This window comes from Bradyrhizobium sp. SZCCHNR2028, from assembly GCF_032380995.1.
GTDB lineage: Bacteria > Pseudomonadota > Alphaproteobacteria > Rhizobiales > Xanthobacteraceae > Bradyrhizobium.
This window is the reverse complement of record NZ_JAUHJF010000008.1, coordinates 56,034-113,704: the sequence shown is the minus strand read 5'-3', so window position 1 is coordinate 113,704 and position 57,671 is coordinate 56,034. Positions and strand designations below refer to the sequence as shown.

The 57,671-nt window shown below is 66.1% G+C and carries 47 protein-coding genes and 1 pseudogene (2 of these 48 cut by a window edge); 15 read left to right on the top strand and 33 right to left on the bottom strand.

Annotated elements, in window-relative coordinates:
• The 5 genes from QX121_RS15585 to QX121_RS15565 all read right to left on the bottom strand — a co-directional run.
• On the bottom strand, positions 1 to 1,566 hold the 5' end (the start) of the coding sequence (locus tag QX121_RS15585) for a hypothetical protein (RefSeq protein WP_315812394.1). The gene continues 4,104 nt to the left of window position 1, outside the view; the window shows 1,566 of its 5,670 coding nt (coding positions 1-1,566); its start codon is at positions 1,564 to 1,566; the stop codon falls past the left edge of the window.
• 37 nt (positions 1,567 to 1,603) lie between these two features.
• The gene (locus QX121_RS15580; RefSeq protein WP_315812393.1) at positions 1,604 to 4,900 is read right to left on the bottom strand and encodes a hypothetical protein; all 3,297 of its coding nucleotides are present in this window, start codon (positions 4,898 to 4,900) and stop codon (positions 1,604 to 1,606) included.
• Between the two features lie 50 nt (positions 4,901 to 4,950).
• Positions 4,951 to 8,457: a DUF6603 domain-containing protein gene (locus QX121_RS15575; RefSeq protein ID WP_315812392.1), complete on the bottom strand. Its 3,507-nt coding sequence runs from the start codon at positions 8,455 to 8,457 to the stop codon at positions 4,951 to 4,953.
• The gene (locus QX121_RS15570; protein WP_315812391.1) at positions 8,450 to 10,966 is read right to left on the bottom strand and encodes a M64 family metallopeptidase; all 2,517 of its coding nucleotides are present in this window, start codon (positions 10,964 to 10,966) and stop codon (positions 8,450 to 8,452) included. Before QX121_RS15570 ends, QX121_RS15575 begins: the two co-directional genes overlap by 8 nt.
• A 654-nt stretch (positions 10,967 to 11,620) precedes the next feature.
• On the bottom strand, positions 11,621 to 12,997 hold the full coding sequence (locus QX121_RS15565) for an IS30 family transposase (protein ID WP_315715219.1): 1,377 nt from the start codon (positions 12,995 to 12,997) through the stop codon (positions 11,621 to 11,623).
• Between the two features lie 657 nt (positions 12,998 to 13,654).
• Here QX121_RS15565 and QX121_RS15560 point away from each other — a divergent pair.
• Positions 13,655 to 13,897, top strand: a complete 243-nt coding sequence (locus tag QX121_RS15560; protein ID WP_315716267.1) for a hypothetical protein — start codon at positions 13,655 to 13,657, stop codon at positions 13,895 to 13,897.
• 114 nt (positions 13,898 to 14,011) lie between these two features.
• Here the strand turns inward: QX121_RS15560 and QX121_RS15555 are convergent, their stop codons facing one another.
• From QX121_RS15555 to QX121_RS15535, 5 genes are all read right to left on the bottom strand, one after another.
• The gene (locus QX121_RS15555) at positions 14,012 to 14,536 is read right to left on the bottom strand and encodes a hypothetical protein (protein WP_315812390.1); all 525 of its coding nucleotides are present in this window, start codon (positions 14,534 to 14,536) and stop codon (positions 14,012 to 14,014) included.
• Between the two features lie 189 nt (positions 14,537 to 14,725).
• Entirely contained in the window at positions 14,726 to 14,947 is a 222-nt protein-coding gene (locus QX121_RS15550) for a hypothetical protein (RefSeq protein ID WP_315812471.1), read from the bottom strand.
• A gap of 127 nt (positions 14,948 to 15,074) precedes the next feature.
• A complete protein-coding gene (locus tag QX121_RS15545; protein WP_315812389.1) occupies positions 15,075 to 16,307 on the bottom strand; it encodes an MFS transporter in 1,233 nt (410 codons plus the stop codon).
• 100 nt (positions 16,308 to 16,407) lie between these two features.
• The gene (locus QX121_RS15540) at positions 16,408 to 17,097 is read right to left on the bottom strand and encodes a substrate-binding domain-containing protein (RefSeq protein WP_315782969.1); all 690 of its coding nucleotides are present in this window, start codon (positions 17,095 to 17,097) and stop codon (positions 16,408 to 16,410) included.
• Between the two features lie 94 nt (positions 17,098 to 17,191).
• On the bottom strand, positions 17,192 to 19,231 hold the full coding sequence (locus tag QX121_RS15535; protein WP_315812388.1) for an NAD(+) synthase: 2,040 nt from the start codon (positions 19,229 to 19,231) through the stop codon (positions 17,192 to 17,194).
• 191 nt (positions 19,232 to 19,422) lie between these two features.
• On the opposite strand from QX121_RS15535, the gene QX121_RS15530 reads away from it, so the two are divergent.
• Together QX121_RS15530 and QX121_RS15525 are read left to right on the top strand one after the other, a co-directional pair.
• Complete coding sequence (locus QX121_RS15530) at positions 19,423 to 20,271, top strand: SDR family oxidoreductase (RefSeq protein ID WP_315812387.1); 849 nt, start codon at positions 19,423 to 19,425, stop codon at positions 20,269 to 20,271.
• Between the two features lie 114 nt (positions 20,272 to 20,385).
• Positions 20,386 to 20,661, top strand: a complete 276-nt coding sequence (locus QX121_RS15525) for a hypothetical protein (RefSeq protein ID WP_315812386.1) — start codon at positions 20,386 to 20,388, stop codon at positions 20,659 to 20,661.
• Positions 20,662 to 20,681: 20 nt separating this feature from the next.
• Here the strand turns inward: QX121_RS15525 and QX121_RS15520 are convergent, their stop codons facing one another.
• The 4 genes from QX121_RS15520 to QX121_RS15505 form a co-directional block, all read right to left on the bottom strand.
• Positions 20,682 to 21,302 (bottom strand): hypothetical protein, encoded by a 621-nt coding sequence (locus QX121_RS15520; RefSeq protein ID WP_315737021.1) that lies wholly within the window; start codon positions 21,300 to 21,302, stop codon positions 20,682 to 20,684.
• 180 nt (positions 21,303 to 21,482) lie between these two features.
• Positions 21,483 to 21,749 carry a hypothetical protein gene (locus QX121_RS15515; RefSeq protein ID WP_315736147.1) on the bottom strand — a complete coding sequence of 89 codons (267 nt, stop codon included), beginning with the start codon at positions 21,747 to 21,749 and terminating at the stop codon, positions 21,483 to 21,485.
• Between the two features lie 84 nt (positions 21,750 to 21,833).
• Positions 21,834 to 22,805: a nitronate monooxygenase gene (locus QX121_RS15510; protein WP_315812385.1), complete on the bottom strand. Its 972-nt coding sequence runs from the start codon at positions 22,803 to 22,805 to the stop codon at positions 21,834 to 21,836.
• A gap of 56 nt (positions 22,806 to 22,861) precedes the next feature.
• Positions 22,862 to 23,491, bottom strand: a complete 630-nt coding sequence (locus tag QX121_RS15505) for a hypothetical protein (protein WP_315812384.1) — start codon at positions 23,489 to 23,491, stop codon at positions 22,862 to 22,864.
• Positions 23,492 to 23,645: 154 nt separating this feature from the next.
• Here QX121_RS15505 and QX121_RS15500 point away from each other — a divergent pair, with 154 nt between their 5' ends.
• Positions 23,646 to 25,208: an AMP-binding protein gene (locus tag QX121_RS15500; RefSeq protein ID WP_315812383.1), complete on the top strand. Its 1,563-nt coding sequence runs from the start codon at positions 23,646 to 23,648 to the stop codon at positions 25,206 to 25,208.
• A gap of 1,255 nt (positions 25,209 to 26,463) precedes the next feature.
• Here QX121_RS15500 and QX121_RS15495 read toward each other — a convergent pair.
• Both QX121_RS15495 and QX121_RS15490 read right to left on the bottom strand, forming a co-directional pair.
• Entirely contained in the window at positions 26,464 to 27,471 is a 1,008-nt protein-coding gene (locus tag QX121_RS15495) for a hypothetical protein (RefSeq protein WP_315782959.1), read from the bottom strand.
• 548 nt (positions 27,472 to 28,019) lie between these two features.
• On the bottom strand, positions 28,020 to 28,433 hold the full coding sequence (locus QX121_RS15490) for a DUF1801 domain-containing protein (protein WP_315782958.1): 414 nt from the start codon (positions 28,431 to 28,433) through the stop codon (positions 28,020 to 28,022).
• Positions 28,434 to 28,545: 112 nt separating this feature from the next.
• Between QX121_RS15490 and QX121_RS15485 the strand changes: the two are divergent.
• Positions 28,546 to 28,719 (top strand): annotated as a pseudogene (locus tag QX121_RS15485) (methyl-accepting chemotaxis protein); the annotation flags it as partial.
• A gap of 335 nt (positions 28,720 to 29,054) precedes the next feature.
• On the opposite strand, the gene QX121_RS15480 reads toward QX121_RS15485, so the two are convergent.
• From QX121_RS15480 to minC, 4 genes are read right to left on the bottom strand one after another with little or no spacing between them, the layout of a single operon-like run.
• On the bottom strand, positions 29,055 to 29,828 hold the full coding sequence (locus tag QX121_RS15480) for a thioesterase family protein (protein WP_315736141.1): 774 nt from the start codon (positions 29,826 to 29,828) through the stop codon (positions 29,055 to 29,057).
• Between the two features lie 21 nt (positions 29,829 to 29,849).
• A complete protein-coding gene (minE, locus tag QX121_RS15475; protein ID WP_315716282.1) occupies positions 29,850 to 30,125 on the bottom strand; it encodes a cell division topological specificity factor MinE in 276 nt (91 codons plus the stop codon).
• On the bottom strand, positions 30,122 to 30,937 hold the full coding sequence (minD, locus tag QX121_RS15470; protein WP_315736140.1) for a septum site-determining protein MinD: 816 nt from the start codon (positions 30,935 to 30,937) through the stop codon (positions 30,122 to 30,124). The genes minE and minD overlap by 4 nt, the downstream gene beginning before the upstream one ends.
• 20 nt (positions 30,938 to 30,957) lie before the next feature.
• Positions 30,958 to 31,647, bottom strand: coding sequence for a septum site-determining protein MinC (gene minC, locus QX121_RS15465; protein WP_409999111.1), 690 nt, complete (start codon positions 31,645 to 31,647; stop codon positions 30,958 to 30,960).
• A gap of 524 nt (positions 31,648 to 32,171) precedes the next feature.
• Between minC and QX121_RS15460 the strand changes: the two genes are divergently transcribed.
• From QX121_RS15460 to QX121_RS15445, 4 genes are all read left to right on the top strand, one after another.
• The gene (locus tag QX121_RS15460) at positions 32,172 to 32,807 is read left to right on the top strand and encodes a hypothetical protein (protein WP_315812382.1); all 636 of its coding nucleotides are present in this window, start codon (positions 32,172 to 32,174) and stop codon (positions 32,805 to 32,807) included.
• Between the two features lie 45 nt (positions 32,808 to 32,852).
• Complete coding sequence (locus QX121_RS15455; protein WP_315812381.1) at positions 32,853 to 34,463, top strand: ABC transporter substrate-binding protein; 1,611 nt, start codon at positions 32,853 to 32,855, stop codon at positions 34,461 to 34,463.
• A gap of 131 nt (positions 34,464 to 34,594) precedes the next feature.
• Complete coding sequence (locus tag QX121_RS15450) at positions 34,595 to 36,127, top strand: ABC transporter substrate-binding protein (RefSeq protein WP_315772714.1); 1,533 nt, start codon at positions 34,595 to 34,597, stop codon at positions 36,125 to 36,127.
• Between the two features lie 212 nt (positions 36,128 to 36,339).
• The gene (locus QX121_RS15445; RefSeq protein WP_315797706.1) at positions 36,340 to 37,911 is read left to right on the top strand and encodes an ABC transporter substrate-binding protein; all 1,572 of its coding nucleotides are present in this window, start codon (positions 36,340 to 36,342) and stop codon (positions 37,909 to 37,911) included.
• Positions 37,912 to 37,993: 82 nt separating this feature from the next.
• Here the strand turns inward: QX121_RS15445 and QX121_RS15440 are convergent, their stop codons facing one another.
• From QX121_RS15440 to QX121_RS15420, 5 genes are all read right to left on the bottom strand, one after another.
• Positions 37,994 to 38,962 (bottom strand): nitronate monooxygenase family protein, encoded by a 969-nt coding sequence (locus QX121_RS15440; RefSeq protein WP_315812380.1) that lies wholly within the window; start codon positions 38,960 to 38,962, stop codon positions 37,994 to 37,996.
• Between the two features lie 143 nt (positions 38,963 to 39,105).
• On the bottom strand, positions 39,106 to 39,732 hold the full coding sequence (locus QX121_RS15435) for a hypothetical protein (protein WP_315812379.1): 627 nt from the start codon (positions 39,730 to 39,732) through the stop codon (positions 39,106 to 39,108).
• On the bottom strand, positions 39,732 to 40,313 hold the full coding sequence (locus QX121_RS15430) for a YqaA family protein (protein WP_315737020.1): 582 nt from the start codon (positions 40,311 to 40,313) through the stop codon (positions 39,732 to 39,734). The genes QX121_RS15435 and QX121_RS15430 overlap by 1 nt, the downstream gene beginning before the upstream one ends.
• Before the next feature lie 69 nt (positions 40,314 to 40,382).
• On the bottom strand, positions 40,383 to 40,784 hold the full coding sequence (gene hisE, locus QX121_RS15425) for a phosphoribosyl-ATP diphosphatase (RefSeq protein ID WP_315812378.1): 402 nt from the start codon (positions 40,782 to 40,784) through the stop codon (positions 40,383 to 40,385).
• A gap of 103 nt (positions 40,785 to 40,887) precedes the next feature.
• Positions 40,888 to 41,289, bottom strand: a complete 402-nt coding sequence (locus QX121_RS15420; RefSeq protein ID WP_315812377.1) for a hypothetical protein — start codon at positions 41,287 to 41,289, stop codon at positions 40,888 to 40,890.
• A gap of 276 nt (positions 41,290 to 41,565) precedes the next feature.
• Here QX121_RS15420 and QX121_RS15415 point away from each other — a divergent pair, with 276 nt between their 5' ends.
• The 5 genes from QX121_RS15415 (at position 41,566) to QX121_RS15395 (ending at position 48,627) form a co-directional block, all read left to right on the top strand.
• Positions 41,566 to 42,630, top strand: a complete 1,065-nt coding sequence (locus QX121_RS15415; RefSeq protein WP_315812376.1) for an ABC transporter substrate-binding protein — start codon at positions 41,566 to 41,568, stop codon at positions 42,628 to 42,630.
• An 88-nt stretch (positions 42,631 to 42,718) separates the two neighbouring features.
• Positions 42,719 to 44,509 (top strand): glucan ABC transporter ATP-binding protein/ permease, encoded by a 1,791-nt coding sequence (locus tag QX121_RS15410; protein ID WP_315812375.1) that lies wholly within the window; start codon positions 42,719 to 42,721, stop codon positions 44,507 to 44,509.
• A gap of 173 nt (positions 44,510 to 44,682) precedes the next feature.
• Positions 44,683 to 46,101, top strand: a complete 1,419-nt coding sequence (locus QX121_RS15405) for a D-alanyl-D-alanine carboxypeptidase family protein (protein ID WP_315812374.1) — start codon at positions 44,683 to 44,685, stop codon at positions 46,099 to 46,101.
• Between the two features lie 191 nt (positions 46,102 to 46,292).
• Positions 46,293 to 47,984 carry a long-chain fatty acid--CoA ligase gene (locus tag QX121_RS15400; RefSeq protein WP_315777844.1) on the top strand — a complete coding sequence of 564 codons (1,692 nt, stop codon included), beginning with the start codon at positions 46,293 to 46,295 and terminating at the stop codon, positions 47,982 to 47,984.
• 157 nt (positions 47,985 to 48,141) lie between these two features.
• Positions 48,142 to 48,627, top strand: a complete 486-nt coding sequence (locus QX121_RS15395; protein ID WP_315758853.1) for a peroxiredoxin — start codon at positions 48,142 to 48,144, stop codon at positions 48,625 to 48,627.
• 129 nt (positions 48,628 to 48,756) lie between these two features.
• Here the strand turns inward: QX121_RS15395 and rnhA are convergent, their stop codons facing one another.
• The 3 genes from rnhA to ispH form a co-directional block, all read right to left on the bottom strand.
• Positions 48,757 to 49,221: a ribonuclease HI gene (gene rnhA, locus QX121_RS15390; RefSeq protein WP_315736125.1), complete on the bottom strand. Its 465-nt coding sequence runs from the start codon at positions 49,219 to 49,221 to the stop codon at positions 48,757 to 48,759.
• Positions 49,218 to 50,192 (bottom strand): homoserine kinase, encoded by a 975-nt coding sequence (locus QX121_RS15385; RefSeq protein ID WP_315736124.1) that lies wholly within the window; start codon positions 50,190 to 50,192, stop codon positions 49,218 to 49,220. Before QX121_RS15385 ends, rnhA begins: the two co-directional genes overlap by 4 nt.
• Before the next feature lie 158 nt (positions 50,193 to 50,350).
• Positions 50,351 to 51,319, bottom strand: coding sequence for a 4-hydroxy-3-methylbut-2-enyl diphosphate reductase (ispH, locus tag QX121_RS15380; protein WP_315716301.1), 969 nt, complete (start codon positions 51,317 to 51,319; stop codon positions 50,351 to 50,353).
• Between the two features lie 267 nt (positions 51,320 to 51,586).
• Here ispH and QX121_RS15375 point away from each other — a divergent pair, with 267 nt between their 5' ends.
• Positions 51,587 to 52,279, top strand: coding sequence for a DUF1013 domain-containing protein (locus tag QX121_RS15375; protein WP_315736123.1), 693 nt, complete (start codon positions 51,587 to 51,589; stop codon positions 52,277 to 52,279).
• A 273-nt stretch (positions 52,280 to 52,552) separates the two neighbouring features.
• On the opposite strand, the gene QX121_RS15370 is transcribed toward QX121_RS15375, so the two are convergent.
• The 5 genes from QX121_RS15370 to QX121_RS15350 all read right to left on the bottom strand — a co-directional run.
• A complete protein-coding gene (locus QX121_RS15370; RefSeq protein ID WP_315736122.1) occupies positions 52,553 to 53,284 on the bottom strand; it encodes an OmpW family protein in 732 nt (243 codons plus the stop codon).
• A gap of 183 nt (positions 53,285 to 53,467) precedes the next feature.
• A complete protein-coding gene (locus QX121_RS15365) occupies positions 53,468 to 53,740 on the bottom strand; it encodes a hypothetical protein (RefSeq protein WP_315736121.1) in 273 nt (90 codons plus the stop codon).
• Positions 53,741 to 53,836: 96 nt separating this feature from the next.
• Positions 53,837 to 55,741 carry a propionyl-CoA synthetase gene (locus QX121_RS15360; protein ID WP_315797714.1) on the bottom strand — a complete coding sequence of 635 codons (1,905 nt, stop codon included), beginning with the start codon at positions 55,739 to 55,741 and terminating at the stop codon, positions 53,837 to 53,839.
• 120 nt (positions 55,742 to 55,861) lie between these two features.
• Complete coding sequence (locus QX121_RS15355; RefSeq protein ID WP_315812470.1) at positions 55,862 to 57,244, bottom strand: tetratricopeptide repeat protein; 1,383 nt, start codon at positions 57,242 to 57,244, stop codon at positions 55,862 to 55,864.
• Between the two features lie 101 nt (positions 57,245 to 57,345).
• Positions 57,346 to 57,671: the end of a tetratricopeptide repeat protein gene (locus tag QX121_RS15350; RefSeq protein WP_315737017.1), read on the bottom strand. 424 nt of this gene lie beyond the right edge of the window; the window shows 326 of its 750 coding nt (coding positions 425-750); its start codon lies beyond the right edge, outside the window — the gene reads right to left on this strand; it ends in the stop codon at positions 57,346 to 57,348.

The following is a 57,671-nucleotide window of genomic DNA, read 5'->3' as shown; positions in this document are numbered from 1 at the left end:
GTTCATGGCGCGGGCGTCGTTGACGTCGTGGCGATGGTAGAACGGGATCGCTGCCAGCGCGGCCGGATCGAGACCGAGCGTGGCGGCGAGGCAGCGTCCGTCTGTCCGCTCGAACCATCCGTCGGGGTCCAGGGGCGGAGTGCCGAAGTAGTGATCGAAGCTGACGTCGGAATCCTCGCGCCAGCTATAGGCGGCGCCCTCGCCCTCGACGTTGTTGGTCGGCTGGCCCTGCGGCAGGATCGAGAACCCCGCCTTCGACTGATGATGATGGGTGAACAACTGCTCCAGCGCGACCCGGCCGGCGTCTGCATCGGCCCCGAGCCGCACACCGAGCACCATCAACTGATCGAAGCCACGACGGAAGGCGGGCGGCGTTAGCGGCACCCGGAATCCCATGCCGATCTCGACGGCGCGGTCGAAGTTGCGCACCCATTCGAGCTCCGGACCGAACTTGATGTCGTCGCCGTCGTGCGCGACCGATGCGTCGTCCGTTCCGGTCGGCGACGGCGTGACCGGCAGCGGCGACGGAATCGGTTTTCCGAGCTGCTCGAGTTCGAGCGTTCCGCCGTTGTAGCCGAGCAGGACGAGGCGATCAGGCAAGGTCCGGGCGGTCGCCGGCTGCGACCAGCCGGTCTCGCGCATCGGCGTGGCGTCCGCGGCGGGAAACTCCAGATACGCGGCGATGACCGTGGTGGTCGTGCGGTCCGCGCCCTCGGGCGGCGCGTCGGCGAGATTCCGCGGCCGGTACGCCTCACGGACCGCCGCGGCGCGCTCGGCGCCGAGCGCGTTGTCGAGCGCGGCGATCGCGTTCATCTGCGCGGCCGCATCCGTCCCCGCGCGCCACAGCGCCGTCCAGAACGTGCTGACCGCACCTCGCTCGGGATCGACCAGCGGCGCGCTGGTCACCACCGTCAGGATCACGGTCGGCACGCCTTCCACCCTGGCCGGTCGCGCCGCCTCGTTGAGCGGGCGATGAGTCTGGGTCACGTAGTAGGACCGCCCCGAGCCCTGTCCGCTCAGCAGCGTTCGCCAGGCGGCCCGCTCCCCGGCGGTGTCGCGGTTCGCCCGCCAGACGTCGGCCCAATAGGCCTGGGCGCGCTTCACCTCGTCTTCCGACAACGCCTCCTCGAAGCTGTCGACCGCGATGTCGTCCGGATAAGCCCGGACCCACAGCTCGTCGCGGTCGCCGCCGAATTCCGTCGCTTGCTTGAAGCGCGTTTCGATCCGCAGCGGCATCAGCAGGATCGGCGTCTGATCGGACAGCAGGCCGATGTTGCGGCGCGGGTCGGTGAAGTTCGCGAACAGCCCGATATTGCGGACCACTTCGTCCTTCGCCGCCTTCAGCGCACCGCCCAGCCGCTCGATCTCGGAGGCCGCCGCCTTGATCTCCTTGTCGATCGCCGCCAGCGCCGGATCGTCGGCGCCCTTGCTGACGCGCTCGGCCCGTGCGCGGTCGCGGATCAGCCGCGCGCGGGTCTGGCGAAGCCGGCCGATTTCGCGCGACGTCGCATCGGCCGCGGCGCGCGACGCTTCCAGCTCCTTGCGGATATCATCGAACTCGGCCATTTCGCCTCCGCCGCCCCCTGTCGTGTCCGCTGCGCGATCAGTTCGGCAGCATCTCGCTGCCGTGCACCGCGACCAGCACGGGAACCTGGTAGAGGATGTAGGCGAGCTCCGCGGAGTTGCTGTCCGGATGCCAGCGTAGCGCCTTGTCCTCGTCGTACTGTTGTTTCTTCTCCTGCAGCTCCGGCGCCACCGGATCGTCCAGGGTGAGCGTCGGCCCGCCCGGCCTGATCTGCAGAAAGCCCTTGTCGGCGTCGGACAGCACGTCAGGCCAGGCGAGGTCGTTCCAGACGTTGAGCGGCCCGTCGCGAGAAATATCAAGGCCGAAGCGCGGCTCGCCGGGCCGCTCCTTGATGACGAAGAACCAGCCCGGCGCCGTCGAATTGCCGCGGCCGGTGCCTCCCTTTGCCTCCTTCGAGGTCAGGTCGAAGCCAATGAAGGTGATGTCGGGATCGACCTTGGCTTCGTAGAGCGGCGTGCGCAGGCGGTCTTCCACCGGACCGTCGGTCTCCAGCACCCGCTCGACGCGGGGATTGATCGCGCCGCCGTCGTCGCGCTGCCAGCGCGCCTTCTGGGCGTAGATCACCGCGGTGGGATATTTCTTCAGCAGCTCGCCGCGGATGACGAGGACGACTTCCTCCTCGTTCTCGCCCGGCTTCTCGCGATGGTCGTGATCGCCGAGCTTGGAGAACAGCGACCAGGTGTGGAGCGGCGGAATATCGCGGAGCTTTTCGCGCAGTTCGTCCTTCGACAGGCCCTCACGGTCGATCACGCCGCTCGGGTCCCAGAACTGGCGGAAGCAGCTGCCGCGCTGGTCGGTGGGATATTCACGCCACAGCAGCTCGCGGGCGAATTCATGGTTGAGGCCGACCATGTAGGCCTCGATGAAACGCTGATTGGTCTCGAGCAGCGTGATCGTGTTCTGCGGAATCTTGTCGATGTTCGGCAGGAAGTGCTCGTCGGACAGGCCGAGAAGCGGCTTGTACATCGGCAGGTCGATTTCCGGATATGCCATCACCGGCTTGAACACTTCCGGCTGCAGCAGCGTCGCGATCCCGTTGATGGCCAGCACTCGCGGCGGAATGGCGATCGAGGAGAAGGTGAAGGCGGGCACCGTCTTGTCGGGATCAATCGCAGCGAAGGTCGACGCTCCGAGCGCGGCGATGTCGATCGGCTTGCGCAACGGCGGCTTGCCGAGATCGGCGCTGACTGTGAGCAGCCGGTTGAGGTCCTTGAGGGCTAGTTTGAAGCGCGCCGCCTCCGGGCTGTCGGCGGACGAAGCGCCGCCGACGGGCTCAGGCGCGGCGGGATCGGGATCGCGGATAGTGAACGACGGAAAGCCCGGCAGCGCGTCGATGATGTCGGGCGAAGCCCCTTGCGGCAACACGCCGGTCGCGATGCCGGCCTGCTTCTCCAGCCGCACCAGCCATCGGAACAGCGCCAGCGCCGCTACCGCGACCATGATCGCGAGCGGAATGGCGACGGCCAGCAGCAGCACGGCGACCAGCAGCAGAACGACCAGTAATACCCACTTCGCCCAGCGGTGCTTGGCGAGCCAGTCGGTCAGCTCCGCGGGCAGCGACTTCGGCTGAAGCTGCGCGGCGACATCCTCCACCGCCGGCAAGGCTTCCGGGGTGACCCGCGGCGGCGCCGCGCTGACCTCGCCGCGATTGATCTTCTCCAGCAGCTCTTCGGCGCCTTTCGGCGAGTCGAAGCCGAGCGTCGCCGCGATGTGGTCGCGCGGCCGGACCGCGCGCCGGAACGGCGCAGACAGCGCCGCGCGGGGCACCGTGCTTTCCTTGAGCCGATGGCGCAGCGTGAAGCCGTCGGCGATCACCCGGCGCTGCACCGGCGCCATCATCGTCAGCCCGCGTTCCGCACTGAGATCCTTCAGCGGCCCGAGATGGCGCGCATGCCAGATCGCGGCCGCGGCCTTGGCGAATTGCGCCAGCCTGATCCGCCGGTTCGCCGCAAGGATGTCGCCGACCTGGTCCCAGGCGGCGTCCATATAGGCCTCCTGGTTCTTCTGCACGACTGCGGTGCCGAACGCGGCGGGAACGCGAAACCGCGGGTCCAGATTGAGCTCGTGCACCCAGTTGCGCGGCTGCGGCGCGTCGCTGCCGTCCGCCTCCTCAAGCAGCCGCTCGGTGAGCGCGTGCCAGCGGCCGTACAGCGGCGGCGTGATCACCGGGTCGGGCGCGCCTTCGCGGGCATAGTCATCGGTCAGGTTGACGAAGCCCGCCAGCGCCTTCTCGAATTCGTGCGCGTAGGGTTCGTCCCAGCCCTCGTAGGCCGCAGCTTCCGCCTCCTGCGCGCCGGTCAGCGCCTCGTCCGGCACCTTGAGCGCGCCGCCGAGCCGCAGCACCCCGTGGAGCCCGGCGACCGCGATGGGCGGCATCCCGGAGCCCGGCGTCTGCGTGTCCATGTCGCGGCGGCCGAGCCGCGAGTCCGGCGGACGCGGCTTCAACAGGCGGACGAGGTACTCGAAATCGCCCACCGTCCCAGTCTTGAAGTACCACCGCTTGTACACCGGATGCAGCGTCGGGAACGGCCGGTCGGTATAGTCCGCCCAGGCCGACAGGGTGGCGAAGAGTGCGGGATTCGCCGCCGGCGCAATTCCGAGGCCGGCGAGACGGCCGCTCTCGAAGGTCGGCACCACGAACGCATGGTAGGACGTATTCGGCTTCAACTGACGCGGCGACAGGACGCGCGAATAGGCGTAGTCCGGATTGCTGGCCAGCAGGCTCTCCAGTCGCGCCCTCGCCTGGTCCGCATTGGTCGATTCCACCACGCCGTCCTGCTGGATCAGGTCGCGGTTGACGTGGACGTGCGCCCAGGCCCAAAGCTGGTCGGCGGGCGGGAATACCGAGGCCGGATCTCCCGTCACCTCGATCGCCGGCAGCGGCCGCGCCGACGACACCGCGACTTCCTTGAACTCCTCCACCTCGAGCACTAGGAGTGCGAGCCACGGGCGCAGCCGGTGGCGCGACTCGTCCGGCGCCGCTGGCGTGTAGCGCCACGGAAAATCCTCGTCGTAGAACTCAACGAAGGGCAGGTAGTTCGGCTCGAAATTGGTGATCCAGTCGCGCGGCTCCACCTTCACCACCGCCTTCGGATCGATGCCGACGATGTCGCCGGGACCATAGAGCGCGACGTCGCGCGAAATCGTCGCCGTCAGATCCGTGTCGCCCTGGACCGGCCGCCCGGCCAGCGACAAGTCGACCTTGATCGTCGCGCGCAGCGACACCGAGTTGTCGTTGTCGGCCGCCGTGATGTTGTTCGCCACGCCGAGCCGCAGCCAGGGCAGGAAGGAATAGGTGCCGATCGTATCACTCATCCCGTCCCTCCCCGCCGCCTCGCCGGACCGCCCGCCATCATCGTGCCTCGCTACGCCGCGCGCTTCATCTCGTGCGGGCGCACGATATGGGCCTCGCTGGCGAAGTTCGGATTGCTCCGCGTCTCCGCCGCCATGAATTCACCGGCGCTGGCGCGCGATTGGAACGACGCAGGCGCGCCGGCGATCGGCGAATTGTCGGCCAGGCTCACCACCACATAGGACGCCTGATCGACCGCGATCTTGTCGTCGAATGCGTGCTTCAGATCGCGCGACTTCGCCGAGATCTCGGACCGCGCCACGGCGTTGTTGGCCAGGAAGTGCGTGAACAGCCCGGAGATGAGCGTGACGAAGCGCCGGCGGGCCCGCTTGAAATTGTTGTCGACGATGATCTCTTCGTAGCGGACGATGCGCTTGGTGACATAGCTGGTCTTTGCCTGGTTGCCAGTGACCGACAGCTCCAGCCCCGCCTCCTCGGCCTCGTAGTCGGACGCGCTGAGCTTCTCGCCGTCCTTGAGGTCCTTGAACTGGGCGATCGCGAACGACTCCCGGATGGTGGCGCGCTTCTCGATGCCCGACGTCGCGGTCGCGACCGAGAAGTAATTGGCGTCGTCCGGGCGCTGCGCGCCGATCTTGTCGAGGGTGATGCCGAGCGGGATCGCACGCTGGGTGATCTTGAGCGAACCGACCGGATGCAGGACAAGGTCCGAGCCCGCGTCCACGGTCTTGAGCGTCACCAACAGCCTGCTGCTGTTCTGCAGCGCGGCAGTCCAATTCTCAGCCTTCGAGTATTCCGCCACCAGCAGGGGCAGCACGGAGACCGGCGGCAGACTGGTGTCCTCCTTGTCGCCCCAGGTGTGGGAGAAGTCGACGTCGACGTCCCAGAACAGCAGCGAGATGCTCCCGGTGCCCTCGACGTGCCAGGGCGATGTGCCTTCGAGCGAGCCGCGGAAGCGGATACTGAACAGCCCCGCGCCGAACAGCTTCACCGACAGCGAGGCAGAGATCGTGATGATGAAATAGAACGGCGAGAACTGGAACAGCGCGTCGAAGGCGAGATGGCCCTCGATGTTGGCGATCGAGACGCCGAAATACAGCTCCGCATGTGCGCCGAACTGCACTGTGTTCGACGTCACCGCGAAATAGGCATCGACCCGGATGCGGGCCACCGGCGTGTTGAGGATGTTGATCGCGATCCGGGGGATCGGCGGGAACGGCAGCGCCGGTGGATTGTAGGCCGGGTGGAAGCCGCCGACGGAGACGATGAAAGTGGCGTCGCCGCCGAACGACGCGAGCACGCCCATGCCGCCGTCGAGCGGCATGAAGATTACGCGGGATTCGTACAGGATGGCGAAGAACCAGCCGCGCTTCTTGTCGAATTCGATCGCGCCCATGAAGGCGACCTGGATGATGATGAGCGGCAGCCGCTCGTCCGGGATCGCCACCGTCAGCTTGCCGATGATGGCGATGTTGCCGGGAATCTCGATGATGATCCCGAGCGACAGGCTGATCAGCGTCGGCGTGCCCCAGCCGAACTTCGCCATCGGGCCGATGAGGAAGGTCCCCTGCTCTGGCGGGAAGAAGGTGCGGAGGTCGGAGATGATCCGGTGCGCGTTGGCGACGACGTCGTGCGGGAATAGCACCGAGTCCAGCGAGCCGGCGCGCACGCCGTTGACTAGCGCGTCGAGGTCCATCGAGCGGTTGAGCCCGACCAGTCCGCCGACTCCCAGCAGGGTGAAGCCGAAGCCGAGCTGCAATCCGGGATTGAACTCGACCGTGATGATGGCGATGAAGGAAAAGCCCTTTGACCCGTCCGGCATCTTGGTGGTGATGACGCCGATTGCCGTCACCGAGAGGAAGTCGAGGATCTTCAGTTCCAGCGCGCCGGCATATTCGCCGCGGTCCGGATCGATGAAGAGATAGCCGCCGCCCTTCACCGCCCCGGCATCGATCGACAGCCCGACGCCGTTCGGTGGCTTGAACCCGAAGGATAGATCGATCGGGCCGAGATTGCCGCCGCTCCCCGGAAAAGCGAGATCGGTCCGCAGCCCGATGTTTTCCACCACCGCGACCAGCGGACCGAGCGCCGCCTTCAGCGTCGCGCCGATATCGATCGGGAGGCCGTCACCCGACGGTGTCACCGCGAGCGTCAGTCCCTGCACCTGGATCGGACCGAGGTCGATATGCGCTGGGATCTGGATCTCGAGATGCGAGGTGCCGCGGAAATACACGCCGCGCGGATAGGCGACGCCGAGGCCGAGATCGAACTCGAACCGCGTCGAGATACCCGACAGGATGGTCGAGATGAAGCCGTCCGAGCCGGACGCGTCGAGGACGAAAGCGAGGCCCTTGAGGTCCGCCTCGGCGAACACCTCGACGTCCTTGCCCGCCACCAGCGTGAAACCGCCGGCACCGCTCACCGATTGGTATTCGAGCCGCGTGCCCTCGCCGGTGCCGAGAACGATGGTCGGGCTGCCGGATGCGGCGGAGTATTCCACTTCGACGCGCGCGGTGCCCTTGGCCGACGTCGGCGCGCCGCTGCCTGCGAAGCCGATCACCATGTCGATGCCGCTGCCCGGCCGCACCATCAGGCCGACACCGCCGGTGAGATCGAGGTCGCTCGAGATCGTCACCGCGATCGTCGGACCGAGCTGCATCCGCACCGACAGCAGCCCGCTGAAAGACGGCAGCAGCGCGAAGCCCGGCTTCTTGCTCCCGGACTTCGGCAGCGGGAACAGTCCGAGCTCGGCCGATAGCCGTCCCGCGTCGCGCGCCCGCTCGAAGAACACCAAGCGCAGCCGTTTGCGCACGGCGGCGCGCCCGGTCGGGGGGCCGCCTTCGAGCGCGAGCGCGACCCGATCCGGCACCTCCACCATCCGGACATCGAGCCCGAGCCCGGCCGCGAGGCTGTCGATCTGCCGCGCGAAGCTGGAGAAGTCGAAGCTGTCGGTGCCCCAGCCGAAGGCGTTCTCGAACAGCGTCACCGGGTCGGAGACGATCTTCGGCAGGTCCGGGAAACTGAACTTGTAGTCGATGTAGTCCGGGCGGTTGCCGGCGGGCGCGGTATAGCGGGTGCGGATGACACCGAGCGCCTGCAGCGCGAAACCGATGCCCGGATGATGGTTGCGCAGATAGGTGATGAAGAGATAGCCGACGAGCTGCCCCGGAAACTCGCCCTTGAAATTATCGGCGTTCAGCGTCGCCGAAAATGCACCGCCGGGCGCCGAAACGAGGTCGTCGATCGCCTGCACGACGCCGGCGATCGCCTCGATGGTCTTGAAGGCGTCTTCGAGCGATCCGGACACGACCGTCGTCTCGCCGTCGGACGCCACTTCGCCGTCGAGCGACAGCCCGCCGCCGACCAGCGCCTGGAGCCGATCGAACAGCAGCTGCAAGTCGACCGCGAGATCGGCGATCGGCTTCGGAATCACGTCGGAATCCCAGCCCAGCTTGAGCAGCAGGCCCTGGAACGCGGCCGGCGACTCCACCGCCGCCCGCAGCGGCAGCAGCAGCTTGCCGATCTCGGCGACGATCGTTTCGAGGGCGCCCGGTTCAGCCATTTTTCTTGGCCTCCGGATAGAATTCGCGGTCGACGACGTCGTGCAGCGCGGGATCGACGCGGTTGGTGATCAGCCATTTGCAGACATGGCAAAAAGTGCCGCTGTTGTTCCGCATCTTGCAGTCGCCGGCCGGACGATAGACCAACCCGGTGAAGTTGTATGCGCCTTCGTACAGGCCGACCAGCCGCTGCGCCTTGCATGGCGGCTTGAAGTTCGGGATGTCCTTCGGGTCGTCGCCCTCGTCGTTCACATGAGCGAAGTCGGGATCCTTGTTGAGCGGCAGATGGTTGCCTGCGATGAAGTCGCGCACCTTCTTTTCCACCACATAGACCAGCGCGTCCGCATCGTCGCGGCGCGGCACGAACAGCAGCGAGCCTTTCGGAAACACGGGAAACGGCGCCGGCGGCAATTCCAGCCCGCCGAGCCGGATCGAGCCGAGGTTCTGGTCGATGTCGCCGATGTCGAGTCTGACGAGGTAATCGGAATCGGTGAACGTGAGCGGCAGTTGCCGGCCGATCGCCGTGATCTGGATGCGGCGGAGAAACGCCTGGCGGCCGGCCGCCTTCGCCTGCACCCAGCGCGGGATCTGGCGCGGATCGATCCTGACCTCGATCGAGCCACCCTGCTGGGTCGAAGCCTGGATCAGCTTGGCCGAAAGCTGGACCCTGAGAAGTTCGAACCATTTCACCTTGGACGGATCGACCAGACGGGAGTGATTGGCGGCGTAGTTCGGATCCTGAAAGATGCCGGCGAGCGCGACGATGTTGTCGTGCTCGCTCGAAGCGGCCGCATTGTCTTCGGCGCTCGTTTCGTATTCGTCGCCGAGATTGAAGGAATGGCCGAATTCGTGCGCAACCGTGTCGATGATATCGGTGAGGTCGGCGTCGATGTCGCTGGCGGGCTTGCGTCGCATCACTTTCTTTGTCGCCGTGTTGGTCGCCGGATATTCGAAGTCGAGCGTCTTCAGGCTCTGCAGCGAATTGGCGGTCACGGTCGACTGGTTGAAATTGGTGCCGCCGATCATGTCCTCGTTGGTGATCATGGCGATCAGGCCGCGGCTGCGCTTGAAGGTGCCGTCCGGTATCCACTCGGCGCCCAGCGCGGTGTGCGGCGACGACCCGAGCCGCAGTCCGGACAGGTAGGCCATGATCGGCGCCGCAACGTTCGCGCGGCCGATCCTAGCGAGCTCCGGCGGGTGCCGGCGCGGATCAGGGGCAAGGTGCCGGGTGGCGCTGGCCGGTTTGAAGAACTGATAGGCGCGGGCGATCAGGGGCGCGAGGTTGGCATCGCCCGCCGCATCCGCCGCCGGCATCGTCAAAGCGGCCCCGGACTTCGCCGACTGATCGCCCCAGCGGGAGCCGAGCATCAGGCCGTAGAAGGTGTCACGTGCCTCCAGGATGCCGAGCGATTTCTGCTTCCTCCACGCTTCGATCAGGGTGTCGTTGACCTTCGCCGCGTCGTAGTTGGACAGCGACTGGCCCGCCCAGCGCGCCTTCAATTGCGCCGGCGTCGCAGTTTCGTTGCGGAGCGGCAGGCCGACGCGGGCCACGAGCTCGTCGACTTCGTAGATGCTCTTGTCGTCCGAAACGCTGTAGTTCCACGGAATCGGTCCGCCCTTGCCGAGCTCCGAGGTCTCCTCGTCGTTGACGCGCCAGCCGCAGGTCACCGCCTGCTCTTCCGACGCCTGGAAGGCCTTGAATACATTGAAGCTGCCCGCGAGCGTGCCGTAGGGCTCGTGGCGCTTCTGCGAGAACAGACCGTCCGCCGCTTCCTGCACGATCTTGTCGAACTTGTCCTTCTCGGACGCGCGAAAGCCTTCGGCGAGGAACAGGATGTTGTGCATTTCGGCGGCATTGGCGAGGTCGCCGGCGCGCACCGTCGAGATGTTGTCGCGAGTCTTGGCGTAGTCGACCACCTTCACCGACAGGCTCTGGTTGACGCCGAGGAAGCTGCCGTTGAGCTGGGCCGCCCCCTCGCTCACGCCCCTCAACCGTCCCTCATTGTTCGCATTTGCCACCACGAAGGTGCCGGGGCTGGCCGAGCTGAGCGTGACGAAGCCGTGTCCGGTGATGTCGCCGACGAGATCGGTCCCGGTCGGATCGTCGCTGAACAGCGCGCACAGCGTCGGCTGGCTGTGGCCGACCGTCGGATGCAGCGCCGTGGTGATCGAGGAGTTGCCGAACCACCAGCCGAGCACATCGTCGTGCACCTGGATACGCGCGACGACGTAGCCGGGGCCATATTCGATCACCACGAGATTGATGCCGACGTCGTCGCCGGTGATGGTGCGCGCCGCAGGATCGATCGTCACGAAGCTGGTCAGCCGGGAGCCGACCGGGTTGTACGGCGCCAGGATCCGAAAATTGCAATCCGCGGTGACATCGGTCAGCGTGTAGGTCGTCGACCCGCTCGGCAAATCCTGGTCGAACACGCGGAACGGCAGCACCTTAGTCGCGGGCTTCTTCAGCGCGACGTGCATGTCGCAATGCGGGTAGACAATGAGAGGCATGCCGGCACAACCCTCTCTCAGCCAGTAGAACTATTGGGAAGCCCGTCGCTCCCATCGGAAATCTGGCATCGTAAAGATTTTACACCCAAGCCTTCTCAATACAACCTCAACGTGATACTGTTTCGACATCCTTCTTCAATTGTCGTTTGCCGAGTGGAGCTCTCTATCGCTGAGGCCAATCGTGATGCAAAAGCCGGCGGCGTGGAGCATCTCGTTGTCCTCGTTCATCGGATAGACACGAACGCTCAGTGGTTTCCGATCGCCAAGAAGCCATTGGAGGGCGCTGGGTTTGTCGCTGTCCCCGCGGGGCACGAGACCGATGCGTGACCCGGTTTCTGACCGCGTCACGCTTCTTGAGACGCACTGCGACTGACCGCGTCTCCTATCCGTGGGTTCGGCCCGACGCTGCTCGGCGTTGTCACGGGCGCAGACAAGCACCATCACGTCATTCAGATGTCAAACAGCCACTTGCGGTCGGTTCAGGCGTGCGCGCGCGGTCTCGCGGCTCGATGAGTCCGAGGAATGCGTTGGTCGCGCGCGCCCCAAAACACGAGAGGCGCAGGGAGAGCCGGACCTCGACTGAGGCCCGTGGCCCGCCTGCGAAAAAAATGCAGGCGGCAGGTACCACAGGTCCAGCCGGACGACCCGGCGGGCTCAAGCGGTGGTCGCAACACCCAGTGTTTTCATTCGTGACAGCAGCTCGTCAAGCGCCTCTGCTGGAGTTTTCCATCCTAGCGTCTTTCTCGGTCGGGAATTGAGCGCTGCGGCCACGGCGGCGATCTCGTCAGCATCGTAGACGCTCAGATCGGTACCTTTCGGGAAGTACTGCCGCAGCAGGCCATTCGTGTTCTCGTTCGTGCCACGTTGCCAGGGGCTTCTTGGATCGCAGAAGTAGATCTGAAGGTCTGTATCGATCTTGAGGTCACTGTGTTGAGCCATTTCGGTCCCCTGATCCCAGGTTAGCGAGCGGCGGAGTTCTTTGGGCAAGGTGACGATGGTGCGCGTGATCGCATCGCGTACCGCTTCAGCTCCGTGTCCGGAGAGCGCAGGCCCATCCTTCGTACGTGGGCCGTCGTCAAACCCCGGCAACCGTGGAAGGTGCAGGAGCATTGTAAACCGCGTGCTGCGTTCGACCAGCGTGCCGATTGCCGAGCTGGCGGAGCCGACGATCAGATCTCCTTCCCAATGTCCCGGCACAGCTCGATCCGCGACTTCGGCCGGACGCTCACTGATCATGATCTCCGGCGATATGAAGCCTTTGCTGCGCTTCCGCGTACGCGCTCGGGGCACGCGCAGCGCACGTCCCGTTCGCAAACAGGACGACAACTCGCGTTTCAGCGCTCCTCGGCCCTGAACAAAAAGCGCCTGGTAAATGGCTTCGTGGCTGATGCGCATCGCCTCGTCATCCGGGAAGTCGATCGGCAAGCGCCGGGCAATCTGCTCGGGACTCCACGCTTTCGTCCACCCCTGATCCTGGCTAGAGCCCGCACGACCGGCCTTCCGCCGAACGCCGCCTGGAGGCGCGACAAACCCTGCAAGCCGCTCTTCAACATAAGCGCGCAAGGCGGCGTTGCTTGCAAGCTTGCTCGGCTTAGGACGCCGGGCCGATCGATCTGCATGCCACTGGGCGGCCGTCGCCCGATAGGCCATCTTGCCGCCGTGCGTGGCTGCATTGCGATCGAGTTCACGGGAGATGGTCGAGGGAGACCGATTGAGGCGCCGTGCTATCTCTCGTACAGAATGGCGCTGCGCATTCAGCAGCGCAATCTCTTCGCGCTCAGAAAAGGAGAGGTGCCGTCCGGAGAGCGGCTTCGCTGAAGGTCGGAACATTGCCGGTGCCACGCCGCCCGCTTTTCGAAATAATCGGGGGCCGACAGCATCCGATAATCCAGCAGCCAGCGCAGCATTCTCGCTGTTCAATCCAGCGGCAATCCCACGCCAAAATTTCTGCTGTTCCGCTCGCCCCGCAACTGGTGGGCGCCCCAATGATCCCAGCTTGCCCCGCGTTGACCGTTTCTTTCGAATGCCCATCGCAATCTCCTCATCGAGTGTTGCGACGACCAATTGAATCCACCCCCGGCCCTCCCTGCGCGATCGGTTTTAACGGTGTCCTTCGTGCTCTCCTTGGGGACCGGGCTTTCTTGCCCCCATCGCCCGCGTGACGCTTGCGCATCAACAACAGGCTTGACCTCAGCATCGGGAGGCCGGGACCACACGACTTCGCCGTCCGCGATGCAAACGCTCGTCTGGCGCAGCATCCACGTCCATCGCAGCCTACCTCCACGTATCGTGACGACGCGTACGCCCTCTGCATGAGGCGGGATGAATGGAGTAAAGCGGGATTTTTGACCAGCGTCGAGCGGCCCGGCGATCGCATCCAAGAACCCGGGTTTCCGCCCAGATATCTTTCCACCGTCATAGCCTGGCTCCGTCCCGGCCATTCACTTCGACCAACATGATTGAACGACGTGGATGCCCGAGCCTTCGCCGAGTCGAGGCGGTTGCGGCCGCGCAGGAAGGACGGAGCCCGGTATGACAAGCAACTCATTCGCAGATTCTCTTGGTGCACCGCGCGTGAACCCCGCGTATCACGCCGCAGCATTGCCAATCTCATCGATTGAGCGCAGGCTCCCCCTTCCTAAGCGCGCAAGTCGCATTACGGCACCAGCCGCATCAGGGGAGAGACGCATGAAGGAACCGGGCCTCGACGGCCGCCACCGCGACAAGGATGGCGAGATCAGCAGGAAGCATGGCAACACGCTGGTCGGCACGTTGCGCAAGATCTACGGAAAGTCGTTCGCGGCCGGTTATCCGGATTCGACCAAACTCAGCGACGTGCTGCTTCAGCTCAACGAGACCTCGCTGAGCCAGCTGCGCAGGGATCACGGCACCGGGCATCTGGAGCACAAGATCAAGGAGGCGTCGAAATGATCGGCAGCGTGCATCGCACGTTGCCGTCACCTGCTGGACCCACGCACGATGGGGGATGCTGACCGAGACTGACGGCACATCGCCGACCAGTGCCTCGCCCTTGACCGTCAAACCTCAGTCAGCCGACCTCAGGACGTCGGCGAACTGCTGCTCGAACCTTTTCTGCTGTCCCGTGCTCGGAAAATAGACCGGGCGGCCGGCGTTGATCACGTTGAAGCCGTCCTTTGTCAGTCGAGGCTCCAGAATCCGGCAGACGTTTGCCTTGATCAAGATTAGGGGAACGCCGCGATCCGACACAAGGCTGGATAGGTCCGCGACGAGCAGCGGGTAATCGTCTTCGATCAACGCATTCCGATCCTGACTCGCGTCTTTCGGCAGCTTGTCCACTTGCTGGTAGGTCGCATCGACCAGCACCCATCCCTTGCTCTGAAATTGTCGCAGCCCCTCTTCTTTCGTCGCAGGGGTGGCTCCCATCTGGCGCATGAGGGCCGTGAACAACGGCTCGCTGATCGAGCCGGCCGAGTCATAGAAGTATTTTCCTGAGGCCGGCGGCGATTCCGCGACGATGACAAGCCTGGCGACGTCCGGCTCATAGCGGCGTCTCAGCCCGAGATAATAATCCCGCCCCCTCGCCAACATCGACGATGCACCTCCACCGCACGAATTCGCAACACGGCGATCACTGACGTCACTGTGAACGTTCGTTTAGCATCAAGCGCCAACGATGGCAGCAAGGTCTGCAACACGCCGTCTGGAAAAGAATGCTGTCCAGCGGCGACGGGAAGGCCAGCGCTGCTTTCCCGTCGCTGAACGAAGTTGCCCGGCTTGTTACTTCCCCATGCTTCCCGCCTGGTTCGTGCCCGGGCCGACATTGCCCTGGCTCGACGAGGTGGAATCGCGGCCGGACTTCATGTTGCTGCCGGTGGTCTGCGACGAGGTGGTCGACGTCGCGGCGTTGTGCTTCTTGTGGTGCTTCGCTTGGACGGCGAGCGGGACGGCGGCGAGGGTGGCGGCGACGAGGGTGGCAATGGCGAGCTGGGTCTTCTTCATGGATCCGATCTCTATCCGGTTGAACTCCACGCTCGCCCAACCCGGCTGCGACATCACAGTTCCTGCCGGGGGATCAAGCGTTGTTGTTCGATTCCGACGGCGCGCGTGAAGGTGCGATGCAGCAGCGTCAGGCCGGCGCTTGCATGGGCACGGCGCCAGGCTGCGACGTCGGCTTGGGAAACGGCCGGAAGGTCATCATCATCATGACAGCGCCGAGGCCCATCACCCACGAGCCGACATAGAGCCAAGTGTAGCTCGCAAAGCTGTCGTAGATCAGGCCGCCGGCCAGCGGGCCGGTCGCCATGCCGAGGCTGCCGGCCATCGCCGTGCCGCCGATCACCGTGCCCATGATGCCTTGCGGAAAATTGTCACGCGCGATCGCGGCGTAGAGCGGCATGGTGCCGGCATAGAGGAAGCCGAAGATCGCCGCGACCGCATAGAACGCGGCGAGGTCGCGCACGACCACGTAGGCGAGCGCGCCGAACGCCTGCGCGAGCAGGCCGAGAACGAGTACCCGCTTGGCGCCGAAGCGGTCGCCGAGCAGGCCGAAGGCGATGCGGCCGCCGAGCCCGGCGAGCCCCTCGATGCTGTAGATCGTCACCGCCGCCATCAGCGGGATGCCGCAGGTGACGGCGTAGCTCACGGTGTGGATGATGGGGCCGGAATGCGTGGCGCAGCAGAAGAAGTTGGTGGCGAGCAGGATCAGGAACTGCGGCGAGCGCAGCGCCGCCGATCGCGTCATCTCGGCCGGCCCGGCGGCGGGACCCGACGCGACGGCGTCGCCGGGCGCGGACGATGGCGGACGGCCCACGAGCAGCGACGTGGGAATCATGATGGCGGCCACGATCGCGGCGATGCACTGCATCGCGGTCCGCCAGTCGTAGCTGGAGACGAGCCAGGCCGCGAGCGGCGACATCGTCATCGGCGCCACGCCCATGCCGGCCGAGACCAGCGACACCGCGAGGCTGCGATGGGTGTCGAACCAGCCGGTGACGGTCGCCATGACCGGCGGGAAGATCGCCGCTGTCGCGATGCCTGCGATCAGGCCGAACAGCAGTTGGAACGCCAACAGCGAGGATGTCAGGCTTGCCAGCAGCAGGCTGACGGCGAGCAGGATCGATCCGATCAGCAGCACGGGACGCGGGCCGATGCGGTCGGACAGCGTGCCCCAGCCCATGCTGGTGACGGCCATCGCCAGGAAGCCGATCGTCATCGCGGTGGAGATCCCCGCGACCGACCACCCGGTCTCGGCGGCCATCGGCTTGAGGAACACCGGCAGCGAGAACAGGCCGCCGACGGCGACGCAGCCGAGCACGCCCCCGGCCGCCACGATCACCCAGCGATAGTGCGATGTGCTCATCCGCCGTCTCCTTCCCGATTGTTCGGTTGGAAGACGATCGGGACAAGGCCGAGACGACACGCGGCGATCGGATTTTTTCGCGGGCTGTGGAGCCGGCGCCTCACACCGGCGTCATGCCGTGCTGGCGCTTGGTTTCGGCGGTCTCCTCCGAGACGAGATATTCGATGAAGGCCCGCGCCGCCTCGGTATGCGCGCCGGCCTTGCACAACGCCGCCGCGAACACCGTGCCGGGCTGCAGCGACGCGGGCAGCAGGCCGACGATGTCGATGCCAGGCGCGCCGAGCATCTCGCTGAGCTGCTGGAAGCCGACCTCGACCTCGCCATCGGCGAGCAGTTTTGCAACCGGAATGCCCGGCTTGGCCTGGACCAGGCGCGACGCGCCCTCGCCTTCCAGGCCCCAGTCGCGGGCGAGCTTCTGCACGTGCGTTCCGCTCGGGCCCGTGGAGATGCCGATCGCCTTGGCATTCTCCATCGCCTTGCGCACGGCGGCCTCGTCCAACGGATCTGGCTTCGCGGCGCCCGCGCGCACCGCCATCGCCATCGGTGATTCCGCGATCTCGATGATGCTGCCGGGCACGAGATGGCCGTCGGCCTCGAGCTTCTGCAGCGCATCCGAGGCGAGCACCGCGAAGTCGAACGCTTCGCCGGCGCGGATGCGCTTGGCGGCATCGACGCCGCCGACGGATTCGATCGTGATCACCTCGCCGGTCGCCTCCTCATAGGCGGCCGCGAGCTCGGCGAGGATCTGCCTCGTCGCCATCGAGGAAATGCCGGCGGCGGTCACGCTCATGATCTGCTCCGTTCAACGATGTCGATGACGACGCCGCAAAGGCGGACGCGCACGTCTCGGATATGGCAAGCGCGGCGGCCGAGCAAGATGGTCGTCACTTCGGCACGTTGCGCTCCAGATCCTCCAGCCACGCGGTGGCGTTGCCGTCCGACGGCGCGCGCCAGTCGCCGCGCGGCGACAGGGCGCCGCCGGCGACCACTTTCGGGCCGTTCGGCATTGCCGAGCGCTTGAACTGGCTGAAGGCGAAGAAGCGCTTGAGGAACACCTCCAGCCACTTCCTGATCTCGGGAAGCGTATAGGCGTGGCGCTTGTCGGCAGGGAAATGCGGCGGCCAGGCGCCGTCGCCGACATTCTTCCAGGCGTGATGCGCCATGAAGGCGATCTTCGACGGGCGCATGCCGTAGCGCAGCGTGTAGAACAAATTGAAGTCCTGCAGCTCATAGGGGCCGATCGCGGCCTGCGTGCTCTGCGGCGTCTCGCCCTCCTTCACCGGCACCAGCTCCGGCGAGATCTCCGCTGAAAGCACCGCCTCGAGCGTGCGGTCCACTTCGGCGGAGAACTGATGCGAGGCGATCACCCAGCGGATGAGATGCTGGATCAAGGTCTTCGGCACGCCGGCATTGACATTGTAGTGCGCCATCTGATCGCCGACGCCATAGGTGCACCAGCCCAGCGCGAGCTCGGAGAGATCGCCGGTGCCGAGCACGAGGCCGCCCCGATCATTGGCGAGGCGGAACAGGTAGTCGGTGCGCAGGCCCGCCTGCACGTTCTCGAAGGTGACGTCGTAGACCTGTTCGCCGCGGCCGAAGGGATGGCCGATGTCCTTCAGCATCTGCGTCGCCGCGGGGCGGATGTCGAGCTCGGCGGCACTGACTTGAAGCGATGTCATCAGCGCATGCGCGTAGGACTTGCTTTGCGCGCCGGTCGCGAAGCCCGGCATCGTATAGGCGAGGATGTTGGTGCGCGGCAGGCCGAGCAGGTCCATCGCCTTGGCGGCGACGATCAGCGCATGCGTGGAATCGAGCCCGCCGGAGACGCCGATCACGATGCGCTTGGTGCCGGTGGCGCGCAGCCGCTGGACGAGACCCGCGACTTGGATGTTGTAGGCCTCGTAGCAGTCCTGATCGAGCCGCGCGGGATCGCTCGGCACGAACGGAAAGCGCTCGATGCTGCGCATGAAGCCGATGTCATCGAGGGTCGGCTGCAGCTCGAAGCCGATACGGCGGTAGTGCACGCCGGCGCGTTGCGCGCGCGCATTGTCGTCGAACGTGCCCATCAGCGCCCGCTCCTGGCGCAGCAGATCGAGATCGACATCGGCGAAGATGGTCTGGCCGATCTGGCGGAAGCGCTCGCTCTCGGCCAGCAGCACGCCGTTCTCGAAGATCGAGGTCTGGCCGTCCCAGGCGAGATCCGTGGTGGATTCGCCCACACCGGCCGCCGCGTAGATGTAGGCGGCGAGGCAGCGCGCCGAGGTGGAACGACAGAGCAGCGAGCGTGACTCGGCGCGGCCGACCGTGATCGGGCTGCCCGAGAGATTGGCGAGCACGGTGGCGCCGGCGAGCGCCAACTCGGACGCCGGCGTCACCGGGATCCACATGTCCTCGCAGATCTCGACGCCGATGACGAGCCCGGCGACGTCAGCGGCGGCGAACAGCAGATCCGTGCCGAATGGCGCCATGGTCTCGGCGACCTCGATCATCTCGCCGCGGATGCCGGCGCCGGAGGCGAAGTGACGGCCTTCGTAGAACTCGCGATAGGTCGGCAGGTAGCTCTTCGGGATGACGCCGAGTACCTCGCCGCGATGGATCACGACGGCGCAATTATAGACGCGGTGGGCGAAGCGCAGCGGCGCGCCCACGATCAGGACCGGCATCAGGTCGTGCGAGGCTTCGACCAAGGTGAGCAGGCCGCGCTGGACGGCGTCGAGCAGCGGATCCTGCTTGACCAGGTCCTCGATCGCGTAGCCGGACAGGCAGAGCTCTGGAAACACCGCGACCGCCGCCCCCTGGTCATGGCAGGCGCGCGCCGCCGCCAGGATCGCCGCCGCGTTGGCGGTGGGGTTGGCGACGCTGGAGGCCGTGACGCAGGCGGCGACGCGGGCAAAACCGTGCCGGTAGATCGAATGGAAATTCATCGTGGCAGTCCATCTCCTGTCACCTGATCATACGACATGGACCATGACGGGAGCCATAACAAGGGCGGCAGGCCAGCACCGCCAGGGGCGCAGGCTGTGACCTCCGCACGCGTCATTTGAATTGCGCGGGCCACCCGGCGCCGGGTAACTCGGAGGCTCGCTTCTTCGCGCCATCCGGGTGAACGGCATCCATGAACCTCTTCGTCATCGGCTTCGGCTACACCGCGCAGCGCTTCGTCGAACTGCGCCGCGGCGCGTTCGCGCGCGTCGGCGGCACGGTGCGCGGCGCCGACAAGCGCGCGCAGCTGGCGCCTGATGACATCGACCTGTTCGACGGCACGGCGCCGGCCGCGACGCTGGCGAAAGCCGCGGGGGCCGACGTCGTGCTGATCTCGGTGCCTCCGGGAGCCGGCGACGACCCGGTGCTGGCCACGTTCGGCGACGCCATCACGGCAGGGCGCGCGCGCCGCGTAGTCTATCTCTCGACTGTCGGCGTCTATGGCGACCATCAGGGCGGCTGGATCGACGAGGACACGCCGCTGGCGCCTGAGCACGACCGGGTGCAGGCCCGGGTCCGCGTCGAGCAGGACTGGCGCGCGCGGATCGGCGACCGGCTCGCGGTGCTCCGGCTCGGCGGCATCTACGGGCCGGGCCGCAATGCGCTGGTCGAGCTGCGGGCCGGGCGGGCGCGGCGCATCGTCAAGCCGGGACAGGTGTTCAACCGTATCCATGTCGATGACGCGGCCAGCGCGATCATGGGCGCGATCCAGCGCGGGTCAGGCGGCGCCTGGAACATCGTCGACGACGAGCCTGCGCCGCCGCAGGACGTCATCGCCTATGCCGCTGCGTTGATGGGCATCGCCCCGCCGCCGGAACTTCCGTTCGACCGCGCCGAGCTGTCGCCGATGGCGCGGAGCTTCTATGCCAGCAACCGCCGCATCCGGAATGCGCGGGCCAAGCAGGAGCTCGGCGTCGACTTCGCTTACCCGACGTATCGTGCCGGGCTCGGCGCGCTGTGGGCCGCGGGCGAAGGGCGCTGAGGCGAGATTTCTGGGGCCGGGCGGGAAACCTTTCCCGCCACCGACGATTGCAACGAACAGAGATTGTCATGTGGGTTTGACGCGACTGCACGTCGTGCGCCCCTCACACGACGGATGTTCGACGTGCAAGGCGATCAACCCATCAGCTGGCTGATGTTCTTCACGCTCGCGGCCGCGATCATCATTGCCGCCGGCGCGTTCCTGGCCTTCCTGCGCTCGCGACACAACCGCGAGATCGCGGCGGGCCCGGCTGGACCTGCGCACCGTGCCCACGTCGTCGCCGACTGGAGCCGGTGCCGAGAGCGGCGAGCATCGGGAGGCCAGTCCGCCGGCGAGGTAAAAAATACCCCCTGGAAGCAAGAAGGCCGCGCAATGCGCGGCCTTCTCTGATGTTCACGTGGCCGGACCAATCAGATCGCGGCTGCGACCTTGTCGAGGCCGATGGTGCGCGCAAGCCGCCGCACTTCGTCCTTCTGGTCCTCGCGCAGCTGCCACAGCAGCGGCATCGCGGCCGACTTCAGCTGCTGCACCTCATCCGAATCCGGATCGATCGCCACCGCGCCCGGCTTCGCCGCGCCCTGGCGGCCGGCGTGGATCTTGCGGGCGACGGCGCGCAGCGCCGTCTCGACCGCCGGCCAATAATATTCCTGGCTCGACGACAGCCGCAGCCGCTCCTTGATGCCCGCGATCTGGCCGTCCGACAGCAACGAATAGGCCTTCTGCACCTCCGGCTTCAGCGGCGCCGGGGCCGGCTCGCTCCTGGCGAGAATCTTTGACTTCGGCACCACCGGCTCGGCAGCGACGACGGCCGACGCTTTCGCCATTTCCGGCTCGGACGGCGCATAGGCAAAGGCCTGGCGCAGCGTCGCCTTCGACGGGGCACTCGGCTGCTGCACCTCGGGAGCCGCAAGTGTGACCATCGCCAGGCGGTCGCCCTTGGCTTCACGGTTGGAGATTGGGCTCTTCGCCACCACAGGCGGCATCATCGCACCGGCCGAAGGCACGCTGTCCCGCATCAGGACGCTTGTCACGGCCGCGCCTGCGATCAGCACGCCCAGCACAGCGACAAAAGCGATCGACTTCGTCACGCAATTCTCCGTATCCCGGCGGAAAGCCGCAGCTTGCCGAAAAGTGGGAGTTAATTAAGGCTTTACGATGCCACAGAAACACAGAGGCCACCATTCTGCCCTGTGAACATGACGGATATTTTTTTACGCCGCCGAAGACAGCTCGGCCGGCATCAGCAGGTCGTACGCGGCCTGGATGTCGGCGACGATGTCGGAGGCCTCCCAAAGCGCCGCCGGTTCCACCGAATGCAGGCTGATGGTCCAGTTCCCGCCGCGAGCGGTGCGGGGAACGCTCATGATGTCGAACTGGACGTTGCGGCACAGCGGATGCCGCTGCAAAGCATGCCCGACGCGGATCCGGATCTCCTCGAGAGTCGCCCGCTCCTTGTCCTGCCGTAGCCCGATGCCCATCGCACGATTCCGCCAAGTTCAAGCTCCGCGGATTGTGGGACCCGATGGTTAATGGTGCCTTAAGGACACACATCACGTTTTCTCTCATGATCGGAGGCCGCCCGCGCCGCCGTACTCATCAGCCGTGCGCGCGACCAGCACGGCGACCGACGGGATGTCGGTGACCCCCGAGGTCGCGTGCCCCGCGCTCCAGATGTCGCGCCAGCGTTTCGGCCGCGCCTCGCGCGCGGCGATGTCGATGTCGCTGCCGATCTCGATCGCGCCGCGCGCCGGCAACGCTTCGGGATCGAGCCCGGCCGCGACGATCGACGGCCGCAGCATGCTGGTCGGCAGGCCCGTGAACGCCGAGGTGAGCAGCACGTCGTCGGCCGAGCTTGCCACCAGCATCGCCTTGTAGCGATCATCGGCCATGCTTTCGCGCGTGGCGATGAACTTCGTGCCCATATAAGCGAGATCGCAGCCGAGCACTTCGGCCGCCCGCAAGGCCACGCCGTCGCTGATGCCGCCCGCGAGCACGATCGGCCCGGCGAAGAACGCCCTGACCGCGCGCACGAAGGCGAACGGGTTGAGCCAGCCGGTCTGGCCACCCGCGCCGGCCGTGAGCAGCACCAGCCCATCGGCGCCGGCTTCCACCGCGCGCTCGGCATGACGGATCGAGGCGACGTCGGCCAACACCAGCGCGCCCGCATCATGCAAGGGCGCAACGACCTTCGCCGGCGAGCCGACCGATGTGATCACGATCTCCGGCCGGTGCCGCAATAGCACCGCGAGATCGTCCTTCAGCCGCGCGTTGGAGTGATGCACGATCAGATTCGGGCAGACCGGCGCAGTCGCCGCCCCGCTGGTATCGCTGCTGCGCGCAAGCCGATCCGCAATCCGGAACAGCCAGGCGTCGAGCTCGTCGGGGGTGCGACAATTGACCGTCGGGAACGCGCCGATCACGCCGTTGGCGCAGGCCGCGCTCACCAGCTCGATTCCCGACACCAGAAACATCGGCGCTGCGATCAGCGGCAGGCGCAGCCGCGTCTGCAGCCCGGCCCATCGAGTCTCCTGCACGGCGCGTCCTCCCTGATCTCTGTTCGGCTCAGGGATAACGACGCAGCCGCATGCGATCAATCGTTGCCGAAGAAGCTGAAGCGCGGCCCTTCCATGCCGACCGGCTGCGCCGCATAGGCGCGCGGCGTCGTATCCTCGCGCACCGCCTGCTCGACGGCGCGCAGATCCTGCTCGCGGCGCTGGCGCCGGCGCTCGACATATTGCCGGTGCCGGTCGGCGCGGCGCTGCTCGGCGACGCGCTTGCGCTCGGCCCCGCGCGCCTTCAGGTCCGCGTCCTGAACTTTTTCTGCGGCCTTCTCCTGGAGCTTGGCCTGGGCTTCGTCGGACGTGGTGGCCGGGGTGGTGGCCGCCACCGCAGAAGCCGCGGGCGCAGCGTTCGCGTCCGTCGCAGCCGCCTGCTGCGACGGCGCGGGACTGGCCGAGGCCGACGTCGCAGGCGCCGTCTCGGCTGCTGCAGGCGACACCTTGATCGGCGTCGTCGCAGCCGCCTGCGTCGCCGCAAGATACGAGGTGGCGGTCGGACTTGGCGACGGCGCGTCCGGTCCGGAGCGCTCGAGCTTAGTCGATTCCATCACCGGCGATCGCGGATGCATGCCCTCGGCCAGAATGAGCCCACCGCCGAGACCAGCCGCGACGGCGATGGCGACCGTTCCGGCTCCTGCAAAAAAGGCTGTCGAGGTGCGCATGGCCTTGCTCCTTATTCTTCGGCCGGGCAACGCGGGGCGCGCTGCGATGTTCCGGGAACGGCAGAGCGCGCCTTGAGCGCGAGGCACTTTCTGATAGCGTCGGCCACAAGCCATGCGACGCCACAACGATCGCGGCCTCCCGGGAGGACGTTCCATGAGCCATCAGCTTCACACGTTTCCAGTCGTCTGCGAGCAGACCCTGCTCACCCTGTCGCGTCACCCCTCGCGCACCGCTTTCAGCTGGCCCGGCGGATCGCTGTCGTATCAGGGCGCGATCGACCTGATCGGGCGCATGCAAGGCGTGTTCATGCGCCTCGGCCTTTCGCCGGGAACACGTGTCGCGTTGCTCACCGCGAACCGCGCCGATACCTGGTGCGCCGGCACGGCGGCACAGCTGTCGCGGCTCGCCATCACCTGGCTGCATCCGCTCGGATCGCTGGAGGACCAGCTGTTCCAGCTGTCGGATTCGGAATCGCAGGTGCTGGTGATCGATGCGGCAGCGTTCCGCGACCGCGGCGGCGAGCTCGCCGCGCGCGCCGACGGCCTCCGTCACGTGTTCACGCTGGGGCAGGCCGGCTATGGCGCTGACCTGCTCGCCGCAATCGAGCAGGCCGGCCACGCCACCGCACGCAATTTCGCCACGCCCGACGACATCGCGACCCTGAACTACACCGGCGGCACCACCGGAAAGTCGAAGGGCGCGCTGCGCCATCACCGCGAGTATGGCGGCTTCGCCACCGCTATCCTCGCCGATTTCGAGATTCCGGAGCGTGCGCGCTACCTGACGGTGGCGCCGATCAGCCATGTCGCCGGCACCAAGGTGCTGCCGACCCTGATGCGGGGCGGCACCGTGCACATGCTGAAGGGATTCGATCCCGAGGCCGTGCTGGCGACCATCGCCCGCGAGCGCATCAACTTCACTTTGTTCGTTCCAACCATGATCTACGTGCTGCTGGATCATCCCTCGCTCGGCAAGACCGATCTCTCCTCGCTCGAGCTCGTGCTGTACGGCGCCTCGGCGATGTCGCCGACGCGGCTCGTCGAGGGCATCGAGCGCATCGGCCCGGTGTTCTCGCAGCTCTACGGCCAGACCGAATGCTATCCCGTCTCGGTGCTGCGCAAGGCCGATCATGATCCGAAGCAGCCGGAGCTGTTCCTGTCCTGCGGCTTCCCGATCGCGGCCTGCGAGGTCAAAATCCTCGACGACGACGATCGGGAGGTCGCGCAGGGCGAAGCGGGCGAGATCTGCGTGCGCGCGCCGCATGTGATGGCGGAGTATTGGAAGCGGCCGGACACCACGGCGGAAACGTTGAAGAACGGCTGGCTGCACACCGGCGACATCGCTCGCCGCGACGAGCGCAGCTACATGTACATTCTCGACCGCAAGAAGGACATGATCGTCTCCGGCGGCTTCAACATCTTCCCGCGCGAGATCGAGGACGTGCTGACGCAGCACGCCGACGTCGCGATGTGCGCGGTGGTGGGCGTGCCCGACGACAAATGGGGCGAGGCTGTCACCGCGATCGTGGTGCCCCGCGCCGGCGCGCAGATCGACGCTGCCGAGCTGATCGAGCTCGTGAAGGCGCGCAAGGGCTCGGCCCATGCGCCCAAGAGCATCTCGTTCGTCAAGGAGCTGCCGATGACCGGCGTCGGCAAGGTCGACAAGAAGGTGCTGCGCGCACGGTTCTGGGAAGGACGCGGGCGGATGGTGGGGTAGCGGCATCATCAGCTCCCTCGATCGCCACCGTCATTGCGAGGCGCTCTTGCGCCGAAGCAATCCAGGGCCGCGGATGAGGCCCTGGATTGCTTCGCTCCGCTCGCAACGACGGCAATCCAGACTCGCGGCTTTGCAATGCCGATGGAAGCTTTCGCCCGTAGCCGCCGCGCTCCGCTGTCGTCCCGGGCAAGCGAAGCGCGACCCGGGATCCATAACCACAGGGCAGCGTCGTAAGCGCTGACGTCGCGACCCGCGTGCCTCGACCATCGTCCTGTGATTATGGGTCCCGGCGTTCGCCGGGACGACAGCCTCTGTGTGGCGCGATACTCGCCACGCGATCCGCTGTATCCAAACAACACTGAATGCGTTGCCCCCATTGCAGACATGACATTGCTGCCTCGCGGCGCACCTGCGTCCGAGTCTTGCTGGTGTCGTTCCCCTCCAACTCACGGAGGGTGCAGGGAAGGCCAGGCCTCGACCGAGGCCTGCGGTCCGCGTGCAGCAAAAAAGCACGCGGCAGAACCACAGGTTCGGCCGGATAGACCCGGCCTTCCCTGCGCGGTGGCTTTACGATTTATACGCAGTCTCCTCGGTGACCGGCTTGTTTGCCACCGTGGCGACAACGCGTTTCACGCGTTGCGCGGACCTCAGCGTCGGGAGGCCAGGACCCTGCGACTTCACCGTCCGCGACGTGGCGTACGTCGGCATGCCCAAAGCATGCTGCGCCCCATCGCGGCCACCGCATCCCACCCCAACGCATCGTGACGTTCGCGAAGCGCCCCTCGTCAGTGAAGCGGGATGGGGAGAAAAGACCATGGATTTCGGAAAATGAAAAGTCGAATATTTTTCGCTCCGCATCTGGACAGCCCAAATCAGCTTGATCGCGCGAGCGAATTTCGTCTTTGCGCGCGCCGCTGCGGACGCCCGACCTGCGCCGGAAGGTATCGATGGGGAAGCAAGCCTGCTCGTCGGCCAAATCAACCTCGCTGCGGCACAACGAATCCCACGCGACGCGCAACAGAGGGCCCAACGTAAAGCCGGTCTGCACTCCGACCCGCTGTCGTGCCGAACAAGCGAAGCCGGACGATGTGCAGGCATCGGCGCGTTCGCGCGACCCAGGACCGATACCACAGGACGTGGCGAGCCCAGATGCATCAACGCGCGTGCCTCGAATATGGCCCTGGGGTTATGGGTTCCGGCGTTCGCCGGGACGACACTGATTTTGTCGAACGAGCGTCCGAACACGACAACCATCTCACAACGCCGCGAACGCAGCGCGCGACGGTGCGAGCGGCAACCAGTCCGGGATGCGGCGCTTGGCAAGCCAATACGGTCGCCACAGCCTGCGCCAGGTGGCGAGATCGAGCGGGGCCTGGCGCCATTTGATCCTGCCCGTCTCGATCTGCGGCAGGTCGTGCAGGTGCAGCCACCGCCGTGCGATCCACCACAGCTCGCGCGGCGCGGCGGCATTCCCGGGGCCTTCGAGCTGGATGATGTTGAGCAACGGATCATGACAATGGAGCCCGGTCTCCAACGTCGCGACGCGCTCGCCATTGCGCCAGACGCTCCACAGCCGCGAGCGGTTATGGGCGATGTCGTCATCATAGGTGCGGACGCAGTTGCGCATGACGACCGCTTCCTCGACGATGGCCGGGATGTCATCGAGCGGCCTGAATTCATAATCACCCACACGGCCCGGGTTGAGCCACATGTTGCGGATCGGCCGCTGACCGATGTTGAGGTGCAGCGTCGTGTTCGCTCGCCAGGCGAAGGCGGCTGTCCGTGCGGCGTCGAGCTTCATGGCCGGAGTCCACGGCCGTTCGATGAGCTCGCGGCCGAAGCAGCCGGGCTGTCCCGAGAACCAGATCCACAGACCGAGCAGATGCATGTGATCGCGCTTCGGCGCCCGCAGATACTCGCGAGCGATCCAGACGGCGGCGGCCTCATGCGCCAGCGCCGCCATCTCCGCCACGAGCTGCAGCCAGGTCGGCATCAGCTTCGGCGAGCGCGGCAAATGGTTGCCGATCTGCCGCCGGAACAGCTCGCCGTTTGGCAATGGTGGGATCGGACGGACGAACGCCTCCGGTGGCAGCTTGCGCAGCCAGAGCGGCAGACCGGCCGCGGCCGCCGCCTCGGCCAGCGGACGCCCCGCGATCACGCACGCGATCGCCCGCTCCGGATCGACATCCGGGCGCGGCACCGCCAACGCGAACAGCAGCGCCGGAAAGCTCAACGCGAGGTCGGCAAGATGAGGATGTCGCATCGCGCATGCGCGCACGCGGGATTGCAGACGAGACGAATAGCGCCGCAGCCGGCGTTCGCGCAGGTCGGAACGCTCCGGCTCCCGGCGGGGAGTCAGCAAGAGATTTGATGTCATGACACGACGGTTCAAGCGCAGGCCATGAGGGCCTGCGGGCTTTTCGATGAGATGCGAAAGGGTCAAATCATGGCCGGGACAATCATCCCGGTCGGCCGCGTCAATGATCGCGCAGCGAACCCGGGAAGCGCGTGAGTCTGGACATCGTCGCCTCCTGCGTTGAAGTTGGGATGCGCTGAACTAGCGTGTTTCTCGGCAGAGCGCAACCATGGCTGCCGCCTCCTCCCAGCCCGATGCACACGGGTCATCGTTGCGAAAGGTTGTCGGCGACCGGCACCGCCGTCGCGGGCCCTCCCGAAACGACGAAGCGATCCAGGCCTTCCAGACAGATGATTCGACTTGGCCCTGGATTGCTTCGCTGCGCTCGCGACGACATGGTGAGTGAGCAGCGACCTGGATCGTTGATACTGACTGCGCGGAGCGATGCACCAGCCCTAGCGCTTCCCCTTCGTCATGTTCAGCGCCACCGCGGCGCGGATCAGCGCCATGAACGCAGTCTCATCGATCACGTCGCCTTCATGAAGGTCGATGGCGCGGCGGGTGTTGCCGTCGAGGCTCGCGTTGAAGAGGCCGGAAGGGTCCGGCAGCGAGGCACCCTTGGCGAACGTCAGCTTCACCGCGGCCTTGTAGGTCTCGCCGGTGCAGACGATGCCGGCATGCGACCATACGGGAACGCCGCGCCACTTCCACTCCTCGACGATATCGGGATCGGCCTGTTTGATGAGATCGCGGACGTAGCTGAGCGTGACGCCGCGCCAATCCCCGAGCTCCTTGATCCGGGCGTCGATCAGCTCCGACGGAGACTGGTTCCCCTCGCCGACGCTCGTAGCCTTCGTTGGTTTCGCCATGACGCTTGTTCCCATCCACCTGCTTGTCGTTCCACCTGCGTGTAGTCCGCGTCGTAGTTATACGACCATCTTGGCCTGCTCAAGTTTAGAGCAATATTGAGAACTCCACGGCCAAGCGGCACAGTGCACCAACGAGGTGTCGTCCAACATCACCGAGGTGCAGCACGACGCCAGCGAAACCGGCTCGGCCTCGTCCCAGGTGCTGTCGGCGGCGCAGTCGCTGTCACAGGACAGCAACCGGCTGAAGCTGGAGGTGGGACGATTCTTGAACACGGTGCGGGCGGCGCAAGAGCGAAATCATTCGTCGTTGAACTCGTTCACTCGCGACAACGGCAGTGTGTTCCCTCTCCCGCTTGCGGGGGAGGGCTAGGGAGGGGGCCGCTCCAGCGGCGGTGTGCGTGGCGCCCCCTCTCCAACTCTCCCCCGCAAGCGGGGGGAGAGGGCGCAGCGGAGCTTGGCGCGGGGTTGATCGGTTCATCGGAAACGAAGCAGGCAACGGCCGATCACCGACCCAACTTAATAACACCTCGCCGCGGCGCGCCGTTGGAAACGAAGCAGCGCCGGTGCGGTGATCAGTTCGCCAACTCGCTGTGAACGCAATCCGGACGGCTGACCGCCCCCTCACCGCTTCTCGATCACGAGGCTCTGCACCACGCGGCCGAAATAGCCCCTGACATCACCCAGCCGCGCCATCGCCAGACCGGCACCGTCCGGGCCGATCCAGCTTTCGGCGTCGAGCAGGATCCAGTCGCCGACCGGCTCGCGGGCCATGTTCACGGTGAGGTCGGCGTTGAGGAAGGTGTAGCTGTGGAAGTCGAGAGCAGCGGAGGTGCCGTTGCAGAAGTCGCTCGCGACCACGGCGCGCATCGCCTGCGACACGGCGTGGCCTTCGACCAGCGGCCAGTCGACGCGGTACCAGATCGCGCCGGGTCCCTTGACACCGAACCGGCCGCGCGCGGCGCGCAGGGTCATGCCGCGCACGAACGGGCTGGTCGAGAAATCCGCAGGCTCCGGCAGCGCATCGTCAGGACCGACCAGATCGACCGGCAGCTCGCGGACATCGTCCGGAAGCGGCACGGCATCCTGCCTGATCTTGAGCACCGTCGCCGTGACCACCACCGTATCGCCGGCGCGCAGCCGCACCGCGCAGAGCTGGATTTTGCGGCCCTCGCGCAGCACCTCGGTCTCGATGAGGAGCTCTGCGAGCGGCACCGGGCGCATCAGGTCGATGGTGACGCGGGCGATGCGCATCGGCGACGTCGTCGGAATGCGCTCGGCAGCCCACACGGCCAGCGCCGACGGCGCAGACCCGTGTTGCATCGTCGGATCCCACGGTCCCGCAGCATCGGAGCTGACGGCGACCCGATTGTCCGCGATGCGGAAGATCGGCCGCATCAGCGCGCGCCTCGCCACGTCTCAGCCGGCGCTGGCAAAGGCGCGGTCGGCGCCATTGGGCAGTTCGATGTCGACCTCGAGCGTCGAGACATGCTTTCCCCGATCCATGCGAACGATGACCTTGTCCGGATCGAGTACCACATGGCGCGAAACCACGGCGAGGATTTCCTCGCGCAGCTGCATCAGGAGATCGGGCTGTCCGCGCAGGCTGCGCTCATGCGCGAGCAGGATCTGCAGCCGCTCCCGCGCGACAGGCGCGGAGGCCGCACGCCCCGTAAAGAGCCGCAGCACGCTCATGCAGCCCTCCGTCCCAAGAGCAGGTTCATCAGGCCCTTGCGCTCGGTCGGGATCTGCATCTCGACCTCCTCGCCGAGGAGGCGGCGCATCGCATCGTGATAGGCGCGCGCGGGGGCGCTCGCGGGGCTGTTGAGCGTCACGGGACAGCCGACGTTGGAAGCGCGCAGCACGTCCTGGCTCTCCGGCACGATGCCGAGCAGCGGCGTCGCGAGAATCTCCAGCACATCCTCGATCGACAGCATCTCGCCGCGCGCGGCGCGGCCGGCATCATAGCGCGTGATGAGAATGTGCTTCTCGACGCGCTCGCCGTTCTCGGCGCGCACCGTCTTGGAATCGAGCATGCCGATGATGCGGTCGGAATCGCGCACCGACGACACCTCCGGATTGGTGACGATGACCGCCTCGTCGGCATAGCGCATCGCCAGCATGGCGCCGCGCTCGATGCCGGCCGGGCTGTCGCAGATCACCCAGTCGAACGTCTTGCGCAATTCGGCGATGACGCGGCCGACGCCGTCCTCGGTGAGCGCGTCCTTGTCCTTGGTCTGCGAGGCCGGCAGCAGCCACAGATTTTCCAGCCGCTTGTCGCGGATCAAGGCTTGCGGCAGCTTGGCGACGCCGTGCACGACGTTGATGAGATCGAACACGACGCGGCGCTCGGCGCCCATGACCAGATCGAGATTGCGCAGGCCGACGTCGAAATCGACGACGACGACCTTCTCGCCGGCCTGCGCCAGCGCCGCGCCCATCGCCGCCGTCGTGGTGGTCTTGCCGACGCCACCCTTGCCCGACGTCACTACGAGTACTTTCGACATGTCACGAATCCTCCTGCTACTCAGTTCAATGCAACGATCTTCATGGAATGACCTTCGAGCCGCGCCTGCGCGGCCCGGCCGCGCAACGCGGCGTCGATCTGCTCGGCCGTCTGGTAGTAGCCGTCGATCGCGACCAGCTCGGCCTCGATCTTCTGGCAGTAGATGCGCGCCGCCGCGTTGCCGTTGATGCCGGCCATCGCGCGGCCGCGCAGCGCGCCATAGACGTGGATCGAGCCGCCGGCGACGATCTCGGCGCCCGACGACACCGCGCCGAGCACGGTGACGTCGCCGTCGGGAAACACGATCGACTGGCCGGAGCGCACGGGCTGGTCGAGCAAGAGCGATGTCGGCTGCTGCAGCTGTGGCTTCTCCGGCTCGATCTCCTGCACGGCGCAATGACGGCCGCCGGACAACAAGGGGGGCATGCCGAGCGACAGCCGGCCCTGCTCGACGCCTTCGAGCCCGAGCACGCGGATGTTGCGCGACTCGATGCTCTTGATGAGGTGCGTGATGGCGAGCGGGCTCAGATCCACCGCGGAGAGATCGAGCACGATCGGCTTGCCGACGAAGAAGCCGGGCGAGCCCGCGAGCGTTGCATCGAGCTCGCTGAGCCAGTCGGCAATCGGCACCACCGGCGAAAACACGAAGGCTACGTAGGAGCGCCCGCGCAGACGAATAACAGGACGCACCGTTTCAGCGCTGGCACTCATGACCATCCGACCCAACCTTCTTAGTGATTGGTTAACTGTCGGCGCCAGATGGTTAACGGATGGTTAAATCGACGCTAAGCCGCTCAAAAATCGACAGCGGCCCGCCCGACATAGTTCGATGATGATCGAATCAAGGCGCAATCTTGGCATCAATGAGACGCAATTCATGAGCATCTGCGTCAAGACCTATCATGCCTCATTTTAATCACATCATGATGATAACTTTAACGTACATATAATTCGGAACCGACGACTTTAGGAGGTTCCGATCGATTGACACTCGTCAGGGGGCGGGGCATGGGATCGATAGAGGCGCCCAAGGCACGGCAAACGTGCCACGGCGCCTTGCAGGAAGGGACCGCTGGCGTGCGATCGTTGATCGACGCGAAACGTCTGATTCTGCGAGTGATTCCGTGTGGACTGAAGTGGCAGACCAGCTCCCGCTCTTCGTTTGAAACTAGCTCTCATACGAACCGTGGCAGAAGCGTATCAGTTTCCGGAATCGAGCGTCAGAGGAGTAGCGTATGAGTTCGTTGAGTGAACAGAATCCGATGAACCCGCAGGACCCGCTGCACTACGCACCGCGGTGGCTGCGCGAACGTCCGGAAGCCGCGCGTCTATCTCTCGTCGGTGACAATGCCAAGGCAGCGGAGGCGGCCGAGCGTCCCGCTTCGGGACAGCAAGGACCGCTCGATGCTCGCCTGGAGACCGCCGTGTTCGAATCCCTTCGTCAGTCGCTGAATCCGCAGGTCATGCGCGAGCCGCCGGATCTGGAGCGCGAGCGCGACCGCCGCTCGGTCGTATTCAAGGTGGCTGGCCGCTTCGCCGCTGCAACCGGCGTCGCCGCCGTCGTCGCGCTGTTCTTCGTCAACATCGTGCCGGTGTGGCGCCAGCCCGACGCAAGCTCGTCCTTCGTCGCCGCCGTGCAGTCGATGAAGACGCTGCCGCCGGTCGCCGCCGACGTGCAGGACGCCAAGACGGACCAGACCAGCGCGCTGCCGGAGCGGGTCGAGCCGCAGGCTCCCGCGCTGTCGCAGTTCAAGTCGCTGCTCGCGGACGCTCCGGCGCCGACGGCAGAGGCCGACACTCCCGAAAAGCCCATGCTGCAGCAGTTCATGCAGTGGAACCAGAAGACGGGTCAGATGGAGCGGGTTCGCTAAACCCTCTACACGACTGATCCGACTTCCAACACATCACAGGCGACGATGATCGACGTCCTACCGCAGAAAGCGGCAGCACGCCGTCCGCTGGCTCATGCCCGTGTGGCAGCCATCCTGCTCGCGTCCCTCGTGGCCGGCGAGGCTGTTGCTGCGCCCGGCGAGAATGTGAGCGTGGCGCGCCAGCTCGGCGGCCGCGTCGGCCCGATCATTGGCGCCGCGCTCGCGTGCCGCGACATCGCCCGGCCGCGCATCCAGGCCATCATCGAGAAATTCCAGCTCGTCATCCGCGAGGCCGCCTCCAGCGAGGCCGACCGTGACGAGCTGACGCGCCTGCTCGACCGCTACGTGGCCGAAGGTCGCGGCCTCGTCACGTCAGGCCGGATGGATTGCGGCGGCGCCGATCGGCAGCTTGCCGATCTCGAACGGTCCATCGCCGCGCCGCCTCCGGCGCGCGCGAACCTGCCCGCCGTGAGCATCGGACCTGCGACCGCGCAGGCCGCGACCGTACCGGCGCAGCTGCTGCCGCCGGCCGGCAACGTGCGCGGAGTGACGCAGAGCGAGATCAAGCTCGGCATGGTCATTCCCTACAGCGGACCGGTGAAGGAGAGCGGCCGGCTGCTCAAGATCGGCGTCGAGGCGGCGTTCAATCGCGCCAACGAGGCCGGTGGCGTCAACGGCCGCATGCTGAAGCTCGTCACCGCCGATGACGGCTACGATCCCGCGCGCACGCTGGATGCGATGAAGCTGCTCTACGAGAAGGAGCAGGTGTTCGGCTATATCAGCAATTTCGGCTCGGCCACCGCCGCGGTCGCCATCCCCTACGCGCTCGAGCGCCGCACGCTGTTCTTCGCGCCCTATACCGGCGCCAACGTCGTGCGCCACGATCCGCCCGACCGCTACGTCTTCAACTACCGGCCGAGCTATGCCGAGGAGACCGACGCGCTGGTCCATTATCTCGTGAAGATGCGAAGGCTGCATCCGCGCCAGATCGTCGTGTTCGCGCAGAACGACGCGTTCGGCGACGCGGGCTTCGCCGGCGTGGCCAAGGCGTTCCGCACGCTCGGCGCCAGCGACAATTCGATCGTGCGGGTCAACTACCCGCGCAACACGGTCGAGGTCGACGACGCCATCAATCAGTTGAAGCTGCTGAAGACCCCGGTCAAGGCGGTGGTGATGCTGGCGACGACGCGCGCCGCGGCCAAATTCATCGAGAAGGCCCAAGGCGTATTTCCGGGCGTCATCTTCGCCAACATCTCCGCGGTCGCGGGCTCGGCGCTCGCCAGCGAGCTGATGCTGCTCGGACCGCGCTACGCCGAGGGCGTGATCGTCAGCCAGACCGTGCCCGGCGTCTCCGGCTATTCGAGCCTGGTCCTCGAATACAAGAACGCACTTGCGAAATACGCCCCGGGCGAGCCGGCCGACTACACCTCGCTCGAGGGCTACATCGCCGCGAGCATCCTGATCGAGGGACTGAAGCGCGCCGGTCCGAACTTCGATACCGAGCAACTGGTCGAAACGCTCGAGAACATGCGCAACATCGATCTCGGCCTCGGCACGCAGCTCGGCTTCGGCCGCGCCGAACACCAGGCTTCGCACAAGATCTGGGGCACAGCGCTGGACGACAGCGGCATCTATCAACCCGTCGAACTTGAATAGGATACCGCTAGAGGCAAGACAGCCTCAACTACCACGACAAAAGAGCGACAGTGAAACCCGACATTAATTCGAAATGCCACGAATAGTAGAACGAAGAGGGTTGGAAACAAGCTGAGCAGGTGGAAGGTTCGATGGCCGTGCGTTGGTCCGCGTTGATCATCGGGAGTGTTTTCGCAGCTCCCTTGAGCCCCGCTTTGGCGGCGGCTCCCGACGTCGTCCGGGAGCTTGGCGGCCGGGTTGGGCCGATCGTGGGACAGGCGTCCGCCTGCCCGGACATCGCGCAGGGCCGGGTCCAGAGCATCGTCGACAAATTCCGCGAAGCCATCCGCCAGGCGACGAGCAATGACGGCGAGCGCGATCAGCTGACCCGCAGCTTCAATGGCTACATCGCCGAGGGCCGTAGTCGTACGGGCGCCTCGCAGGCGACCTGCGCCGCCGCGGAGCGGCAACTGACGGAGCTCGAACGCTCGCTCGGCCAGCCGGCTGCGGCGACGGCCCCGATCACACCGGTCAAGGCCGAAGCGACGACTGGCGCCGTCACCGCGGGCCCCGTGCGCGGCATCACCGACCGTGAGATCCGCTTCGGCATGGTCCTGCCGTTCTCCGGCATCCGCAAGGAGACCGGACGTCAGATGCGCCAGGGCATCGAGGCCGCGTTCGCACGCACCAACGATGCCGGCGGCGTCAACGGGCGCATGCTCCGTCTCGTGGCGGCCGACGACGGCTACGATCCGAACCGCACGCTGGCGGCGATGACGCAACTCTACGACAAGGAGCAGGTGTTCGGCTTCATCGGCAACGTCGGCACCGCCAACTCGCAGGCGGCGATCCCCTATGCGCTGGAGCGGCGCACGCTGTTCTTTGCGCCGAACACCGGCGCAGCAGTGGTGCGACGCGATCCGCCGGATCGCTACGTCTTCAACTATCGGGCGAGCTACGCCGAGGAGACGGCCGCGCTGGTGCGCTACCTGATCAAGATGAAGCGCGTCTCGCCCAAGCAGATCGCCGTGTTCACCCAGCAGGACCCATTCGGCGACGACGGTTTCGCCGGTGTCGCGAAGGCCTACCGACAGTTGAACCTCGGCGAGGCCGTGACGCGCATCAACTATCCGCGCGCGACGATGGACGTGGAAGAGGCGGTCAATCAGGTCAAGGCGCACAAGCCGGGACTCAAGGCGGTCATCATGGTGGCGACCGATCGCGCCGCCGCGAAATTCATCGAGAAAACGCGCGACGCGGTGCCGGGCCTGATCTACGCCAACGTGTCCGCCGTCGGCTCGACCTCGCTCGCGACCGAGCTGAAGCTGCTCGGTCCGCGCTTCACCAACGGCGTCATCGTCACGCAGGGCGTGCCGGCGGTTTCGGGCTATTCGAGCCTCGTGCTCGACTACAAGAACGCCCTGGCCAAATACGCGCCCGGCGAGGCGCCGGACTACACGTCTCTCGAAGGCTATATCGCGGCGACGATTTTGATCCAGGCGCTGAAGCAGACCAGTCCGCTCGACACCGAGCGCCTGGTCGACACGCTCGAATCGATGCGCAGCCTCGATCTCGGCCTCGGCACGACGCTCGCATTTGGACGCGCAGAGCACCAGGCCTCGCACAAGATCTGGGGCACTGCCCTCGACGAAACCGGCACGTATCAGGCAATCGAACTTGAGTAGAATTAGCTTCGAAGGGGAAGAACTGGTGAAGACGTTTCGTTAGCAGGTCCTAAAGTATGATCGGAAAAAGGCGTGTCGGGTTACCGAAATGGTCATGCTCTTAGGAAAGGCTGGTCTGTGCATGGTGACGGTCTTATGTCTTCTCCGTCGCAGACACGGCGTCAATTCACCAGGCGGAAGACCTGGATGGGGTCCAAAGTGGGATAGTGGCAATGAACTTTCGTTGTAGCGTGTTCTTGGTTGCGGCATTGCTCGCAACGCCCGCCAGCGCGGCGGGCACCAATGCGGATGTGGTGCGTAATCTTGCGAGCCGGGTCGGGCCGATCGTGGGAGCAGCATCCGCCTGTCAGGCGATCGACCAGGGCCGCGTTCAGGCCATTGTCGACAAGTTTCGCGAGGTGATCCGGGAGGCCTCCACCGGCGGCTCGGATCGTGACGAGCTCACCCGCGTCTTCAACGGCTACGTCGCCGATGGACGCAACCGCGTGGGGGCGGCGCAGACCGACTGTAACGCCGCGGGCCGCCAGCTCGCCGAGCTCGAGCGTTCGCTCGGGCAGAGCGCGCCGAGCCAGACCGCCACCAGCCTCGCCGGGGTGATCGCCCCGTCCGCGGCCGTGGCTGCGACGGCACCGACCGCGACGCTGCCGCCAGCGTCCACCACCAACGTGCAGGGCGTCACCGCCAACGAGATCCGCTTCGGCATCGCCGCTCCGTTCTCGGGCGCTGCCAAGGAGCTCGGCCGGCAGATGAAGATGGGCATCGAGGCCGCCTTCAACCGCGCCAACGACGCCGGCGGCATCGCCGGGCGCTCGCTGCGGCTCTATTCGGCCGACGACGGCTACGAGCCGTCGCGGACGCTGGACGCGATGAAGCAGCTCTACGAGAAGGACAAGGTGTTCGGCTTCGTCGGCAATGTCGGCACCCCGACCTCTGCCGTGGCGATGCCCTACGCCCTGCAGCGCCGCGTGCTGTTCTACGGCGCGTTCACCGGCGCCAACCTCCTGCGCAACGATCCGCCGGATCGCTACGTGTTCAACTATCGCGCCAGCTACGCCGAAGAGACCGACACCGTCGTTCGCTATCTGGTCAAGCTGCGCCGCCTGCCGGCCAAGGACATCGCCGTGTTCGCGCAGCAGGACGCCTATGGTGATGCCGGCTTCTCCGGTGTGGCCAAGGCCTTCCGCTCGCTCGGCCTTGCCGACACGGCCATCTTGCGCCTCAACTACAAGCGCAACACGGTCGACGTCGACGACGCGGTCAACCAGCTGCGGGCATTGAAGAACCCGCCCAAGGCGATCGTCATGGTCGCAACCTATCGCGCAGCCGCGAAGTTCATCGAGAAGACGCGCGATCTGTTCCCGCACATGATCTACACCAACGTCTCCTTCGTCGGCTCGACCGAGCTCTCGGACGAGCTGATGCTGCTCGGTCCTCGCTATGCCAGCGGCGTCATCGTCACCCAGGTGGTGCCGGCCGTCGGCGGCTATTCGAGCGCCGTGCTCGAGTACAAGAGCGCGCTCGAGAAGTACTTCCCGGGCGAGGCACCGTCCTACGTGTCGTTCGAAGGCTACGTCTCGGCCAACGTGCTGGTCCAGGCGCTGCGCCGGGTCGGCCCGCAGCTCGACACCGAGGCGCTGATCGACACGCTGGAGAACATGCGTGACATCGATCTCGGTCTTGGCGCCAAGCTCGGCTTCGGCCGCGCCGAACACCAGGCCTCGCACAAGATCTGGGGCACGGCGCTCGACGAGCGCGGCAAGTTCCAGGCGATCGAGCTGGAATAGCCCGCCCGCTTGTTGCGGCCTCAACAAAAAAAGCGCGACAGCCCTGGCTGCCGCGCTTTTCTTTTGTCCGTCGCGGAGCCGCTTAGAGCGGCGGATCGATCGCCTCGTCATATTCCTTCTTGAAGCGCGCGATCAGCTCGGCGGCGGGCAGCACGTCCTTGATGGCGCCGATGCCCTGCCCCGAGCCCCAGATCTCCTTCCACGCCTTCGGCTTGGCGCGCTCGCCCGAAGCATCGGTGCCGAAGCTCATCTTCGACGGATCAGAGGTCGGGAGATTGTCCGGATCGAGGCCGGCTGCGACGATCGACGGCTTCAGGTAGTTGCCGTGCACGCCGGTGAACAGGTTCGAATAGACGATGTCGTCGGCGCCCGAGCTGGTGATCATCTGCTTGTAGCCTTCGACCGCATTCGCCTCCTTGGTGGCGATGAAGGCCGAGCCGATATAGGCGAAGTCGGCGCCGAGCACGCGCGCGGCACGGATGGCGCGGCCGTTCCCGATCGCGCCCGACAGAGCGATCGGGCCATCGAACCAGCTCCGCGTCTCCGCCACGAAGGCAAACGGCGAGATCGTGCCGGCATGTCCACCGGCGCCCGCCGCGACCAGGATCAAGCCGTCGGCGCCCTTCTCGATCGCCTTGTGCGCGAAGGTCTGGTTGATGACGTCGTGGAAGACGATGCCGCCCCAGCCATGCGCCGCCCGGTTCAGCTCCTCGCGCGCGCCGAGCGAGGTGATCATCATCGGCACCTTGTACTTCTCGCACAGCGCGAGATCCTGCTCGAGCCGGTTGTTGGAGCGATGCACGATCTGGTTGACGGCGAACGGCGCCGACGGGCGTTCCGGATGCGCGCGATCATAGGCGGCGAGCTCCTCGGTGATGCGCGCCAGCCATTCGTCGAGCAGCGCGGCCGGCCGCGCGTTGAGCGCCGGAAACGAACCGACCACGCCGGCCTTGCACTGCGCGATCACCAGGTCGGGCACGGAGATGATGAACAGCGGCGAGCCGATCACCGGGATCGACAGGCGGCCCTTGAACAAGGCGGGCATGGACATGGATGGGAATTCCTCTTGCGTTGAAATGCGGAAACGCTCGTGATCGCGAGCATGCCCGACATCATGCCGTGATGGCAATTCGCTCGCAGAGGGACCGGAAAAGCCCGATCAGGGTCTTGCGTTGAGGCGCTGGCGTGCCGGCGTCATTGGCAGAGCGCCGAGGTCACGTAGGTGTCGGTGCGGCAATCGCCCGGCTTGCGCTGGCGACCGGGGATCAGCACCCTCGCCGAGCAGGTCTCCGCGGAATCGGTGTTGAGGCTCTTGCCTTCCTTGTAACCCTTGCCCTGGCACAGCCGGTCGGCGCCAAGCTTGCAATCCGGCGTGGCGTTGGCGGCGATCGGACAGACGATGCGGCCGGAGATCATGGTCGAGGGCTTGGTGAGCCGCGAGAGCGTGTCACTGGTCTCCTTCAGCACACTCGGTGCGGCGTCGCCGCCGTTCGGGGCAGCCGGCCGGTCGGCTTGCCGCGGCGGGCCTGCGGGAGCGCCGGCCGTCTCGCCTTCGTTCGCGGGCGGCTCAGCCGTGGCCTCCGGACGCTTCAGCGGAATGACCGCCATCTTCTCGAACAGCTTGCCGAGCTCCTCCACCAGACCCGGATTGGAGGACGGCGGCGCAGGCTGGACGGCAGGCGCCTGCTGCGGCGGCTGTTGCGGCGCTTCTCGCAGCCCCAAGGAAGGCGTCGTTTGCGCCCATGCCGCGGCGGCGGAGAGAACCGAGACGACGACGAGCAGCGCCGCCCCTGCCCCCGGCCCCGGGCGCAGCGGCCGCATCAGATCAGCTTCACGGCGACGACGAAGCCGGCCACCAGCACGGCCGCGCCGATCGCCACCCACAGGCCGAGATGCTTCTCGATGCGCACCCTGATCCATTCGCCATAGCGGTTGAGCAATATCGCGGCGATGAAGAAGCGGCCGCCGCGCGCGATGATCGAGCAGACGATGAACAGAAACAGATTATAGCCGGCGAAGCCCGACGTGATCGTGACCAGCTTGTAGGGGATTGGCGTCAATCCCTTCACCAGGATGATGACGGCGCCCCACTCGGCATAGGAGGCACGGAACGCCTCGACCTTGTCGCCGAGGCCGTAGAGCTGGATCAGCCAATGGCCGAGCGAGTCGTAGAGCAGCGCGCCGATGGCGTAGCCGACCAAGCCGCCCGCCACCGACGCCGCGGTGCAGACGCCGGCGAACAGCCAGGCCCGCTGCGGCTTCGCCAGCGACATCGGGATCAGCATCACATCCGGCGGCACCGGAAAGAACGAGCTTTCAGCGAAGGCAACCGCGGCCATGATCCACATGGCATGCGGCTTGTGGGCGGCGTCGATACACCAGTCGTAGATCCGTCTGAGCATGCTGGCGATGAAGCAAACCGGGCAGGATTTGTCCATGGCCCATATGCCGGTCCGAATCGGAGCGCCACACTAGTGCCGCTTGCGGATGGTCCGGCTTTCGGCCGCGACGATCGGTCGCCCCACCACCCGTCCGGGCGCGGCCTTGGCGACCTTCACCGGCGATTTCGGCAGCTTCTCGGCGATGCCGAGCATCAGCTCGCGCCGTTCCATCTCGCGCCAGACGTCCTCGGGCTGGACATCGAGCTCGGCCCATAGCACGGCCAGATTGTAGATCAGGTCGGCGCTTTCGCGCACCACGGCCTGGGCGTCGCCGCCGACGGCATCGATCGCAACCTCGATGGCCTCTTCGGCGAGCTTTTTGGCCATCTTGGCCGTGCCCTGCTGCATCAGCTTGGCCGTGCGCGATCGCGCGGGATCGAGATCCCTGGCCGCCAGGACAGCGCGATAGAGCCGCTCGATCGAATCAGTCATCCCGCCACAATAGTTAAATTCGATGGTCCGCATATTAACGTTCGCGGCGGGCAAGAAAAAATCCGCCGGCGCGGGGCCGGCGGATCGTCTATTCGATCTCACATCACCAATGCGGGTGATGATAATAGCCGCCACCGTAATAGGGGCCGCCGCCGTAATACTGATAGCGCGGTCCGTAGCCGTAATAGGCCGGCCGGCCATAGTAATAGTTGTCCTCGTAGTAGGAACGGCGGTTCTGTGTCGCCGCGATGGCAAGTCCGGTGCCGACGATGCCGGCGAACGCCGCCGCAGCCGCCGCGCCGCCGTTGCCGCGATAGTGGCGCCGGCGGGCGCTGACATCGGTCAGGCCGCCATCATTGGCCGCCTTGGCGACGACGCCCTTCTCGGCCGGCGCGGAGCCGGCAAAGGCGAGTGTCGGCTGCACGGCCGTCAAAGTCACCGCGGCCACCGTCGCCAGGACGGTAGCACGGCCAAAGCGTGAAAAACTTCCGCACTGTGCGATCATGTGGATCCTCCGTACAATCTCATCTCGCGTACCAACTCGCGAACTGCGTCCACAGTTCCCCTCGCGAAACCCGAAGTCGAAGCCGCAAATCGCCGCAGGCCTTGCTCATGGACCGTTCACATTCGATCCGCCATGATCAGGCACCGCCGGCTCCGAGCGGCAGCGACACAGCGACGTTGTCACGAAATTGACATATCGATCTCGCGACGGCCGGCGAACTGATTAGAATACCGGCGTGACAAGACCGGTACGGCCTGCGAATACCGGCGTGACATGATGTGCATGCGACGACCCGTCACCCTGCTTGCTTTGGCGCGCTTGGCGCTCCTGGCGGCCTTCGTGGTGCCCGCGTGGCTGTCAGATCACGAGGCCCTCGCAGAGGAGCCGAAACGTCCGGTCGCCGTCATGTTCGCGCTGGATCGGCCGCTCGATGGCAGCATGGCGCCGCTGGTCCTCGCCGCCAGCCGAGGGCTGTTCGCCACCGAGGGCGTGACCGTCACCATCGCCACGGCCAAGGGCTCTCCCGATGCGATCGCGCGGGTAGCCTCCGGCGAGGCCGACATGGCGCTCGCCGACATCAACGAGCTGATCCGCTATCGCGACGCGTCCTACAGCCAGCCGGTCAAGGCCGTGTTCGTGCTGTTCAACAGGGCGCCTTATGCGATCATCGCGCGCAGGAGCCGCGGCATCAACGGGCTCGGCGACATCGAAGGCAAGACGCTCGGCGTCGCCGAGGGCGATCTCTCGATCCGGCTGTGGCCGGCGGTTGCGCGGCACAACCATCTCAGGCCCGAGACCATCAAGCTGTCGCGCGTCGGCGCGGCCGTGCGCGAGCCGATCCTGTCGGCCGGCCAGGTCGATGCCGTCAGCGGCTTCTCCTATTTGTCGGCCCTCAATCTGCGCGACCGCGGCGTGCCTGCCGCCGATCTCGCGGTGCTGCGCTTCGCCGATTACGGCTGCGAGGCCTATGGCCACGCCGTCATCGTCAACCCGGGCTTCGCAACCAAGCAGCCGGCTGCGGTGAAGGGATTCCTGCGCGCGCTGACGTCTGGCCTCCAGCTTGCCATCAAGGACCCTGCCGGCGCGATCGCCGACGTGGTGAGCCGGATGGATGACGGCTCGCGCGAGCTCGAGCTGCAGCGGCTGCAGAGCGTGCTCGTCGACAACGTGCTGACGCCGGACGTCCGCCGCGACGGCATCGGCGGCATCGATCCCGCCCGGTTCGAGCGGGCCCTCGACCAGCTCGCCGAGGACGGCAAATTCCACCACAAGCGTCCGCTACCCGCCGACATCTTCGACGACAGCTTCCTGCCGCCCGCCGACAGCCGGCTCGTCAACTGAGCGCTCGCCGCGGCGGCCGTTCCCTTGCTAACATGGCGCCGCGCGCACCCAGCGCTGGCTCCAACTGTCGACACGAAGCGCCCCGCCCATGTCCCTGCTCCGCATTTATGCCCGCGTGCTCCATCTGCTCGGAAAGGAGGCGCGGCTGGGCTGGTTTCTGGCGATCGCCAACCTTGCCCTCGCGGTGGCACAGTTCGCCGAGCCGGTGCTGTTCGGACGCATTGTCGACTCGCTCTCCGGCAACGCCTCGACCAGCACCGCCTGGCCACTGCTCGCGGCCTGGGCCGGATTCGGCCTGTTCACGATTCTGGCCAGCGCCTGGGTCGCGCTGCAGGCCGACCGGCTGGCGCACCGGCAGCGCCATGCGGTGCTGACGAGCTATTTCGAGCACATTTTGCAGCTGCCGCTGACGTTCCATTCCGGCACCCATTCCGGCCGGCTGATGAAGGTGATGATCAACGGCACCGACGCGCTGTGGAAGCTGTGGCTGTCGTTCTTCCGCGAGCACTTCGCCGCCATCATGTCGGTGCTGGTGCTGCTGCCGCTGTCGCTCTATCTGAACTGGCGGCTCGCGATCCTCTTGTTCGTGCTGTGCGTGGTGTTCACGGTGCTGACGACGCTGGTGGTGCGCAAGACCTACGGCATGCAGAGCGAGGTCGAAGAGCACTACAGCGACCTGTCGGCGCGCGCCTCCGACGCGCTCGGCAACGTCGCGCTGGTGCAGAGCTTCGTGCGCATCGAAGCCGAGGTGCAGGGCCTGCGCAACGTCGCCGGCCAGTTGCTCTCGGTGCAGATGCCGGTGCTCGGCTGGTGGGCGCTGGTGACGGTGATCACGCGCGCCTCCACCACCATCACGGTGCTGGCGATCTTCACCCTCGGCATCGCGCTGCATCAGCAGGGACTGACCTCGGTCGGCGAGATCGTGATGTTCGTGTCGTTCGCGACCATGCTGATCCAGAAGCTCGAGCAGGTCGTGTCCTTCATCAACAACGTGTTCATGGAAGCGCCGCGACTGGCCGAGTTCTTCACCGTGCTCGACGCCGTGCCGGCGGTGCGCGACCGCCCCGATGCGATCGACGTCGGCCGGCTCTCGGGCCTGGTCGAATTCAACGATGTGTCGTTCTCCTATGACGGCAAGCGGCCGGCGGTGGAGGACCTCACCTTCACCGCGCTGCCCGGCCAGACCATCGCGCTGGTCGGGCCGACCGGCGCCGGCAAGTCGACCGCGATTGCGCTCCTGCATCGCGCCTTCGATCCGCAATCCGGCTTCATCAAGATCGACGGCATGGATGTCCGCGGATTGAAGCTTGCGGCCCTGCGCCGGAACATCGGCGTCGTGTTCCAGGAGGCGCTGCTGTTCAATCGCTCGATCCGCGAGAACCTCTTGGTCGGCAAGCCCGATGCGACCGAGGAGGAGATTCGCACCGCCGCCGCGCGCGCCCAGGCGCTCGACTTCATCGACCGCGCCGAGCAGGGCTTCGATACCAATGCCGGCGAGCGCGGCCGCATGCTGTCCGGCGGCGAGCGCCAGCGGCTCTCGATCGCGCGTGCGCTCTTGAAGGATCCGCCGATCCTGATTCTCGACGAGGCGACATCAGCGCTCGATGCCGTCACCGAGGCCAAGCTCAACGCGGCGCTCGACGAGGTGATGAAGGGACGCACGACCTTCGTGATCGCGCACCGGCTATCGACCATCCGCAACGCGACGCGAATCCTCGTGTTCGAGAACGGACGCGTGATCGAAAGCGGAACGTTCGATGAACTCGTCGCCAAGGGCGGCCACTTCGCGGAACTGGCGAAGGCCCAGTTCATGGTGCAGGAGAGCGCGCGCGCGACTCTCGCAGCGCCCGAGAGCGACGGCACCATCGTCAAGACCTGATCGCGGGACGCTTTCATCGTGGAATTGAATGGCTGGCCTCTGTTCGCCAGCGTCGAGCCGGTATAGGTTCGCGGCCTGCCGCAACCGAAGCGGCGCCGGACACGCTTGAAACCCGAAAGCCCGCTTGCCCACCTCGCCGCGCGAGGCGGGTCTCAAAGGACCGGACCAGACCAGTGCAGACGCTTCGCCTGTTGTTCCGCTACGCCCCGATCAAGATCATCGCTCTCGCTGCCGCTCTCGTGCTCACGCCCCGCTGGGCCAGCGCCGAGGCGCTGCTGCTCGTCGAAGCCGATACCGGCAAGGTGCTGGAAGCGCAGAATGCGACCTATCCATGGTATCCCGCGTCGGTCACCAAGCTGATGACGGCCTATGTCACCTTGAAGGCGGTCAAGGACGGCAGGATCACGCTTGACACGCTGTTCACGGTCTCACCGGCCGCGGCATCACAGTCGCCGTCGAAGATGGGCTATCGGCCCGGCACGCAGGTCACCGTCGACAACGCGCTGAAGATGATGCTGGTGAAGTCCGCCAACGACATGGCGGTGGTGCTGGCCGAGGGCGTCGGCGGCTCCATCGACGGCTTCTCGGCGATGATGAACGACACCGCTCGCAAGCTCGGCATGACGCAGACCAGCTACGTCAATCCGAACGGACTGCCGGCCGACGGCCAGATCACCTCGGCGCGTGATCTCGCGATCCTAGCGCGCGCCATCATCCGCGATCTTCCCGAGTACGAATACTTCGTGCACATCCCGTCGATCCGCTACGGCCGCCGCGTCGTGCAGAACTTCAACAAGCTGATCGGGCGCTATCCCGGCGCCGACGGCTTCAAGACCGGCTTCATCTGCGCTTCGGGCTACAATCTGGTGGCGTCGGCGACCCGCAACGGCAAGCGCCTGATCGCGGTGGTGCTCGGCGCCTCCTCAGGACAGATGCGCGCCGTGCGCGCGATCCAGATGCTGGACCGCGGCTTCAACGGCAACCAGTTGAGCTGGCTGAAATCGCCGCTCGGCACGGTCGATCAGTTGGCCCCCGTCGACGCGACACCGCCCAACCTGCGCGACGACATGTGCAACGGCCGCCGCCACCGACCAGCCAGCGACGACGACGAGGACACCGTTGCCGGCGCGGACGGCGAAGCGACCGGCGGCACCCTGCTCGCCGGCCTGCAGGCGCCGACCATGAAGCCGTCCGAGCTGCTGGCGGCGGCGCCCGTCCCGTCCGAGCCGGTGCTGGTCTACACCGGCCCGACGCGCACCGGCGCGGCGCTGATCGCCGCCGTCGCCGCCGATGCCGACGCTCAGACCCCGGCCAAACACCGCGGCAAGAAGGCGCATGCCGCCGCGCGGAAGGATGCCAAGCCGGCGACCCGGACCGCCGCCAAGACCGATGCGGATGCGAAGGCCGCGGCGAAGCCGGAGGCCAAACCGGCGGAGGCCAAGCCGGGCGCGGCACGCCACGTCGCCGCCACCAAGCACGATGCCGGCGCAAAACCGGCGGAAAAGACAGGCTCCGACGCGCCCAAGCCCGCCAAGCCCAAGGCCGCCGCAAAGCCGAAGACGGCCGGCAAGCCCGCACCGAAGGACGGCTGATCCGGCGCGGCCCATAGGGCCGCAGCCGACTGGGCCCAGCCTCCGCCCGGCCTCCTTACCCTGCCGCTTTCGTCGACACGCCGGCCGCTTGCCTTGAAGGGCCGGAAATTCGATATTGGCCGCCGCCAGTTTCCCGAGCGAGGCTGGCGGACGCCAATACACGAACAAGAGACGATCAGAGAGGAAGGGTCATGGAGCGCATCTGGCTCAAGCACTATCCGGCCGGCGTTCCCGCCGATATCGATCCGGGCAAATACCCGTCGCTCGTCGACCTGCTGGAAGAGAGCTTCAGGAAATTCGCCGATCGCCGCGCCTTCATCTGCATGGACAAGGCGATCAGCTATCGCGAGCTCGACGACATGTCGGTCGCGCTGGGCGCCTATCTGCAGGGCCTTGGGCTGGCCAAGGGCGCGCGCGTCGCGCTGATGATGCCGAACGTGCTGCAATATCCGATCGCGATCTCCGCGGTGCTGCGCGCGGGCTACGCCGTCGTCAACGTCAACCCGCTCTACACGCCGCGCGAGCTCGAGCACCAGCTCAAGGATTCCGGCGCCGAAGCGATCATCGTGCTGGAGAACTTTGCTCACACGGTGCAGCAGGTGGTCGGCCACACCCAGGTCAAGCACATCGTCGTCGCCAGCATGGGCGACCTGCTCGGCTTCAAGGGCGTGATCGTCAACCTCGTCGTCCGCCGCCTGAAGAAGATGGTGCCGGCGTTCTCGCTGCCGGGTGCCGTGCCCTTCAACGATGCGCTCGCGGCCGGCCGCGGCAAGCGCTTCCAGAAGCCCACCATCGGTCCGGACGATGTCGCCTTCCTGCAATATACCGGCGGCACCACCGGCGTCTCCAAGGGCGCCACGCTGCTCCATCGCAACGTCGTCGCCAACGTGCTGCAGAACGATGCGTGGCTGCAGCCAGTGATGGACAAGCCGCCGCATGTCGATCAGCTGCTGATCGTCTGCGCGCTGCCGCTCTACCACATCTTCGCGCTGACCTGCTGCTTCCTGCTCGCGGTGCGCGCCGGCGGCGCCAATCTGCTGATCCCCAATCCGCGCGACATCCCCGGCTTCATCAAGGAGCTGATGAAGTATCAGGTCACCACCTTCCCGGCCGTCAACACGCTCTACAACGGCCTGCTGCATCATCCCGACTTCCGCAAGATCGACTTCTCCAAGCTGAAGGTCTCCAACGGCGGCGGCATGGCCGTGCAGCGCCCGGTGGCCGAGCAGTGGAAGCAGGTGACGGGCTGCAGCATCGCCGAAGGCTACGGCCTGTCGGAGACCGCGCCGGTCTTGACCTGCAACCTGCCGACCTCGACCGAGTTCACCGGCACGATCGGCCTGCCGCTGCCGTCGACCTGGCTGTCGATCCGCGACGACGACGGCAACGAGGTGCCGCTCGGCCAGCCCGGCGAGATCTGCGCCAAGGGCCCGCAGGTGATGGCGGGCTATTGGAACAGGCCCGACGAGACCGCCAAGGTGATGACCGCGGACGGCTTCTTCCGCACCGGCGACATCGGCGTGATGGCCGCGGACGGCGCGATCAAGATCGTGGACCGCAAGAAGGACATGATCCTGGTCTCCGGCTTCAACGTCTATCCGAACGAGGTCGAGGAAGTGATCGCGACCCATCCGGGCGTGCTGGAGACCGCCGTGATCGGGCTGCCGGACGAGAAGACCGGCGAGGTCGTCAAGGCCTTCGTGGTGAAGAAGGATCCCGACCTCACGTCCGAGGACATCATCAAGCACTGCCACGAGCAGCTCACGAACTACAAGGTGCCGAAGCAGATCGAGTTCAGGACCGAGCTGCCGAAGACCAATGTCGGCAAGATCCTGCGCCGGGAGCTGCGCGACGAGAAGAAGAAGCCGGCAGCGGCGGCCTGAGTCCATTGGCGCCGCAAGCGCCGGCATGCGATGACGGACGTGCGATGACGGATACGTGATCACGGCGGGCCGTTGCCGTTTCCGGCGCGCCGAATAGTGTAGCGCGCACCGCGCAAGACACATTCAAAAGACACATCCAGGGGAAGGAGTAACTCGAATGACCATCCAGGTTGGCGATAAGCTGCCGCAGGCCCAATTCCGCGTCATGACCGGCGAAGGCCCGCAGGTCAAAACCACCGACGACATCTTCAAGGGCAAGAAGGTCGCGCTGTTCGCGGTGCCCGGCGCCTACACCGGCACCTGCCACAAGATGCATCTGCCGAGCATCTTCCTCAACGCCTATGCGCTGAAGGACAAGGGCGTCGACACCATCGCGATCGTCTCGGTCAACGACGCCTTCGTGATGAATGCCTGGAAGCGCGACACCGACCAGCGCGACGAGGCCGTGTTCCTGGCTGACGGCAATGCCGAGTTCACCAAGGCGATCGGCATGGAGCTCGACGCGTCCGGTGCCGGCCTCGGCATCCGCTCCAAGCGCTATTCGATGCTGGTCGAGGACGGCAAGGTCACCAAGCTGAACCTCGAAGCCGCTCCGGGCAAGGTCGAGGTCTCCGGCGGCGACACCCTGCTCGGGCAGCTGTAAGTAAACAACGCACTGCTGCAGATGATCAGTCGTTCCGGGGCGCGAAGCGAACCCGGAACCTCGAGATTCCGGGTTCGACGCTCTCGCGTCGCCCCGGAATGACGATCAAACTCACAACCGTAGAAGACCTCAGCCCCGCACGTTCTTCTGCATCCTGGCCATCGCCACGCCATCGCGCGCCAGTTGATCGGCGCGCTCGTTCTCGGCGTGGCCGGCGTGGCCCTTGACCCAGTGCCAATTGACCTTGTGCGGCTTCAGCGCGGCATCGAGCCGCTGCCAGAGCTCGGCGTTCTTGACCGGCTTCTTGTCCGCGGTTTTCCAGCCGTTGCGCTTCCAGCCGTGGATCCAGCCGGTGATGCCCTGCCGGACATATTGGCTGTCGGTGTAGAGCTCGACCTGGCACGACTTCTTCAGCGCTTCCAGCGCGGAGATCGCGGCCATCAGCTCCATGCGGTTGTTGGTGGTGTGCGGCTCGCCGCCCTTGAGCTCTTTTTCCTTGTCGCCGAAGCGCAGGATCGCGCCCCAGCCGCCCGGCCCCGGATTCCCCGAGCAGGCGCCATCGGTGTAGATGCTGACGACCGGATGCTCGCTCACGCCACGGCTCCACCGATGCCGTAGTCGCGCACGCTGGTCACCGCCTGGTGGAAGCGCAGCTTGCGGACATATTCGAGCGGGTCCTTGGGCTTCACCAGCGCGCCGGGAGGCACGTTGAGCCAGTCCACCAGCCGCGTCAGCAGGAAGCGGATCGCGGCGCCGCGCGCCAGCAGCGGCAGCGCCTCCTGCTCGGCCTCCGACAGCGGCCGGACGCGGCCATAGGCGTTGAAGAAGGCGCGCGCCTTGGTGACGTTCAGCGAATGATCGGCCTCGAAGCACCAGGCGTTGAGGCAGATCGCGACGTCATACGCCAGAATGTCGTTGCAGGAGAACGGGAAGTCGATCAGCCCCGAGAGCTTGTCGCCGAGGAAGAACACGTTGTCCGGAAACAGATCGGCGTGGATGACGCCTTCCGGCAGATGCGTCGGCCAGGAGCGCCCGAGATGATCGAGCTCGGCGGAGAGCAGCGCGGAGAGGCCGGCCTGCACCGTGTCGGCGCGGTCGGCGGCCTGGGCGAACAATGACCGCCAGCCGGCGACCGAGAGCGGATTCTTGCGCACCAGCGGGAAGTCGCGTCCGGCCAGATGCATCTGCGCCAGCGCCGCGCCGACGCCGGCGCAGTGGGTGACGTTCGGCTTGCGCGGCCACATGCCTTCCAGGAAGTTGATGATCGCCGCGGGCCGGCCGGACAGACTCGAATACACCGCCCCGTCGCGGTTGCGGGCGGGCTGCGGACAGCTCACGCCGCGCTCGGCGAGGTGGGCCATCAGCCCGAGAAAATACGGCAGATCGTCCACCGCCACGCGCTTCTCGTACAGCGTGAGGATGAAGGAGCCCTTGGTGGTGTGCAGCAGGAAGTTGGAGTTCTCGACCCCCTCGGCGATGCCCTTGTAGGAGAGCAGCTCGCCGATGTCGTAGGTCTTGAGGAAGTCCGCAAGCTCGTCGGCGGCGACGTCGGTATAGACCGCCATACCCTGTCCTGGTTCTCGAAGTTCGCCGGCCCCGCCTCCCCCGACGCGAACTTCATCACCGGGGAGGCTCGTTTGCGCCCTTCATCGCGCATGCGGGCGCCGCGTTCAAGACGGATGCGCCGGCGGTGGACCAAAAAGAGCGGCCGCCAGGGCCGCCTTTACTCGGCCGCGGCTTCCGGCCGGAGCGAGCGCGGCAGCGGGAAGAACTCGTTCTCTTCCGCCGCCGAGACCGTCTCGACATGGAGCACGTAGCGCTCGGCGAAGGCGCCCATGATCTCCTCGACGATCACCTCCGGCGCCGAGGCGCCGGCGGTGATGCCGAGGCTCTTGATGCCCTCGAAGCGCGCCCAGTCGATGTCCGAGGCACGCTGCGCCAGCACGGCAATCGGGCAGCCCTCGCGCTCGGCGACCTCGCGCAGGCGCTGCGAGTTCGACGAGTTCGGTGCGCCGACCACGATCAGCGCGTCGACCACCGGCGCCACCTTCTTGACCGCCAGCTGGCGGTTGGTGGTGGCGTAGCAGATGTCTTCCTTGTGCGGGCCCGAGATGTTCGGGAAACGGCCCTTGAGGATCGCGACGATATCCTTGGTGTCGTCGATCGACAGCGTGGTCTGGGTGACGAAAGCGAGGTTGTTGGGATCCTTCGGGGTGAAGGTCGCCGCGTCCTCGGCGGTCTCGATCAGCGTCACGGCGCCCGCCGGAAGCTGGCCGACGGTGCCGACCACCTCCGGATGGTGCGAATGGCCGATCAGCAGGATCTCGCGGCCGCGCTTGAAGTGGATCGCCGCCTCGCGGTGGACCTTGGTGACCAGCGGGCAGGTCGCGTCCAGGGAGAAGAAATTGCGCGCCTGGGCCTCGGCCGGAACCGATTTCGGCACGCCATGCGCCGAAAATACCACCGGTGCGTTGGTACTGTCGGGAATCTCCGCCAGTTCCTCGACGAAGATGGCGCCCTTGGTCTTCAGGCTGTCGACGACGTATTTGTTGTGCACGATCTCGTGGCGGACATAGACCGGGGCGCCATAGATGGCGAGCGCCCGCTCCACGGTGTCGATGGCGCGCACCACGCCGGCGCAGAAGCCGCGCGGCGAGCAAAGCACGATTTTGAGGTCTGGTTTGGCTGCCATGGGGCTGGTCTAAGCTGATCTTTGCGGGCTGGTTTCGGCGACCACGGACCCCCGGGCCGGCAAGCGGGGGCGGTCGATACGCGAGGAGCTTGGGTCTGACACTGGTTTGGGTAGGACTTGGGACTGCTTTCGAGCGCTGTCAAGGCCGTTTTCTCCAGGCCATTGCGCCATGCCCCCGGGACGGCTTATATAGGGCCAATTCCCGTCATCGCCGATGACCGCAGGTTTCGCCTCCAGGGCCGGGGCGGAGCACAAAGGAGATTTGCCATGAGCAACGCCCCGCTGATGCCGAAGGCAACTGCCGTGTGGCTGGTCGACAATACTGCCTTGACCTTCGACCAGGTCGCCGATTTTACCAAGATGCACCCGCTCGAGGTGCGCGCCATTGCCGACGGGGACGCCGCCCAGGGCATCAAGGGCATGGATCCGATCTCGACCGGGCAGCTCACCCGTGAGGAGATCGAGAAGGCCGAGCGCGACCCGAATTACCGGCTCCGGCTGCAGGAGAGCAAGGTCGTGCTACCGCCGCAGCCCAAGCGCAAGGGCCCCCGCTACACCCCGGTGTCGCGCCGCCACGAGCGCCCGAGCGCCATCCTCTGGCTGGTGCGGAACCATCCCGAGCTCAAGGACGCCCAGATCATGCGCCTGGTCGGCACCACCAAGACCACCATCGCCAGCGTGCGCGACCGCACCCATTGGAATGCGCAGACGCTGACGCCGATGGACCCGGTGACGCTCGGCCTGTGCTCGCAGATCGAGCTCGACTTCGAGGTCCAGCGTGCCGCCAAGGAAAAGCCGCTCGACGCCAATTACAGCGGCGCCACCCTGCTCCCGGCCTCCGAGACCACGCGCAAAGACGAGTACGAGCCGGCGGGCCGCGACGAGGACGATCTCAACGTCGACGCCGTGTTCGCCAAGCTCAAGACCATCGGCGGCAAGAAGCAGGACGACGAGGAGTAGGACGCGGGCGTCCGTCTCTCGATCGCCAAAGGCGCGTGACACGTCCTTCGCTGTCGTCCCGGCGAACGCTGGGACTCTAGCCACAGGATCGCGCAACTGCCCGAGCCGGTTGTGACTAAGCCTTCCGTTCCTGACTCGCGCTGCGGCGTATGGGTCCCGGCTCAAGGCCGGGACGACAGCCGTGGTCAGGCCCGAGACCGCGACCAACGAACCTCCCAAAAAAATGGCGCCGGGGATGCCGGCGCCATGGCAGTCTGGGAGGAACTGAAAAAATCAGAACTTGTAGGTGACGCCGACGCCGACCAGCCACGGATCGATGTTGGCGCGGCCGGTGACCGGAATTGCGCCGTTGACGGTCGCCGAGTAGTTCGGCTGCAGCCACAGCTTCTTGACGTCGACGTTCAAGCCCCAGTGCCTGTCGAGCATGTAGTCGAAGCCGAACTGGACCGCGGCGCCCCACTGGTTGGAGATGTGCAGGTTGGTGACGGCAAGACCGTTCCACACCTGGTTCGCGGCGCTCTGGTTAAAGAAGACCGTGTAGTTCACGCCGGCACCGACATAGGGCTTGAAGGCGCCGAAATCGGTGAAGTGATACTGCAGGGTGAGCGTCGGCGGCAGCAGCCACGCCTTGCCGATGTTGAGACCGTCGAGCGAGCCGGTGCCGCCGATGGAATGCCGGGTGACGCCGAGGATCAACTCGGCCGCGATGTTCCTGGTGAAGAAGTAGCTGATGTCGAGCTCGGGCACGACCGAGTTGGAGATCGACAGGCCGGAGTTCGGCGACGACAGCGCCGGCACGCCCGTCACGTTCACGCTGGAGCCGCCGGCATCCGGCAGCACGCCGAGCGCTCGCACACGAAGCATCCACGGATTCCACGCTTCGACCACCGGCGCCTTGGTGTAGACCGGCGCCGCCTGCAGGTCGGCTGCTTGCGCCGAGCCCATGGCTCCGCAGATCGCCGCCAGCACCAGCAGCGACGACGAAAGTTTCAAGATTCTGTTCATCGAAGTCCCCATAGCCACCCTTGAGCAACATTTGCGCGGGCACAGCCGCGCCTTGCGGTCGCAGATGTGGCAGGGACGCCATGGACTTGGATTTGATCTCAATCAATCGGCATTGTTGCAGTGCCGATGTCACGCAACTGTTGCATCGAAGTCACGCGCCATGAGAGGCGCTTGCACGTGCGCTCAGGGCCGATCGGGATGGTTCATCATGTATTCGCCGAGATCGCGCTGCCGGCGATCGGCGCGTGCCTCGGCGCGTTGCCGCTGCACGTCGCGGTCCTTGCGGCAGGCGACATATTCGGCGGAGCCCGGCGCGACCTTGCCGCCGGCCTGACAGACCGCATCGTCATCGTCATTGCCGAGCGCCACTGCAGGGCCCTGGTTGCGGGAGGCGCAGGCCGTGAGCGAAAATACGGCCATCAGCACCAAGGCCAAGCGGGCGGAGGTCTGTCGCATCGAACGTTCCATTCTCGTCAATCGGGCTGGTCTCGGCCGTTGCTTGACGACAATGGGCGCCCGGGTCAAGCCCGGGGCACGTTCAGCGGCGCCGCGTCAGACGCGGCTCTTCAGCGCCTCGCCGATTTCCTCGAGCACCTTGGGATCCTCGATCGTGGCCGGCATGCTCCATTGTTCGCCGTCGGCGATCTTCTTGATCGTGCCGCGCAGGATCTTGCCCGAACGCGTCTTCGGCAGCCGGCCGACGGTGATGGCGAGCTTGAACGCAGCGACGGGGCCGAGCTTGTCGCGCACCAGCGCCACGATTTCCTTCTCGATCACAGAAGGGCTGCGCGAGACGCCGGCCTTGAGCACGAGGAAGCCGCAGGGCACCTCGCCCTTGATCGCATCCTTGATGCCGAGCACGGCGCATTCGGCGACGTCCGGATGCGAGGCCAGGATCTCCTCCATGCCGCCGGTCGAGAGCCGGTGGCCGGCGACATTGATGATGTCGTCGGTGCGGCCCATCACGAAGACGTAGCCGTCCTCGTCCTTGTAGCCGGCGTCCGAGGTCTTGTAGTAGCCGGGGAACTCGCTGAGATAGGACTCCTTGAAGCGATCCTCCTGCTGCCACAGCGTCGGCAGGCAGCCCGGCGGCATCGGCAGCTTGATCACGATCGAGCCCATGGTGTTGGCGGGCACTGGCCTCGCCGCCTCGTCGACGATGTCGACTTGGTAGCCCGGCATCGGGACCGTCGGCGAGCCGTGCTTGACCGGCAAGAGGCCGAGGCCGGCCGGATTTCCGGCGATGCACCAGCCGGTCTCGGTCTGCCACCAGTGGTCGATGACCGGCACCTTCAATTGCTGCTCGGCCCATTCCACGGTCGGCGGGTCGGCGCGCTCGCCGGCGAGGAACAGCGTGCGGAACTGTGACAAATCGTATTTGCGCAGCAACGTGCCTTCGGGATCTTCCTTGCGGATGGCGCGGAACGCGGTCGGCGCCGTGAACAGCGCCACCGCCTTGTGGTCGCTGATGACGCGCCAGAACGCGCCGGCATCGGGCGTGCCGACCGGCTTGCCCTCATACATCACCGACGTCGCGCCATGGATCAGCGGGCCGTAGATGATGTAGCTGTGGCCGACCACCCAGCCGATGTCGGAGGCGCACCACCACACCTCGCCCGGCTTGATGCCATAGAGATTCTCCATTGACCATTTGAGCGCGACGAGGTGCCCGCCATTGTCGCGCACCACGCCCTTCGGCTTGCCGGTCGTGCCCGACGTGTAGAGGATGTAGAGCGGATCGGTCGCCAGCACGGGCACGCACGGCGCCGCCTTGCCATTGGCGAGCGCGGACTTCCGCAGCGCGGCCCAGTCGTAATCGCGGCCGGGCTTGAGCTCGCAGACATGCTCGGGACGCTGCAGGATGATGCAGGCCTTGGGCCTGTTGTCGGCGAGCTCAATCGCCTGGTCGAGCAGCGGCTTGTATTGCACGATGCGGCCGGGCTCGATGCCGCAGCTCGCCGACAGCACGAGCTTTGGCGTCGCATCGTCGATGCGGGTGGCGAGCTCCTTGGCCGCGAAGCCACCGAATACGACCGAATGCACCGCGCCGATGCGCGCGCAGGCGAGCATCGCGACCATCGCTTCCGGCACCATCGGCATGTAGAGGATGACGCGGTCACCCTTGCCGACGCCGAAATCCTGCATGATCGCGGCGAGCGTCTGCACCTCCTTCAGCATCTCGGCATAGGTGAGCTTGGTGACCGAGCTGGTGAGCGGCGAATCGTGAATCAGCGCCAACTGCTCGCCGCGGCCGGCGGCGACGTGGCGATCGAGCGCGTTGTAGCAGGTGTTGACGACGGCCCCAGTGAACCAGCGGCCATAGGCGCCCATCGACGGATCGAAGATCTTTTTGGCCGGCTCGATCCAATCGATCGCGCGGGCGGCCTCGGCCCAGAACCCTTCGGGGTCCTGCAGCGACCGTGCATGGACCTCGTGATAGCGGCTCGCAGCGCTCATGACGTTTCCCCAAACAGTGTTTATTCCCGACTATTGTCACGGGACAAAGCGACAGTTCAAGCCGTCATGAATTGATCCAGATCAGGCGGGCCGGACGTCCGGGCCATTTTCAGGGCCGGATCAATGCGCTGCGTCGCGGAGGGTATCCAGGCGACGCTGCAGGGCTAGACGAAGGTCGTAGCCCGGCTTGCCGAAGCGGGCATTGCGCTCGGCGATGAAGTCACGCTGCGTTCCACGCAGCTCGGCAGCGGCGCGGCCGCGGGATGACTTCAAGCGCCGGGCATAGCTTTCGGAAATGCCGAGATCGAGCACCGAGAGCTGCGGGTCGGCACAGATGACCTTCTCGACCTCGCGTACGGCGGTGGCGCAGTCGAAGGACGGCCCGCTGCGCTCCGACGGGGCGTTCAACGGACGCGGCGGCTCGGCGCCGAACTTCTTGATCTCGGCCAGCATGACGCGCCGACCGGCAATGGCATTGTCGTTACCGGGATCCAGCCGCAGCGCCGCCTCGTAGTCGGCCAGCGCCTTGGCGCGCTCACCCATCTTCTTGAACAACACCGCGCGGTTGTTGTAGGCGAGCGCGAAATTCGGATCGAGCCGCAGCGCGGCGTCGTAGTCGCTGAGCGCCGCGCCGAGTTCGTTCTTGAACTGATGGGAATCGCCGCGATTGGTGAAGAAATTTGCCCGCTGCTCCATCCTGATCGCCTGGTCATAATCGGCGATCGCCTTGTCGTACTCCTTCATGGCGGCGTAGGTGAGGCCGCGATTGTCGTAATATTCCGACACCTTCGGATCGCGCCGGATCGCCTCGTCGTCATCGGCCAGCGCCTTGTCCATCTGGCCGAGCTTCTTGTAGGCCGCGGCACGATTGGTGAATGTGCGCGGCCGTTCCGGGTCGAGCCGGATCGCCTCGTCATAGTCGCGCACGGCCTTCTCATTGTCGCCGCGCAGGTAGAAGGCGACGCCCCGGTCGGCATAGGCCTGCGCGTAGTCGGGCTTCAGCCGGATCGCCTGGTCGTAGTCGGCCAGAGCGCGATCGAGACGGCGCTGCTCGGTATGGACAACGCCACGCAGCTCATAGGCTTCGGCGTCATTCGGATCGAGCGAGATCGCCATGCTCAGATCGGCCGCCGCCTTGCCGGCATCGCCACCGGCTTCGCGCATCAGGTCGCCGCGCAGCCGGTAGGCGCGCGCATTCTTGCCGTCGAGCGCGATGGCACGGTCGAGATCCTTCAGGGCCTGGGTCAGGCCGCTGGAGATGCGGGCACGGGCGTCGGCACGGGCGACCAGGGCGATGGATTGATCCTTCGGCGAACCCGATGCCTGCTCGATTGCGGTCGAGCAGGCGGCGATGAGTTCGGACGGTGGCGCCTTGCTGCCCAAAGCGCATTCGGGGTCCGCGGCGAATGCAGGCTGGGCCCCGAGGCCAAGGACAAGCCCGGCTGCAAGACCCAGCGCGAGGTAAGACGAGCGGGATGAAATCGAACGAATGAAAGCGTGCATCGGCATGGACTCGGCTCGAATTTCGACTGTTGCGGGTGAGACGCTGATCTCCCCCGTTGTCGTCTCCGGCCGGAACCCGGTTCAAGCGGCCACGCCGATGGCTAATAGCCGTCGACGCCGTTCAGCCGCCGCAGGCGGTCCTGCATTGCCTTCTTGAGATCGTAGCCGGGCTTGCCAAAGCCGGCGTTGCGCCGCGCGATGAACGCGTCCTGCTCGCGCTGCAGGGCGCGTGCCGCGGCGGGGCCGGCCGCCTCGCGAACGACGCGGGCCTGCGCGCCGTCGATCTCGCGATCGAGATTGGCGAGCTCCGGATCGGCGCAGATCGCTTTCTCCACGGCGCGCCGCGCCATGGCGCAATTGAAGCTCGGCCTGCCCGCGACGGCCATCTGCGCGCCCAGGCGCTCGAGCTCCACTGCGAGCGCGTGGT

Excerpts from the sequence above, each read along its gene's own strand:
- QX121_RS15500 (WP_315812383.1), top strand. The coding sequence starts at position 23,646 with ATGAGCCATCAGCTTCACACGTTTCCAGTCGTCTGCGAGCAGACCCTG.
- QX121_RS15540 (WP_315782969.1), bottom strand. The coding sequence starts at position 17,097 with ATGAGCGTGACCGCCGCCGGCATTTCCTCGATGGCGACGAGGCAGATC.
- QX121_RS15415 (WP_315812376.1), top strand. The coding sequence starts at position 41,566 with ATGTGCATGCGACGACCCGTCACCCTGCTTGCTTTGGCGCGCTTGGCG.
- QX121_RS15580 (WP_315812393.1), bottom strand. The coding sequence starts at position 4,900 with ATGAGTGATACGATCGGCACCTATTCCTTCCTGCCCTGGCTGCGGCTC.
- QX121_RS15355 (WP_315812470.1), bottom strand. The coding sequence starts at position 57,244 with ATGCACGCTTTCATTCGTTCGATTTCATCCCGCTCGTCTTACCTCGCG.
- QX121_RS15430 (WP_315737020.1), bottom strand. The coding sequence starts at position 40,313 with ATGCTCAGACGGATCTACGACTGGTGTATCGACGCCGCCCACAAGCCG.
- QX121_RS15490 (WP_315782958.1), bottom strand. The coding sequence starts at position 28,433 with ATGGCGAAACCAACGAAGGCTACGAGCGTCGGCGAGGGGAACCAGTCT.
- QX121_RS15360 (WP_315797714.1), bottom strand. The coding sequence starts at position 55,741 with ATGAGCGCTGCGAGCCGCTATCACGAGGTCCATGCACGGTCGCTGCAG.
- QX121_RS15445 (WP_315797706.1), top strand. The coding sequence starts at position 36,340 with ATGAACTTTCGTTGTAGCGTGTTCTTGGTTGCGGCATTGCTCGCAACG.
- QX121_RS15555 (WP_315812390.1), bottom strand. The coding sequence starts at position 14,536 with ATGTTGGCGAGGGGGCGGGATTATTATCTCGGGCTGAGACGCCGCTAT.
- QX121_RS15545 (WP_315812389.1), bottom strand. The coding sequence starts at position 16,307 with ATGAGCACATCGCACTATCGCTGGGTGATCGTGGCGGCCGGGGGCGTG.
- QX121_RS15410 (WP_315812375.1), top strand. The coding sequence starts at position 42,719 with ATGTCCCTGCTCCGCATTTATGCCCGCGTGCTCCATCTGCTCGGAAAG.
- QX121_RS15455 (WP_315812381.1), top strand. The coding sequence starts at position 32,853 with ATGATCGACGTCCTACCGCAGAAAGCGGCAGCACGCCGTCCGCTGGCT.
- hisE (WP_315812378.1), bottom strand. The coding sequence starts at position 40,784 with ATGACTGATTCGATCGAGCGGCTCTATCGCGCTGTCCTGGCGGCCAGG.
- QX121_RS15435 (WP_315812379.1), bottom strand. The coding sequence starts at position 39,732 with ATGCGGCCGCTGCGCCCGGGGCCGGGGGCAGGGGCGGCGCTGCTCGTC.
- QX121_RS15395 (WP_315758853.1), top strand. The coding sequence starts at position 48,142 with ATGACCATCCAGGTTGGCGATAAGCTGCCGCAGGCCCAATTCCGCGTC.
- QX121_RS15530 (WP_315812387.1), top strand. The coding sequence starts at position 19,423 with ATGAACCTCTTCGTCATCGGCTTCGGCTACACCGCGCAGCGCTTCGTC.
- minD (WP_315736140.1), bottom strand. The coding sequence starts at position 30,937 with ATGTCGAAAGTACTCGTAGTGACGTCGGGCAAGGGTGGCGTCGGCAAG.
- ispH (WP_315716301.1), bottom strand. The coding sequence starts at position 51,319 with ATGGCAGCCAAACCAGACCTCAAAATCGTGCTTTGCTCGCCGCGCGGC.
- QX121_RS15450 (WP_315772714.1), top strand. The coding sequence starts at position 34,595 with ATGGCCGTGCGTTGGTCCGCGTTGATCATCGGGAGTGTTTTCGCAGCT.
- QX121_RS15375 (WP_315736123.1), top strand. The coding sequence starts at position 51,587 with ATGAGCAACGCCCCGCTGATGCCGAAGGCAACTGCCGTGTGGCTGGTC.
- QX121_RS15480 (WP_315736141.1), bottom strand. The coding sequence starts at position 29,828 with ATGCGGCCGATCTTCCGCATCGCGGACAATCGGGTCGCCGTCAGCTCC.
- QX121_RS15515 (WP_315736147.1), bottom strand. The coding sequence starts at position 21,749 with ATGGGCATCGGGCTACGGCAGGACAAGGAGCGGGCGACTCTCGAGGAG.
- QX121_RS15560 (WP_315716267.1), top strand. The coding sequence starts at position 13,655 with ATGAAGGAACCGGGCCTCGACGGCCGCCACCGCGACAAGGATGGCGAG.
- QX121_RS15365 (WP_315736121.1), bottom strand. The coding sequence starts at position 53,740 with ATGCGACAGACCTCCGCCCGCTTGGCCTTGGTGCTGATGGCCGTATTT.
- QX121_RS15400 (WP_315777844.1), top strand. The coding sequence starts at position 46,293 with ATGGAGCGCATCTGGCTCAAGCACTATCCGGCCGGCGTTCCCGCCGAT.
- QX121_RS15575 (WP_315812392.1), bottom strand. The coding sequence starts at position 8,457 with ATGGCTGAACCGGGCGCCCTCGAAACGATCGTCGCCGAGATCGGCAAG.
- QX121_RS15550 (WP_315812471.1), bottom strand. The coding sequence starts at position 14,947 with ATGAAGAAGACCCAGCTCGCCATTGCCACCCTCGTCGCCGCCACCCTC.
- minC (WP_409999111.1), bottom strand. The coding sequence starts at position 31,647 with ATGAGTGCCAGCGCTGAAACGGTGCGTCCTGTTATTCGTCTGCGCGGG.
- QX121_RS15420 (WP_315812377.1), bottom strand. The coding sequence starts at position 41,289 with ATGATCGCACAGTGCGGAAGTTTTTCACGCTTTGGCCGTGCTACCGTC.
- QX121_RS15370 (WP_315736122.1), bottom strand. The coding sequence starts at position 53,284 with ATGAACAGAATCTTGAAACTTTCGTCGTCGCTGCTGGTGCTGGCGGCG.
- QX121_RS15460 (WP_315812382.1), top strand. The coding sequence starts at position 32,172 with ATGAGTTCGTTGAGTGAACAGAATCCGATGAACCCGCAGGACCCGCTG.
- QX121_RS15505 (WP_315812384.1), bottom strand. The coding sequence starts at position 23,491 with ATGCGCACCTCGACAGCCTTTTTTGCAGGAGCCGGAACGGTCGCCATC.
- QX121_RS15495 (WP_315782959.1), bottom strand. The coding sequence starts at position 27,471 with ATGCGACATCCTCATCTTGCCGACCTCGCGTTGAGCTTTCCGGCGCTG.
- QX121_RS15385 (WP_315736124.1), bottom strand. The coding sequence starts at position 50,192 with ATGGCGGTCTATACCGACGTCGCCGCCGACGAGCTTGCGGACTTCCTC.
- QX121_RS15570 (WP_315812391.1), bottom strand. The coding sequence starts at position 10,966 with ATGCCTCTCATTGTCTACCCGCATTGCGACATGCACGTCGCGCTGAAG.
- QX121_RS15440 (WP_315812380.1), bottom strand. The coding sequence starts at position 38,962 with ATGTCCATGCCCGCCTTGTTCAAGGGCCGCCTGTCGATCCCGGTGATC.
- QX121_RS15525 (WP_315812386.1), top strand. The coding sequence starts at position 20,386 with ATGTTCGACGTGCAAGGCGATCAACCCATCAGCTGGCTGATGTTCTTC.
- QX121_RS15535 (WP_315812388.1), bottom strand. The coding sequence starts at position 19,231 with ATGAATTTCCATTCGATCTACCGGCACGGTTTTGCCCGCGTCGCCGCC.
- QX121_RS15565 (WP_315715219.1), bottom strand. The coding sequence starts at position 12,997 with ATGGGCATTCGAAAGAAACGGTCAACGCGGGGCAAGCTGGGATCATTG.
- minE (WP_315716282.1), bottom strand. The coding sequence starts at position 30,125 with ATGAGCGTGCTGCGGCTCTTTACGGGGCGTGCGGCCTCCGCGCCTGTC.